Raw genomic sequence first — 41,325 nt, forward strand, 5'->3', positions numbered from 1 at the left:
CTTACACACAGACAATTGCCCATGAAAAACCGTACCCTTACTATCGCTATTGTGGGTGCCATCGCCGCCATCTTCGCCGCGATTCTCAACCTCGCCGAAGGCGCCGATGCGGCCGCTCAGCGCACCCTGGCGATCGACGCGATTGTGGCCGCCCTGATCGCCATCGCCTGCGCGGTCTGGACCCTGCGCGAAGGCGGCAACTGGCGTTGGTGGGCCATCGCCATCGGCGGTCCAGCCCTGTTCGTTCTGGCCGATGCCGGGATGCGGATGATCCTCTTCCTGCGTTAACGGGTGTAGCCAACCACAGCTAACGCAGCCTGCTTCAAGCCGTTGGCGATGGCATCGGATACCGTCGCCTCGGCCATCGATCGCGCCAGTGTCACGCCGCCCGTCAGTATGGAGAGTAGCGCCCACGCCTTGTCGCGCCGCAATGCCTCGTCCGTTCCCCCCAGACCGTCCGCCACCGCGTCAACCACCACGCTGACATGGGACTGAAATAACGATTTGGTCTCATTCGCGCTGCGCTGGACTTCCGGCGTCAGGCTCTGAAGCGCACAGCTGTCCTCCATGTCGCAGATCCGTTTCGGCCCCAGGTAATAATCGACAAACACCTCGATCCAGCGCGCGCCATGTTCGGCCTGCAATTTTCTGATGTTGTCACGCAGCTCGTCCACGCCGGCAATAATAGTTTCCTTGAACGCGGCGTCCTTCGATTCGAAATGGCTGTACAGCGCCCCCGATGTGACCATGGCTTCCTTCGCCAGGCCATCAACGCCGATGCCGCCATAGCCACATTTGCGGAAGCCACGCCCAACCGCGGCCAGCAGCTTGACCTTGGCCTGCTCCCGATATCCTTCGCTGTATCTCGCCATCGACACCTCTTTTTATAACGATCGCAATTTTATCGATTGACTCGATAGCGATCGTTATTCTATTTACATTGCGACCGTTATATAAACGGTAACGGGGCCGCTGGCAATACCGCCGCAGCCCATAGCCAAAGGACAGGTACCATGCCTCTGCAATTGATTTTGACCGAAGGAGTCCTGCCCAAGGGCCAGGAAAAGCAAGCATTCGTTCGTATCGCCGAAGCCATGCTCAAATGGCACGGCCTGCTCGGCAATACCGTCATGGCACCGAATGTCATAGGTGAGTACCACGTGCTGCCGAAGGCGCAGACCTTCAGCGGCATGCAGGAGACGCCGATTGCGGTCGTCGAGTGGAAGGTGCCGTCATTTGCCTTTACCGACCGAAAGGTTCAGATCGGATATTTCGAAGAGGTGACCAACATCATTCACGAAATGTCGGGCGGTCAACACCCGAAGGATCACGTCTTTATCAATGTCGTGCACACGGTCGATGGCGCCTGGAACTGGGGCGGCAAGGCCCTGACCAACGAGGAAATCAAGCAAACCCTTTCCGGCGGCGGACAATGATTGTGCCAGCCAGGCCTCTCACGGAAATTCCGGGCGTATCGCGGCGCAATGCCTTGACTATACTGGGGACCGCGCTTGTGGTCCCTGCAATTTCGGTAACCCTTCCGCGCGAGCAGCTCATTACGCGGCGCCACCTCCAGAAACCTGTCTTTTCGTTTTAGCAACTTGTCGCGCTACTCAAATCCGGACCGGAATGACGATCCAACATCACGTCATTTCGGCAGCCGTAAAAGTCTCCTGCCACGTTCTTGTAGTACGGCTTTGGCATAAGGAAGCTCCGATCTGGCGGAACAACAGCCTACCATCGCCGCCTAAACCGGCCTAACCTGATAAACTGAATCCAGCGGGCAGGAGACCTAAGTCATGACGACACCGGACACACCGATCAAATTCTATTCCATGCACCTGTCGGGCAATGCCCACCGTGTCGAGCTGCTGCTGCGCGCGCTGGACCTGCCATACGAAAAAATCGAGGTCAACCTTCGCGCCCGTGAACAGAAGACGCCGGATTTCCTGGCCATGAACCCGTTCGGTCAGGTACCGGTGATCGACGACAACGGCACGGTCATCTGGGATTCCATCGCCATCATGACCTATCTCGCCCTGACCTATGACAACGGCACCTGGCTGCCGCGCGACCCGAAGACCTTTGCCGAGGTCATCGCCTGGCTGGGCAAGGTCGCCGGCCCGATCGCCTATGGCCCGGCTACCGCACGGCGCATCGTCCTGTTCAATACACCGCACGACCCGGAACCGGCGCGCCAGACCGCAGCTGATTTCCTGACCGTTACCGATGGCCTGCTCAGTGGCCGCGACTGGCTGGCCGGCGACCACGCCACCCTGGCTGACCTGGCCTGTTATAGCTACATCGCCCATGCTCCGGAAGGCGGCGTCGATCTCACGCCCTTTGCCCATATCACAGCCTGGCTGGCGCGCATCGAAGCCCTGCCGTGCTTTACCGCCATGAAGCGGTCCAATGTCGGCCTATGGGCTGAGTCGGCGTAATTATTTCTCACTCAGCGATGCATTTTGCCGTCGCCGTTCGTCTCACTGCATCCACACAGGAGATGACGATGAGACAGGTAACCATTATCGGCGCCAGCCATGGCCTCGGCGCCGCCATAACCGCCATATTCCACGCTCAGGGTGACCACGTCACTGCCGTGGCGCGCCATGCCGCAGGCCTTGAGGCCCTGGCCGAGCGCTATCCCGGCACAACCACGGTCGTCGGCGACGCCACCGATCCGGCCACGGCACAGGCGCTGTTGCGGGCCCAGCCCGACGTGGTCATTCTGGCCGCAGGTGCTGCAACGCCCAACAGGCCCTTCCATGAGCTCGACTGGCAGGCTTTTAGCCAGAATTGGGAAGGCGACACCCGTATGGCCTTTAACCTGTTGAAGGCCGGCCTGACCCAGCCGGTAAAACCAGCCGTGGTCTTTGTCATCATCAGCAGCGGTTCGGCCATCGGCGGGTCACCCATTTCCGGCGGCTATGGCGGTGCCAAACGCATGCAGATGTTCCTGGCCGGCTATGCGCAAAAGGAGGCCCAGCGCGCCCACCGCGATACGCGATTCTTTGCACTTGCGCCGGCCGAGATCATGCCGCAAACCGAATTCGGGCTGGCGGCGGCACAGGCCTACGGCGTCTACAACGGTACGACGACGCAAGGCTTCCTGTCGGCCGCCAACTTCGCATTGACGCCGGAACAGGTGGCTCAGGCCGTACTGGACATGGCGAACCGTCCGGATGCTTTCGAGACGCCTGCCTGGGTGCTCAGGAGCTCCGGCCTGACCCCGATGTAAGGAGACACCGCTGCACGACCGCGACCGTACCCAGCGTTTCGAAACCGCTATCCGGACCTTACGCCCAGCATTGAAGCGGCATTGTTACCGCATGACCGCGTCGCCGCAGGAGGCAGAAGACTGCGTCCAGGAAAGCTGTCTGCGCGCCTGGCGCCGGCTGGATGAGGTGCGTGACGATCTCGCCCTGAAACCATGGCTGTACAGCATCGCCACCCGTGTCTGCCTCGATGCCCTGCGCGGTCGCCAGCGCCGCGCCACCGTGCACAACGACTTCGAAAGCGCGGGCGAGATGTGGGTCGAGCCCATGGCCGGTCCGCACGACATCCTGGAAAGCCGCGAGTCGATCCGTCTGGCCTTTGTCTCGCTGCTGCAGACACTGCCGCCGAAAGCACGCGCCGCGCTGATCCTGCATGAGGTGTTGGACTGGACGGCTGCGGAGGTCGCCCAGGCGCTGGACACCACCCTGCCGGCGGCGCGCAGCCTGATCCAGCGTTCGCGGGGAAAACTGGATCGGCCACCTCCGCTCGCCCCCCAACCTGTTCAGTCGGAGGTCCTGGCGCAATATGTCGCGGCTTGGGAAGCGCGTGATCTCGAAGCTTTCGGCCGGCTGCTCAGGCATGACGCGGTCTATGTCATGCCGCCACGACGCCAAGTCTATCTCGGCGCCGATGCCATCACCACCTTCTTTGCCGGAATCTGGCCGCTGCATGACCGCTTCCGCATGTCACCCATTGTGCTGAACGACCAGGCGGCGGCGGTTTTTTACGTACCGGATGGGGATGGCTGGCGACCCCACTCGCTGCACCTGCCGGATATCAGCGACGATGGCATTGCGCGCCTCACCCTGTATATCCCGCCGCTGGGGCCGGAGTTGTTTCAGGCCCTGGGGTTGGAGAGTGTTTTATCCTGACGTCGTTCCACGGCGCCGAAACAAAAAAAGCGCCGCTGCGAAGTCCGCAGCGGCGCCAGATAATCTCAGGGGAAGAAACGTCTGCCGGCCGAGGTAAAGCCTGGTCCCAGGGGCTGGGGGGGCTGTTCAGGGAGGAACCAGAGCGCCTCGGCCGACAGATGCATATTGTCGGCCCAACACGGCGGCGATAGGGCGAGAATAAGGTGATTCTGCGTTCAAAAAATTTCCAGACTGTTGCCTGAAGGCATCAGTTTGTAAGGATTCCAACAACGCCGAATTTACTTGCCAAATCCGGCCTTGCGGGCGTTAAATCCATACAGTGTAGCCTGTGTGAGACTGTACGAATCGCATGAATGTTCAGGACTCGGGCGCATTCAGCGCCTCACCCGCCAAAGGCCCGGTCTTTTTCGACCGCCGTGAATTGGAGCAGATTCTGCGCCTGTACGGACGAAAGGTCGCGGCCGGTGACTGGCGCGACTACTCGATCGACAGTTTTTCCGATGCCGTCGCTTTCAACATTTTCCAGCGCGCATCAGAAGCTCCTTTGTACCGCATCGAAAAGCGGCCGGCTCTCAGCCGCCGCCAGGGCGCCTTTGCCGTCTTCAACCAGTCCGGCCTGATCCTCAAGCGCGGCCATGAACTGGGACCGGTCCTGAGCGTGCTCGACAAGACCAAATTCGATATCGTCTGAGCGTATAAAGCAAAAACCCCGGAAGTTGCCTTCCGGGGTCTCGCATTTAAGGTTCAGTTTCTTAGAGACTGTTTTGAAAATTCGTCGGGCTGAGGCGAAAAGGGCTGGTTTCGAGAACCGGAGCGGAGCGTACTCATGTACGTGAGCACCGGAAGCGCAGAAAACGGCACTTTGCAGACCAGCCTGACGAATTTGCAAACAGTCTCCTAGCGACGGCCGCCCATTAGGCGCAACAAGCTAAGGAACAGGTTGATGAAGCTGATATAGAGGCTGAGCGCGCCATAATAGGTCATGGCGGCAAGGCCAGACTGATTATATTGCATTTCGTAATAGACCTCTTTCAGCCATTGGGTCTTATAGGCAATCAAGGCCGAGAAGATCAGAACGCCCAGTGCGGCGGTGATCAGGCTGAGGACCGAAGAGCCGAGGAAGATGTTGACGACCCCGGCGATGATCAGGCCGAACACGGCCATCATCAGGAAGCTGCCCCAACCCGACATGTTGATCTTGGTCGTGTAGCCGGCGATCGAGAGAGCGCCGAATGCGCCGGCGGTGATGAAGAAGGTCGAAGCCAGCGAGCCGCCCGTATAGAACAGGAAGATCGACGATAGCGACACGCCCATCACGGCGACGAAGACCCAATAGAACATGCCCATCACGGCCGCATTGAGATTGCGCATGAACATGCCGGAAATCAGCGACAGGCCCAGGGGTGCAAAGGCGAACACCCAGCCCAGCAGCGTCATCCGAACGGTGTCGCCGTTGATATCGTAAAGGAGATTGAGCAGAACCGGTGTATTTGCCACAGCCCACGCCATGGCGCCGGTGATAACCAGGCCGAGGGCCATTTTCTGATAGATGCCGAGCAGGAACCGCTTCAGGCCCATGTCCTTCGACATGTCCTGTACCGTGGGGCGTGCGCCGGTTAATTGATCCAAGTCCGCCATGGAACCTTTTCCCTGTGAATAAGTGGGGCCAGGGGCATGGACATATCCCCCTGGCGTCCTACCTAATATGGTCGCACCCTGCCTGTCTGGCAAGGGATAAGTCGGACCGGATTTCACAGGATTTTCTCATGAAATATTCGCCGCTCGGCCGCACCGGTCTGTCCGTCTCGCGCGTCTGTCTCGGTACCATGATGTATGGCAGCCAGAATACGCAGGACGAAGCCTTCGAACAGATGGACTATGCCGTGACGCGCGGCATCAACTTCTTCGACACCGCCGAAGCCTATGCCATCCCGCCGCGGCCCGAAACCCAAGGCGCCACTGAACGCATCATCGGCGAATGGTTCAAGGCGCGCGGCAACCGCGACCAGATCATCCTGGCGTCCAAGATCGCCGGCCGCGCCGACGGCATGACATGGATTCGCAACGGTCCACGCCACACCCGCGACCATATCGATGACGCCGTCCAGGCCTCGTTGGACCGCCTGCAGACCGACTATATAGACCTTTATCAACTGCACTGGCCCGATCGCCGCTATGCCGGCTTCGGTTTCCATGAATTCCACGATTACGACGGCGATTACGAAGGCTTCCACACCATTCTGGAAAGCCTGGATCGCCACATCAAGGCCGGCCGCATCCGCCATATCGGCGTGTCGAACGAAAGTCCGTGGGGCGTGATGAAGTTCGTTACTCTGGCCGAGCAGCATGGCCTGCCGCGCATCGCCTCGATCCAGAATGCCTATTCGCTGGTCTCGCGCTCGTTCGAATACGGCCTGGCCGAGGTCAGTTTGCGCGAAGACGTTGGCCTTCTGTCCTATTCGCCCCTGGCCCAGGGCTATCTGACCGGCAAGTACCGCAACGGCGCTCGTCCCGAAGGTGCGCGCAAGACCCTGTATGAACGGCTGAACCGCTATGAAGGGCCGGGCGGTATCGAGATGGTCGATAAATATGTCGACATGGCGGCGACTCTTGATGTTGCGCCTGAGGTCCTGGCGTTGAAGTTCGTCGACACACGCGCCTTTACGACCGCGACCATTATCGGCGCCAGCACCATGGCGCAGTTGAAGGTCGATATCGATGCGTTCGACGTGACCTGGACGCCGCAGATGGAAAAGGCCGTTGCCGCCCTGCACGCCAGCCACCCGAATCCGTGTCCGTAGCGCCTTAATTTTTGTTAATTTCACACGCCACAGCTACTGGCGTACCGTCGCAGCACTGAACAGGGAGATAGGTTATGAAAATCCGCTGGTTGCTGCCTTTGCTTCTGCTGCCGAACTTTGCCGTAGCCCAAACCGCGCCACCGGCTACACCACCTGCGCCGCCAGTTGGCTGTGACAGCCCGGAAAGTCACCAGTTCGATTTCTGGGTCGGCCAGTGGGAAGTTTTCCCTGCCAAGGCACCGACCAAAAAGGTCGCCGATAGCCTGATTGAGAAACTCTACGCGGGCTGTGCGGTGCGCGAAAACTGGATGCCGCTTACCCCCGGCGCCGGCGGCAGCCTTAACGCCTATGTCGCTTCCGAAGGCAAATGGCGCCAGACCTGGCTCGACTCGACCGGAACCTTCGCCGATTTCCACGGCGGCTGGAATGGTACCGCCATGGTTATTCAGGGCGAATGGCCGCAACCCGGCGCGCCACATCAGATTACCCGCATGACCTACACGCCGCATCCCGACGGCAGTGTCGAACAGGCGGGCGACACGTCTGACGACGGTGGCACGACCTGGGCGCCCAGTTTCGACCTGATCTATCGCAAGAAGGTTTCATGACGCGGTTTCGCTCGGTACTGTTCGTTCCCTGTGGCAATCCGCGCGCCATGGCCAAGGCGCCTGGCCTGGATTGTGACGCGCTGATCTTCGATCTGGAAGACGCGGTCAGCGACGCCGAACGCGACGGGGCGCTTACTGCTCTCGCCGAAATTCTCACCCACGCCTTTACCGCCCGGACGGTTTTGGTTCGCATCCATCCGCAATACATCAACGCTATTCATCGAGCTCTGAAGGATGTTCGTATCGACGGCATCGTCGTCCCCAAGGTCGGCGGCACCGAAGATGTGCGTGGCGTCATGGCGGCGTGGCCGAAAATGCCGCTGTGGGCGATGATCGAAACCGCCGAGGGCGTGGCCAATCTGTGGGAGATCGCGGGACTGCCGCTGAAAGGCCTGATCGCCGGCCCGAACGATCTGCGCAAGGATCTGAAGACCCGCGCCATGTCCGATCGCCAGGATATCCTGTTCGCATTGTCGCAGATCGTTGTCTATGGCCGTGCCAATCGCAAGGTCGTGCTCGACGGCGTCTATAACCAGTACAACGATGAAGCAGGTTTCACCGCCGAATGCGCCCAGGGCCGCAGTCTCGGTTTTGACGGCAAGACCCTGATCCACCCGTCCCAGGTCGCTCCATGCGAGGCGGCCTTTGGCCCGTCCCCCGGAGATGTCGCCTGGGCGAAAGGTGTAGTGGCAGCCTTTGAAGGCAGCGACGCAGGCATTCTCAGCGTCGACGGCGAAATGGTCGAACGCCTGCACCTCGACCAGGCGCGGGAAATCTTGCGCCAGAGCTGAGCTAAAAATCACTTTTCATGACTCGTTAACTTTTCCCCTCGACAGGGTGCAGGCGTCTGTCTTAACGCTTGTTACGGGCGTGCATAAAGCTGCCCTGAGTCGGGGTCAGCAAATTTGTCCCCAAAAAACACCCACTATATGTAGATGTTAATCTGGCCTTAACCACAATTTGTGGTGATATAGCGACGCCGCGAGGCTTCAGTAACGATTCGGGATTACCAATGACCACGTCACGCCTTTTGTCTGCTTCCTCTGCCGGCCTTTTGACCCCCAGCCACTCCTACAAGCCTTTCCGTTACCCCTGGGCCTTCGAATACTGGCGCAAGCAGCAGCAGGTCCACTGGATCCCCGAGGAAGTGCCGCTGGGTGAGGACTGCAAGGACTGGGCGTCGAAGCTGAACGACAATGAGCGCAACCTGCTGACGCAAATTTTTCGCTTTTTCACCCAGTCGGACATCGAGGTCCAGGACAACTACCTCGAACGCTATTCGCGCGTGTTCAAGCCGACCGAAGTCAAGATGATGATGTCGGCCTTCGCCAATATGGAAACCATCCATATCGCGGCCTATGCCCTGCTGCTCGAGACGATCGGTATGCCCGAATCGGAGTTCGGCGCGTTCATGGATTATCAGGCCATGCGCGACAAGCACGACTATATGGGCACGTTCGGCGTCGAGAGCGAAGCCGATGTCTGCCGCACCCTGGCCATGTTCGGGGGCTTTACCGAAGGCTTGCAGCTGTTCGCCTCATTCGCCATGCTGATGAACTTCCCGCGCTTCAACAAGATGAAGGGCATGGGCCAGATCGTTTCGTGGTCGGTGCGCGACGAAAGCCTGCACTGCGAAGGCATTATCAAGCTGTACCATGCCTTCTCGAAGGAAACCGGGGCGGTCACCAAGTCGGTCGCCGACGACATTATCGATTGCTGCAAGACGGTTGTGTCGATGGAGGACAAGTTCATCGACCTGGCGTTCGAAATGGGCCCGGTCCAGGGCATGACCCCGGACGATATCAAGGCCTATATCCGGTACATTGCCGACTGGCGCCTGCGTCAGCTGGAACTGCCCCAGGTGTTCAACGCGCCGAAGGAAAACCCGCTGCCGTGGCTGCAGGTGCTGCTGTCGGGCGTCGAGCACGCCAACTTCTTCGAGGCCCGCGCCACGGAATATTCCAAGGCGGCGACCAAAGGCCAGTGGACCGGCGGCGACGGCGTGTGGGGTGCGTTCGATACGCTGATGAAAAAGCGCGCCGAAGGTATGAAGGCCGGGATGAACAGCTGATTGCACGAAGGTCGATTTTTCTGCCTTCCTTACATCACACAACTCATCCCCACCCTGTATCCTTATCCACCGCTCGCTATGCTACTCTCACCGCCGAAGATGTTAAGACACCCGGCGGGTCTACCAGAACCAGGAAGACCGTTACAGGTATAGCGGAGTCTTCCCCCGGACGTCCCGATGCGGGCGGTCTTCCTGGTCTCTTCCCAAAATGGCGCGTCGGCACAGACCGTAACGCCGCTTGATTTGCGCAAACGCGCCCGTCGCCGTTAAAGCTCCGCCATCGTCAGATATCAGGAGCCAGCCATGTTGTTTCGCGGCCTTTCCGCCTTTCCGATCACCCCGGCCGACGCGAATGGCACGGTCGACACCGAAGCGCTGTCCCGACTGCTGGCGCGCCTTGATGTGGACGGCATCGACTCGGTCGGCCTGCTGGGCAGCACCGGCACATATATGTATCTCGACCAGACCCAGCGCCGTCGTGCCGTGGCGGCTGCCCGCGAAACCCTGGGTGGGCGAATTCCCGTCATGGCCGGTGTCGGAGCCCTGCGCACTGACGACGCCTGTGCCCTGGCGCGCGACGCGGAGGCCGGCGGCGCCGATGGCCTGCTGCTGGCGCCGGTGTCCTATACGCCACTGTTTCCGGATGAGGTCTTCCACCACTTCACCGCGGTGGCTGACGCGACAGGCCTGCCGGTGTGCATCTACAACAATCCGATCTCGACCCACTTCAGCTTTGACGACGATCTGATCGCAAGATTGGCCGAGGTGCCAAATATTACCGCGCTGAAGACGTCTTCCATTCCCCTGGCCGATGTGGCGCCGAAACTGGCCCGTCTGCGGCCGCGCGTCCCGGAGAGCTTCAGCCTGGGCTTCAGCGGTGATCGGTTTTGTGCCCAGGCCCTGCTGGCCGGCGGCGATGCCTGGTACTGCGTCATGGCCGGAACCTTGCCGTTGCAGACCTTGGCGCTGATGCGTGCGGTGCGGTCGGGCGATGCCGCGGAGGTCGAGCGCCTCGCTCTCCTGTTCCAGCCTTTGTTTGAACTGTTCGATGGCTTCGGTGGCCTGCGCGTCATGTATGCGGTGGCCGGCATACTCGGCCTGGGTGAGTTTGAATTGCCACGCCCGATAATGCCGATTCCGCGCAGCGAGTGGCATAGGGTCGAGGCCGCTGTCGAGCGATTATCGGCTTTGGGCCGCGCGTGATTTTAGACGTAGTAAGGATTTGGCCACGGATGTCACGGATGCCACGCAAGTGCGCGGCTGCACGGATTTCCGGGAAAATTCCCTACGCCAGGAGACTGTGCAGGAGGAAAAATAGGGCCTGCGGCCTGTCAGGATTTGGCACGGACATGGGCAGGAACTCAGGCCATCCGTGTAGATGCGCTCTTGCGCATCATCCGTGATATCCGTGGTCCCGAAACCGCACTGATAATCTTTTTACAGACAGGCCATCCGCGCCCCACGGCATCCTTACTCATACGTGAATATATTCAACTCACCGCTGAAGACTCCCAAGCTGAGACACCCAGCGGGACGAAAGATACGGGAAGACTGCCGCGAGATTTAATGGGACTACCAGTTGCCCACGCGTCGGCGGTCTTCCCGGTCTGTTCACCAAATCCCTTAAAACCTAAAGCCGGCGGCTGAGCGACACCGACAAGGTCGGGCGGTCGACGTTCCATGAGGCATAGGCGTGCCAGTTATTGACGCTGGTCGCCACACCCAGCCGGTCCGTCAACTGGTAATACAGGCCGAGATTGGTGTTGGTATAGTCGACCCCGCCCCACTGGCGGCGATAGGATACGCTCAGCCAGCCCGACAGCTTGGGCAGCAGGCCACGGCTCAGCGACGCATTGACCCCGTAGGACTTGCGCACCTCGCTATAGTCGTGGTCGGTATATTCGGCACCGGCCGACGCGTTGAATCCCAGGACTTCGCGCGACGCGGTCACCTGATACAGCAGGCTGTTGTCGGTATAGCGGGCTTGCGTCCCCGGGAAGATCCTGTAGGTCGCCTGCCAGCGCAGGGTAAAGGGTTTCAGTTTCTGGTTATAGCCGACGAAGAACTTGTCCTCGCTGTCGGTGCCGATGTGCGATTCGACGGTGCGCAGGGTGGAACCGAAATAGATATCCTGCTTGCGCCCGCTGATATCCAGCGACCACTGCGGCTTGCGAAAGACCATGCCATTGATCACCCCCGAGGTCGAAACCCCGACAGAGGCGTGCCACTTGGCTGGCTGGTTCCATATCTCGTCCGGCGTCGCGGCAGAGGCGGCATGAACGGCGACCGGCGCGACTATAGCGGCCGACAGGAACAGTGTGGGGGTAATCAAAACTCTACTACGCATGATGACGCTACTTAACGATCCCCCGGCCGACAGGCAACGCGAACATGCCAGATAATCGTTACGAAATTTACGGCTGTGCGGCGCAACATCTCCTTAACCATAGCGGTAAACCGTATATTTCAGCCTGCATGTTATCGTTTGCACACGTCAGGGGAGTAGAGTGCAATGATAATGTGGGCGAAGATTCACCCCATAAAGGCCGTGTGGGTTGGATGCAGCCTGCTGGTATCGGTCATGACCGGTACCATCTTACCCGGCACCGCCTGGGCCGGAGACGAACCGCTTGCGGAAGCGTCGCCTGCCTTCCTGTATGATGCCGTACTGACCGTAGACACGCTCGACAACCTGTCGGGTGGCTTGCGGACTGGCGCCTGGGGCATGGCGAATCTCGATCTCACCGCCGCGTGGCAGGGCGATCAGGGCTGGGAGGCTTTCGGTTATATTCTGGCCGACACGCACGGCGGCTTTTCCGAACGTTATACCGGCGATGCCCAGGTCGTGTCGAATATCGATGCGCCGGCTGGTGTTCGCCTGTTCGAAGCCTGGCTGCGCCATACCTCCGACGACCAGTCCCTGGTCGCGACGGCGGGACTGATCAATCTTAACGGCATTTTCGATACGCAACCGGTCGGTGGGCTGTTTCTCAACGCTTCGCACGGCATCGGGCCCGATTATTCGCAATCCGCGCCGTCGATCTTTCCGATCAGCGGCTTGGGTGTGGTGGCAGAATGGCGCCCGACCGATACATTGCGCCTGCGTGCCGGTGTATTTGACGGCGTGCCGGGCGATCCGGATCACGGTGGCGTCTTCACCTCGCTGAGGATATCGCGTGCCGAAGGCGTCAACTACGTCGTCGAGGCCGAGCAGAATTTCGGCGGTGGTTTTGTGAAGCTGGGTCACTGGGCCTACAGCCAGCGCGCTGACCGGCTGGATGGCATGGGTCAAGGGCGACGCGAAGGAACCTATGGCCAGGTCAGTGGGCAATTGACTCACGAGGGTGAAGACCCGGACCAGGGCCTCAGCGCCTGGGTCCGCGCCGGTGTCGCCAATGGCCAGGTGCTGGATGTATCGTCCTATGCCGGTGGCGGCGTGGTCTATACGGGATTGTTCGCCGGCCGTGACCATGACCAGGCCGGGCTGGCCATTGCGTCGGCCCGTTTCGGCAAGCCGTGGCGGGCGCTGAATCCCGAAGCGGCCGGTGTGGAGACGACGATCGAGGCGGCCTATCAGGTCGAGGTGAAGCCGGGCCTGATCCTGCAGCCCGACGTGCAATATATCCGCCATCCGGGCGGCGCATCGGACGTCAAGGATGCGCTCGTTGTCGGCCTGCGCCTGCGGATCGGACTATTGAGTTAGGCGTCTTCCGCCACAACCGGTTGGGCTTCGAAGCCCAGAGCCTGGGCCGCGGCAACAGCCTCCTCCGGCCCGGCAATGCTCAGCCGGCCGATGCCGGAGGCACGCAGCTGGGCTGCCAGATTGCTGCCGGCGAAGGGCTCGCGGTCCGGCACGTTCAGGACCCAGTCGGGAAAGCGCGGGGTTACGCCGTCGACGGCGCCCAGGAAAATGACCTGAGTGCCTTCGGCGCGCGCTGTCTCAACGAGACCCGCGACAGGCAGACCCTGCAGCAAAGCGCCCATGACGACCAGTGCGTGACGATTCGAACTCATGACATCCTCCAAGATCGGGGAGCACAGGGACATTCGGAATGACGGAGGGAAGCTCCCCCGTCCTGAACCTGGGCGGGGGTGAAGTGGTGACCGGTTTTATCTGACCATGTCGCCACCGCACGCCCCGCCAAGGGCGGTCGTTTTGCGGGCTACGGCAAAGGTTGCAATACGGGTCATGACATCACAGTAACACACAAGGACATACGAGTCTATCGCATCGCAGCATGTTCACGGGCTGTTGATTGCACAGCCGCGGCCTGCCGTGTAGATAGGTAACGCAGAGGTTTGCGGGGGAAATCATGGTAAAATGGCATTTGTATCTGTCGGTCGCGGCGACGGCCGTCGTGGCCACATCGGGATGGGCCGCCGACACGCTGCAATTTGCGGCGCCTGACACCTGGGTCAAGCCGGTGGCGTTCAGCGAAAGCTCCAAGGCTGAGCCCGGGGCGCCTGTTGCCGTTCTCAATGTGGATAACCAGATCCGCTTCGGCCCTGACGGCGACGACATCTACACCGAATTCGTCGTCCGGATTCAGACGCCCCAAGGCCTGACCGCGGCGCGTCCGTATGCAGTGTGGAATCCGCAGACCGATTCTGTCGTCGTCCATAAGGTCCACCTGATCCGCAACGGCCAGGTCATCGATGTCTTGGCTGGCGGCCAGACCTTTACCACCCTGCGTCGTGAGGAAAATCTCGACAGCTCAATGCTCGACGGTCAGTTGACGGCTGTCTTGCAGCCCGAGGGCGTGCAGGTCGGTGATATACTGGACTATTCCATGACCCTTCATCGCGCCGATCCGGTCATGCGCGGCAATTCTGAATCGCTGCTGTTCAGCCGGCCTCAGGTCGCGATCGGACGAATCAGCTACCGCGTCCTGTGGCCGAAATCCAAGGTCGTGCGCTGGCGGGCCAGCGACGACATCAAGGATGCCAGGTTGGCCAAGACCCCCGAAGGCAGCGAACTGACGCTCAACCTTGTCGACTACAAGATGCCGGAAGCCCAGGAACGCCTGCCGACACGCTTTGCCCGCACCGGCGAACTCGAATTTTCGCAGTTCACCAGCTGGCATGACCTGTCGGCTATACTGGCACCGTTGTACGCCAAGGCCGCGACCCTGGCCGTCGATTCCCCACTGAAGGCCGAGGCGGCGAAGATCAGGGCCTTGAGCAACGATCCGAAGGTCCAGGCTGCCGCCGCCCTAAATCTCGTCGAGGACCAGGTTCGCTATGTCTTTATCGGCGCCAATCAGGGTGGCTATGTTCCGGCCGATGCCGATGCCACCTGGACCCGGCGCTTCGGCGATTGCAAGGGCAAGTCCGTTCTGCTCGTTGCGCTGCTCCGCGAACTGGGCATCGAGGCCGAAGCTGCCGCGGTCAGCACCTGGGCTGGCGACGGTATGGACCATAGCCTGCCGCTGATCGAACTGTTTGACCACGTCATTGTCCGTGCCACGATCGCCGGGAAGGTTTACTGGATGGACGGTACCCGGCTTGGCGACGGCACGCTCGATCTCCTTTCGCCGCCGCCCTACCAATGGGCACTTCTACTGCCGCCCGGCGGCGGCGACCTGACGGCGATCGAGATGCCGCCGCCGGCCAAGCCGCTCGAAGAAACCCTCCTGAAGTTCGATGCTTCGGGCGGTCTCGACGCGCCGGCCCCGGTGCAGGTCGATTTTATCATGCGTGGCGACGCAGCCATAGATCTGCACAATAAACTGTTGGCCCAGACGCCCGGTGATCTCGACACGGGGCTGAAGGCTTACTGGGCTCAGGTCTATAGCTGGATTACGGTCGACACGGTCGGCCAGGCCTTCGACGCGGCGACCGGTGAACTGCGCATGACCATGGCCGGCAAGGCGGACATGGCCTGGGACTCGCCTGGCATGGGCAAGCCGCGCCAATATGCGGTCGATGGCGATTTCATCGGTGGCGGCTTCGGATTGAAACGCAAGGACGGCCCCAATGCCGACGCCCCCGTTACCCTGCCGTATCCACGCTTCGAAAAAACCATCGAAACCATCATCCTGCCGCAGGGCGGCAAGGGCTTCTCCATCGCCGGCGACGCGGTCGACACGACCCTGGCCGGCTATGTGATGAAGCGGTCGTTGAGCCTGGCCAACGGCGTCTTCACCATGGAGGTCACCCAGCATACTCTGGACCGTGAAGTGCCGGTCAACGAAGTCAATGCCGCAGAAGCCGAACTGATACGAATGGGCAAGGCGACAGTCCACGTCCAGGCGCCATATGACTATGCCGCGACTGAGTCCGACATAAAGACGGCCAGCGCCGCTGAACCCAAGACTGCGGCCGAATTTATGGCACGTGGCGTAGAGTTGGCGTTGGCGCGGCAGTATGACAAGGCCATTGCCGATTACGATGCCGCTCTGAAACTGGATCCGAAATCCGCCAAGGCCATGGCCTTGCGCGGTAATGCCCGTGCTGCGAAGAAGGACTATGACGCTGCCTTCGCCGATTACGATGCGGCAGTGGCCCTGGATCGCCGTGACACGACGGCGTGGTATGGTCGCGCCTATGCCTGGTATGATACCCACGACTACGCCAAGGCCGTGGACGCGGTGACCCATCTGCTCACGATCAATCCAGCGGATAACAAGGCCCGCAAGATGCGCGCCCAGCTTTATCTCGAACAGGGCGACAAGGAAGGCGCCCTCGATGATGCCCTGGCTGCCAGTATGATGGAGCCGGACTCAGTTGATAGCGCCACCTTCCTGGCCAGGATCTACGACGCAAACAACAAGTCGGCCGAAGCCGTGGCGACCCTTCGCACCGCCCTGGTCAAGAGCCCGGAAGAGGCCGATCTGCATGCGGCCCTGGCGCGACACCTGGAATATTGCGCCGGCGGCACCTCGGCCAAGGACTGCTTTGCCTTGCGCAAGGAGGCATTGGCCGAATTCGATCGGGCGATCGCCCTGGCGCCGACGGTGGGTCTGTATGTCGAGAGGGCGTCCGCGCGTCCGATGGAAGATCGAGCCGCCAAGTTTGCCGATCTGGACCAGGCCTTTCTGTTGCAGCCCGACGGACCGGGCATCCTGGTCACGCGCGCCGGCTTGCTGATCTATTACAAGGAATACGACAAGGCCGCCGCTGATATCGCGACCGTCCTTGCCGCCGATCCCAGGAACGTCGATGCGCTATTTGCTCATGCTTCACTCATGGACGCGCGTGGCGATATCGATGCCGAGATTGCTGACAATGATGCTGTTCTCGCGCTGGAGCCGGATAATTCTCAGTATCTGAACAACGCCTGCTGGGTACGCGCTACCCATAAGCGTGACCTCGACAAGGCTCTGGCCAATTGCGATGCTTCTCTGAAGCTCAAACCCAACTCCGCCGCAACCTTCGACAGCCGGGGCTTGGTTCACCTTCAGAGAGCGGAATGGGATCTGGCCCTGGCCGATTACAATGCGGCCATCACGGCTGAAGGCAAGTTCGGTTCGGCCCTGTTCGGCCGCGGTATCGCCGAATTACGCCTTGGCAAAACTGAAGCCGGCAACGAGGACATCGCATCGGCCAAGGCGTTATATGCCGGCATCGACAAGAAATACGCCGGCTACGGCATCAAGCCATAACGGGCATAAAGAAAGGCGGGAAAGCGCATCTGAGGAGACGCTTTCCCGCCCGTATGCCGCATCCATCCGGCGGGAAGGACGCGACAATCCGAATGTCTTTGAGTCTTACGACTTGGCGTGCCAGTCGTCGATCTGGCGCTCGGCCTCGTCCTGGGCGATGCCATAACGTTCCTGAAGCTTGCCGGACAGCAGTTTGCGATTGCCCTCGATCACGTCGAGATCGCTGTCGGTCAACTTGCCCCATGTCCTTTGGACATTGCCGCGCACCTGATCCCAGCTGCCTTCCAAACGGTCCTTGTTCATCGCTGTACTCCTTATAAATTAACGTTTTTGACTATAGCGGCCGGACATCTAAAGTTTCGCCGCCTTAAGGCTTCACCTGTATAAAAACCCCGTAAGGCGTGGTAATCCTCCCTCCAAAATATGGAGGACGCCATGAAATTCGCTGTAACCGCTGCCCTGTGCCTGCTGGCTGCGATGGGCGCCTGCCGTGCGGCGCCAGTGACGATCGATACCGGTAAGGTCGAAGGCGTCACGGCCGACGGCCTGGAGACCTTCAAGGGTATTCCGTTTGCCGCGCCGCCGACAGGCGACCTGCGTTGGCGCGCACCGCAACCGGCAAAGCCGTGGACGGGCGTGCTGAAGGCTGACGCGTTCGGTCATGACTGCATGCAGGAGCCCTTCCCGCAGGACGCGGCGCCGCTGGGTACGCCGCCGGCCGAGGACTGCCTGACGATCAATGTGTGGCGGCCGGCAAAGGCGGCGGGGAACCTGCCGGTAATCGTTTGGATTTACGGCGGCGGCTTCGTCAATGGCGGTTCGTCGCCGGCGGTCTATGACGGCGGAGCGTTCGCGAAAAATGGCGTGATCTTCGTCAGTTTCAACTATCGCGTGGGGCGGTTCGGTTTCTTCGGCCATCCGGCTTTGACGGCGGCAGACGCAGACCACGGCCTGCTCGGCAATTACGGCTATATGGACCAGATCGCCGCGATGAAGTGGGTCCAGCGCAATATCGCGGCCTTCGGCGGCGATCCGGCCCAGGTGACGGTGTTCGGGGAATCGGCGGGCGGCGGCTCGGTCCATATGCTGTTGACCAGCCCCGAGACGAAGGGCCTGTTCGCGCGGGCCATCATCCAGTCGGGCGGCGGGCGCGGCAATCTGATGGGGGCGCGCCGGTTGCACGACGACCAGGCGAACCTGCCGTCGTCCGAAACCCTGGGGCTCAATTTCGCGCGCAAGAATGGCATTGGCGGCACGGATGCGGCGGCACTGGCGGCCTTGCGCGCCCTGCCGGCGGACAAGGTGACGGACGGCCTTGGCCTGATGTCGATGGGCCAGCAGGTCGAGACCTATGGCGGACCGATGACCGACGGCCGCATCATCGTCGAGACGCCGCAGCAGGCCTATCTGGCCGGTCACAACGCCAGGGTGCCCGTCATGGTCGGGGCGACACGGGCCGATATCGGTTTCTTCTGGGCCAATACGGCAGAGGAGGCCTATGCCAGTTTCGGCGAGCATGCCGCGGCGGCGAAGGCGGCCTATAGCGGCGATCTGCAGACGATCAATAGCCAGATCGGCATGGACCGGATGATGATCGAGCCGGCGCGCTTTGTGGCGGCGACCTTGGCGTCGCAAGGTGTTAATAGCTACGAATATCGCTTTTCTTACGTTGCCGATTCGATGGCCGGAGACTGGAAGGTCGGGGCTCCGCACGCCACCGAGATTCCCTATGTGATGGATACGGTAACCGCCAAATACGGCACGGCCCTGACGGCAAAGGACGCCGGCATGGCGAAGACGACCAATGCCTATTGGATCAATTTTGCCAAGACCGGTAACCCCAATGGTGCTGGCCTGCCGATCTGGCCGGCCTATGATGCGGCGACGGACCAGATCATGGATATGGCGCTGGATGGTGTGGCGAAGGCAGGTCCCGATCCATGGAAGGCCCGCCTGGATGTAACGGCCGCTACGGCACCTTGAGGCTATCGCGGGCGGCTACGCTGTGTGGTTAATGTCCTTATTTTACAGCAATTTTCAACGCCGAAAGCGCGGAAAAGTCGGACAGGTCGCGGAAAAAAGAGTAGCTGTTTGCTCTGTTTTTGCCCGAAGGGCTGTCTTCCGAGATGATGGCAACACCGCGGGAAGGCGCTACGCGCGGTAGAAGCAGCACCCGAAATTTCTGTGTCTTTCCGACTTTTCCGCGCTTTCGGCGTTGAAAATTACTGTAGTTTCAACGTCCTGCGCATACATCGATGCCGTGCTCAGCCGGCACAACTGACCGCTATGGTCGTGGGTTAGAACTTGGGGCCGGGCAGGGGCTGGACTGTGCAGTAGCCCTGTTCGCCGAGGTGGCGGTTGCCGTGGATTTCCTCGGCATAGAAGGCGCCCTGGGAGCGTTCCAGCGACATACGCAGGGCGTTGCCCTTCTTTGTGACGCGGTTGACCAGGGCATAGGCGCTGCCGCTGACCTTGGCCGAGCAGATGGTGTCGAGACACATGCTGCCGCGGATCAGCGAGTCGTGCGCCGGATCGACAAAGCGGAACTGGAAACTGGCGAGCTCATCAGGAAAAACCGGCGACGGGAACAGATCGATATAGAAGGTGCCGGACGACACGACTTTTACACCGCGTGTGGTGCGGGTCGTGCATTTCAGGCTGATTTCACTGATTTCACCGGGCGCAGGCGTAGGCGCGGGGGCAGGCGCCACAGCGACGGGTGGTGGAGGCGGTGGCGCCGGCTCGATGACGGTCTGGACCGGCACGGGAGGCTTGGCGGTGGTCGGGTTTGGTGTGACCGGTGTGGAGGTTGTGATGGTAGTCGTGGTTGTGGTCGAAGTCTCAGGTCTTGGCGGCGCGGTCGTCGTTCCGGTCAGGGAATTGTAGGGAACGGGATGTGCCGGCATGGCTGGAGGCTTGACGGCCGGCTTGCGCTTGGCGTGTCGGACGGCGTCAGGCTTGTCGGGTGCGTTGGTATTGGGATGTCCGGAGCCTTCGGCGTGAACCGCCAAGGGCAGGGCGATAAAGACCGGGGCCGTAACGGCCAGGACCAGCAATGTGAAGGGGAGGGCGCGGCGCAGGGTCATGCGTCTTCATCGAAACGGTTGGTGACCAGCTCGACCAGGGCGGAGACGGCGGCTTCGGCTTGCGGGCCCTCGGCTTCGATCTCGATGGTCGAGCCCTTGCCGGCGGCCAGCATCAGCAGGTCGAGGATCGAATCGCCGTCGACCCGGTTGCCATCCTTGACCACAAAGGTGCGCGTGTCGTCGAAACTGGAGGCCAGTTTGACGAATTTGGCGGAGGCGCGCGCGTGCAGGCCTTTGTTGTTGCAGATTTCGACCTGGGCTCGCACGGGGACGTCGGTTTCACTCATAAGGCGGGCCTTTTATCAGGGCCGTTTTCGTTTTTTGGGAGAACAGGATGCGAGAATTCGCGTATCTAGTCAATCAGCTGTCGCCCGACAGGACATAGGAGGCGACGGTGACGTATTTGCGGCCGGCTTCCTGGGCATGGCCGACGCAGGCAGCGAGCGGCTCGTTCTTGCGCAGCGAGGCCAGCTTGATCAGCATGGGCAGGTTAAGGCCGGCAATGACCTCCGCCTTGGTCTGTTCCATGACGGAAATGGCCAGGTTGGAGGGCGTGCCGCCGAACATGTCGGTCAGCAGGATGACGCCGTCGCCGGTATCATTTTTAAAGGTGGCGTCCAGAATGTCCTGGCGGCGCTGACTGACATCGTCTTCCGGGCCGATGCAGATGGCGCTCACCTGGGTCTGGGGGCCGACCACGTGCTCCATCGCCGCGACGAACTCATCCGCCAGCTTGCCATGGGTGACGATCACCAAACCGATCATATGAAACCTGACCTCGATACTTTCCCGCGCCGGGGAGCCGCAATCTAGACCCGAACGCTTCGCACTGCAAAAAAAGTTTTAGACCGTCGTGCAAAATATACGCCTTGCCGACGGTACGTGCCATTCTTGTGACAGTCCGGCTTGTTGTTTATGTAACAACCATCCTGGTGAATGAAGCGTGAATAGGCGGTCTATCGGGCCTGGCGCAGCAGCGAGATCAGCCTTGGTACGCTTGAGGCTTCGCGCGGATTGACGCGGATGGTCGCGATATCGTGACCGAGAATGGGCGTGATTTCACCGGCCGGAGCGCGGGCTGTGGGTTCGGACTGGGCCAGGGCGATGAGGTGGATGCGGGTGAGGGTGCGTCCGCCTTCGCGTGGATCGGCGGCGGGACCGGCATAGAGGAAGCCGCCGGAGGACCATAGGCAGGTATGATCGTCGGAAATCAGCACCAGGCCTTTTTCGACGGCGCGCAGGGCCATATCGCTCTTGCCGATACCGTGCGGACCCAGGATGAGCACGCCTTTCCAGGCGCGCCCGGCCATCAGGCTCAGGGCAGTGGCATGTACGACGAGTTTACTCATGACCTTGCTGACGGGGAGGGGGTAAAGAGCGACCTTAGCCTAATGGCGGGGATTGGAAAGCGGCGACAAGGGTTTTCGGCTGGCTGGTGCATAAACGCTGCAATTTATGGGGTCTGGGGCCTGAGGCCCCAGCTCTTCCTCTTCCTTTCTTCGTCTTCGCCCCAAGGGGCGAGAGCGAAGAAAGGAAAAAGAAAAGATGTGGGGTCGCGGACCCCACGCCCCGTAAGTCAACCGTTGGGCATCACAATGCTGAACCTGGCCCCGACAATCCGACCCTCGTCGTCCTTGCGGTTCTCGGCCCAGATCCGTCCATGATGCGCCTCGATAATCTGACGCGAAATCGACAGCCCCAGTCCGGAATTCTTGCCGAACGATGTGCCCTTGGGACGCGAGGTGTAGAAGCGCTGGAAAATGGTCTCGAGATTTTCTTCCGGTATCCCCGGGCCGTCGTCCTCGAATGTGATCAACACCGGCAGCAACGGGTCGACATTGGGCATCAAAGCCACACGCACCTCGCCATCCGGTGGCGAAAACGATCGCGCATTGTCGATGACATTGCGGAAAACCTGGCCCAGCGGTCCCTCGCGGCCGTTGACCAGCGCCGTTCCTGCCGCCAACTGACGTGCAAAGCTGACCCGCGGCTCATCATCGCGATGGCTCTGCTGGTACAGGGAAATGATATCGTCGAGTAATCCGCCGACCTCGATCCGCTTCGGCACATCGCGCGACAGCTCGGCATCCAGTCTCGACGCATTGGAAATATCGGTGATCAGCCGGTCCAGCCGGCGGACATCCTGGTTGATGACCGTCATCAACCGCGTCTTTGCCACATCGTCCTTGACCAGTTGCAAGGTCTCCAACGCGCTGCGGATCGAGGTCAATGGATTCTTGATCTCGTGCGAGACATCAGCGGCAAACCGGTCGATCTCCTCCATCCGGCGCCATAGCGTATCGGTCATGCTTTCCAGCGACCGCGCCAGGGTGCCGATCTCGTCCTTGCGCGCCGCAAGATCGGGCAGGGAAATGGCCCGCGTCTGCGCCATCCGGACCCGGTCGGCGGCGGCGCTGAGCTGCTGGATCGGTCGGCTGACCAGCCAGTTGAGCAACAGCGAAGAGAAAAGGGTCACGCCCAGGGCAACCAGGATAAACGGCACCATGGCCAGGCGCTGGGACTGGACGATGCTTTCGAAGTCGTCACGCTCGATGGTCAGGACGCCCAGCACCTCCTTGACGCGGCGCAGGGGCACCGACACGGACACAACCTTCACGCCATGCTCGTTGCGGCGAATATTGGCGACCTCGGTTCCGCTCAGCGCCATCATGACTTCCTGGCGCAGTTCCGCTTGCGCTTCCTTGCGACGGACCGCGCGGGCAGCGGACTTGTCGGGCGGCGGTGGCTCGTCGGCCTTGCGCGCCGGCGGCAGGTCGGCGACCTCGATATCGTCGGTCACCAGGTCGGAATCGATGATCTCATTGCCGTCGGCGTCATACAGCCGCGCGCGCTGCTCGGCGGGGATAAAATGCGCCATCAGGGTCAGGGCGTATTTGGTCTCGAGATGGGGCTCGGGAATTCCCTCGGTGGCGCCAAAGGCGATGACCTCGCTCATCTGCTGGGCCTGGGCCTTGAGCGAGTCCATCTGGGCATTGATCAGGCCCTGGCGCAGCTCATTGAGCACCAGGGCGCCGATCACCAGGATCAGCAGGCCGATGATGTTCAGCCCGAAGATCAGCCGGCCGAGGCGCGACTGACCGAAGGGAAGATGCTTGTACCAGGGCCTGGCGGTCATCCCTTAGATTTCTCTATAACGATAACCGACGCCATAGAGGGTTTCGATCGAATCGAAGGTGTTGTCGACGACGCGGAACTTCTTGCGCATGCGCTTGACGTGGCTGTCGATGGTGCGATCGTCGACATATACCTGGTCGTCATAGGCGGCATCCATCAGGTTGTCGCGGCTCTTCACGAAGCCCGGACGCTGGGCCAGGGCATGCAGCAGCAGGAATTCGGTGACCGTCAAACGTACCGGCTTGCCGTCCCAGGTGCATTCGTGGCGGGCGGCGTCCATGACCAGCTTGCCGCGCTTCAGCGACTTGGCGTTCAGCGCTTCGGCGACTTCGGGGGCTTCGCCCTGGTCGACAATGCCGGCGCGGCGCAGGACAGCCTTGACGCGTTCCAGCAGCAGGCGCTGCGAGAAGGGCTTGTGCATATAGTCGTCGGCGCCGAGATTAAAGCCCAGGACCTCGTCGATTTCATCGTCCTTAGAGGTCAGGATGATGACCGGCAGGTTCGACGTGGCGCGCAGGCGGCGCAGGACTTCCATCCCGTCCATGCGCGGCATCTTGACGTCCAGGATGGCGAGATCGGGCGGGTCCTTCTCCAGCGCCGCCAGACCGGCTGCGCCGTCATAAAAGGCGTTGACGGTATGACCGCCGCTTTCCAGGGCCAGGGATACGCTGGTTACAATATTCTCGTCGTCGTCAACCAAAGTAATTCTGGCCAAGCTAGTCTCCTTAGTTAGCGCCCGGACGTTTCATAACGACCGGGCAGTCTGTCAGTTTTGTCGATCCAAAAACCGAAATTGCCTAAACTTAGTGATCACACTGTAAAGCTGTTGTTTTGAAGGCATCAACACGGCCTGATTCCGTTCATATTGGGGCATTCGTGGGGCCTCAATGATAACTTAACGCCATTTGTGTAAGTTTTGAAAGAATATCAAGTCAGACAGGCGTTTTACATGAATGGCCGCGGCCACAGCCAGGTCCACTACGAGGTCTTTTCTCGCAGGACCCCGGCGTCATCCTGGTCCCTCCAGATGGCTACGGAGGATCGCGCCCAGGCCGTGCAGGCGGCCGAAGACCTGCTCTCCGACAAGCACGCCGCTTCGGTAAAAGTCACCAAGGAAATGCTGGACGCCGATACCGGCGAATATTCCAGCGTTACCGTCATGACCAGTGGTGTTGAGGAGCCCAAGAAAAAACTCAAACTGGCACCGGAAACGGACACAATCTGCACCAGCCCGCAGGACCTGTATTCGATCCATGCCCGCGAAAAGATCGCCCGGCTGCTCGAAGACTGGCTGAAACGCAACCACGTGACCGCGTTTGAACTGCTGCATCGCCCGGATCTGGTTGAAAAACTGGAGGCGTCCGGCACGGAACTGCAGCACGTCATTCAAAAGCTGGCCATTCCGGAAAGCCGTGATTCCGGGCAAGACCTGCATGAGCTTATGCGGCGGTGGGGCGCACTTCTCGATCGTGCCTGTACGCGTGTTATCCAGGACGGCCGCAAACGCGTCTTTCCGGAAATCGATGCCTCCAACTGGCTGGCCGTCATCGACAAGCTGCACGATCACGCAGAACGCGCCTATTATCTCGGCGGTGGCGTCGCGCGCTTTATCGGTCGCGACCCCAGCCCGGCGGCAAAGCTAAGCGCCCTCCTGACGCTCGGGCGGGCCTTGTACGATGATCTGGGCGGTCGCGAATGGGCGCTGCAGATTCTCGAAATACCGATTTCGGAGCTGTTCGGTTCACGCACCAGCCTCAATGACCTGCTGGGTTTCCAGGCGGATCTCGGCGATACCATGGCCGTCATGACGCGCATGGCAGCCGGACCCGAGGTCGATCTGGTCGCCAAGCACGATCCCCGGGTCGCCCGGATGATCCCGCCCTTGACGGGCGCATTGGCCGGCTATCACGACCTGATGGCCAAGGACTGCTTCCCGACGCTCAGCCACAATATCTCCAAACGCCTGATGGCCGAGCTGAAGGGGCCGCGGCGCCTGAAGCCCGGGAACCCTGAAGGCGAGATCGAAATCCTGCGCGCCCTGGCCCTGTGCCTGACGGCGGCCGGTAAGGAACAGTCCGAACGCGACGACATTACCGAAGCCTTTGTCGAGCGCTCGAAAATGCTGGTCTCGGCCGACTTCGTCGACAGCCTGATCAAACAGGGCAAGACTGCAGCCGAAGAGATCGAGCGGCTGATCTGGCTATGCGAAAACGTCGTCGGCGCCGCCAACAAGCGCCAGGCGGCACGGTGGCTGATCTCAGGTCTCACTGCCCTGAAGTTCGAACGCGAGATGCGCGATACGTCGACCTCGGCCGCCCACCGCCTGCAGGTCCTGGCGCACATGCAGCGCCGCGTCAAGAACGCCCAGCTGGTCGAAAAGGACTGCGAAGATGCCCGCGGGCGACTGGGACAGGTCGGCGGCATGATCGCCCAGGACGTTCAGTTGATCCCGCACCTGATCCGCTCCCCGGCGCCGCCGATTCAGAAACTGACCCTGCTGCTGGGCTTCGCCACCGGCCTGGCGGCGCCTCTGGGCCCCGTCAGCGACCATGCCAAGGCCGAGGCGATGAAACTGCTGCGGGCCCCGGCCATGCGCCAGATCCTGACCGACGATCCCCATGCGCTGAGCCAGGTCAAACCCATGCTCGTCGCCGCCGGCATGTAAAAAGCCTTGAATTTGGTAATCTGCGGCGTCGGCGTCGCTTGCAGGTACCAAGCGTACCTGCGGCGCTAGAGCGAAATGACTTTAGGTAGAATCGTCATTTCGCTCTAACTTTTTGTTTTGTCGCGCAATTTAACCGAAAAGTGGCATCCACTTTATCGGATTGCGCTCTGGCCTCCTGGCATCTCATCCAAATTGAAGGCTTTTTGTTTCGTGCGCCTGATGAATTTTAATCCTCCAGCTTTGCCAGTTCGCGATCGAGGCAGCGGGCGCCCCAGCGATTGAGCAGGCCGACGCCGACAAAGACAACGGCGACGAAGCCAAAGCTGACCAGGTTGCGCCACCACTGATGCGTCGGTACGGCCTGAGCCGTCGTCCACAAGAACAGCGCCATGCCAGGCACCATGGGCAACAGGTACCACAGCCAGACATTGCGCAACATGCGGCTCTGCCGGACCAGGGCTTGGCGGTGGAAGTTCAGGCAGTCATCGGACGCCCGGGCGCCGGCCCGGTCGGCGCGGCCGTTGAGCCAGATGAACAGCGAGACAAAGGCCACGCCGGCAATGATCAGGGCGCAACTCAGTTGCATCATCGGACTGTCCGACGTTGCGGCGAAATATCCGAAGATCCCGGCGACAAAGACGCTGGCAATATATTCGCGCGTGTTGCGCCAGAAGACGATCGACTGGAACTTGTTGGCGCGCGTGTGGATAGCTTGCAGGCTCATGGTGGTAAGCTCCGTGGGTTGATCCTGCCAGAGGCATTTCAGAGTATCTGGCTGGGGGGTGTCAGGTTCGTCGGTCATGGCCGTCTTCCTGTTGAAGTATTGGCCTGATGGAATTGGAGGCGCAACAGTGCCTTGATGCGGGAAATCTTGGTTGCGATATGGCCGGCTTTCAGGCCGGTGATTTCGGCCATGGCCGACGCTTCGACGTCTTCGAGATAGAGCAGGATGATCTGGCGGTCCTGGGGCTTAAGACGCTGGATCAGGGCCGTGAGACGGCTCAGGGCCTGCTGTTGGTGCAGCGTGTCGTCGAGGTCCGGTCCGCCCATGGGCAGGTCGTCGTCAAGCCCGACCCATTGACCGGCGTGCGCCCGTTGCTGTTTCAGGATATAGGAGGTGGCGGTATTATGGGCGACGCGGTAGGTCCAGGTGCGCAGGGAACAGCGATCGTCAAACAGGGCGAAGCTGCGCCACAGGGCGACATGGATATCCTGGACCAGATCGCGCCGCCGTTCGGGGTTGGCTTCATAGCCGCGCGCCAGACGTTCCAATGCGGCGCCGTGGGCCGTTGCGGCCGACTGGTAGCGCTGATCCTGTTCGCTCGTTGCGGTCATGAACAGGTAGTCGCCACCTTTCGGACTATCTTACAGCATCAACCGCGAAAATTCAGTTCCAGCAGCACATTGTTGGGATCGGTGACGAACAACTGGCGCAGATTGATCTTCGGAATCTCGGCAAAGCCATAATCGAGGCCGCGGGTCTTCAGCCGTGCGACCATTTCATCGAAACCGTCGCATTCGAAGGCGACGTGATGGATGGCGCCGGTCGACGCGCCCGGTTGGACGTCGCGCGCGATGGTGTTGTCGGTGCCGAACAGATTCAGGTGAATCACGGCCATGTCACGGCTGTCGTACAGCCACTGACGCTGCGACGGATCGCGCTCCGGCGCCACGCGCGCTTCAAGGCCCAGCAGCTCTTCGTAAAAGCGGATGGTTTGCGCCATATCGCGGGTCTGGATATTGATATGGTTGAGGTTCTTGACGATCATTCGGCGGGCTTTTTGAGTGACGACAGCATTTCACGGCGTAGAATAGCGTTCATGCGTGATTGGTAGCCCTTGCCTTGCGATTTCAACCAATTCACCACGTCAGCGTCGATCCTGGCGGTAATCTGTTCCTTAACGGGGCGATAAAAGCGACCGCGAATGGCTGTCTTGAACTGTTCGTCAGTCCACTCGGGAATATCGCTAAGATCGATCTCCCGGTCAGGTCTCGCTGCAAAAGCTGCCAACTCAGCCTTCTGCGCCTGGGTTAGTTGAGGCGGGCTATCGAGATCGACCTTAATACGAACGAATTTAGTCGCCTCCTTCTTCATAGCGTCGTCGCTCGTGTCGGGTAGCTTCTCGTGCTGAAATGATGCGGACGACTTCATAGAACTGGCCATATTCATCTTCCTCCCATGTCGTATGGGCGACCATTAACAGGATGTAACCTTCGACTAATCCAATACTTTGCCAACGTTCTTCGCCATCAACGACACGGTCTTGATGTCTGACAACAAACGGATCGAAAAATACCTGCATCGCCATTTCGAAGGTGATGCCATGCTTTTTCAGATTGGAAGCGGCTTTCTCCGGGTCCCAGTCAAAGTAAATTTCAGTCATATTGTAACTACAAATTTGTAATTATTCAAGATCGCATTTCCTCCCCACGACAAAGTACACTGAGCGTAGCGAGGGACTTTGTCGTGAGTTTCAGTGCGCCTCATCCCAGTTATGGGCGGCGTGGGCTTCGACGACCAGTGGCACGCTGATCTCGACCGCGGGGCGGGCGGCGTGCTGCATGACGTTGCGGATCAGCGGCATGACAGCCTCGACCTCGGCGTCGGGCGCCTCGAAGATCAGTTCGTCGTGGACCTGCAGCAGCATCTTGGTTTCAAAACCGGCGTCGATCAGCGCACCCGGCATGCGCATCATAGCGCGGCGGATGACGTCGGCGGCCGTGCCCTGGATCGGGGCATTGATCGCGGCCCGTTCGGCGAAGGCGCGGATGGCGCCACCCTTGCCGTTGATTTCCGGAATGTGGATTTTCCGACCCATCAGGGTGCGGACGAAGCCGTTGTCGCGCAGATATTGCTTCGTGGTGTCCATATAGGCCTTGATGCCCGGGAAGCGCTCGAAATAGGTCTTGATATAGCGCGACGCCTCGCCCTGGTCGATATTGAGCTGATTAGCCAGGCCGAAGCCCGAAATGCCGTAGATAATGCCGAAATTGATCGCCTTGGCGCGGCGGCGGATCTCGGACGTCATCTCGGCCATCGGCACGCCGAACATTTCCGACGCCGTCATGGCGTGGATGTCGAGCCCTTCGGAAAAGGCCTTTTTCAGCTGTTCGATGTCGCCGATATGGGCCAGCAGGCGCAGTTCGATCTGCGAATAGTCGGCGCTGATCAGCTTGTGGCCCGGCTTGGCGATAAAGGCGGTGCGGATCTTGCGGCCTTCGGCGGTTCGGATCGGGATGTTCTGCAGGTTGGGTTCGTTGGACGCCAGGCGGCCGGTGGTGGTCGAGGCCAGCTGGAAACTGCTATGGATGCGCTGGGTGTCGCGATCGGCATACTCGACCAGCGAATCCGTATAGGTGCCCTTCAGCTTGGCCATCTGGCGGTAGTCGAGCAGCAGTCGCGCCAGGGGCTGGCCCTGTTCATAGCCATTCTTGCCCTCGGCGATCTCCTCCAGCACCTTGACGTCGGTCGCCCACTGGCCCGAAGCCGTACGCTTGCCGCCGGGTAGCTGCATTTCGTCGAAGAAGATGACGCCCAGTTGCTGAGGGCTGTTGAGGTTGAACGGCCGGCCCAACAGACCATGGGCCTCCTGTTCGATGGCCGACATCCGCGTGCCGAAATCCTGGCTGAGACCGCGCAGGACCTGCGGGTCGACGCGGATCCCGCACAGTTCCATTTCCGACAGAGCCTTGGGCATGCCGCGTTCCAGGGTCTCATAGACCGTGTTCAGTCGCTCGCGGACCAGGCGCGGCTTCAGGATATGCCACAGGCGCAGCGTGACGTCGGCGTCCTCGGCGGCGTAGCGCGTGGCTTCCTTCAGGTCGACATATTTGAAGCTTTTGGCCGTCTTGCCGCTGCCCGCGACCTGCTTGAAGGTGATGGGCGTGTGGCCGAGATGCAGTTCCGACAGCTCGTCCATGCCGTGGCCGTGCAGCCCGCCTTCGAGGACGTAGGACATCAGCATGGTGTCGTCATAGGGGGCGACGGTGATGCCGTAGCGCTTCAGGACGCTGAGGTCGTATTTGATATTCTGACCGACCTTGAGAATCGTCGGATCCTCAAGCACGGGTTTCAGCGCGGCGATCGCCAGGTCGAAAGGAATCTGGATAATACCAGTGCCATCGCCGAAATCGAGTCCGTCGGTCGCCGCATGAGCCAGCGGAATATAGCAGGCGCAGTTGGTATCGGTCGACAAAGACACGCCGACCAGGCCGGCATGGGTCGCCGACAGGTCATCGGTTTCGGTATCGACGGCAATGACCTGGGCGCCGACGCAGCGACGCAGCCAGGTCTGCAACTGCTCCATCGTCTGGACGCATTCATAGGCGTCGAGATCGAAGGGCTGGCGGGCCGATTCCTCGGCCGTGGCGCGGGGCGCGCCATACAGCGGGCGTGAAATGGGCGCGGTCGGGATCTGGTCCAGCGCCGTCGAGGTTTGCAGGGTCGCGAAGGAACCGCCGATCCGCTTGGCCAGGCTGTTGAATTCCATCAGGCTGAGGAAGGCGCCCAGGATTTCCGGCTCCGGTTGTTTCAGGACAAAGCTGTCGATCTCCGCCGGCAGGGGCACGTCGCAACGCAACCGGACCAGCTCGCGCGACAACAGGATCTGGTCGCGGAAATCGGTCAGGGCCTCGCGGCGTTTGGGTTGCTTGATCTCGTCGGCCCGCGACAGCAGGGTATCGAGGTCGCCATATTCGAGCAGAAGCTGCGCCGCCGTCTTGACGCCGATACCGGGCGCGCCTGGGACGTTATCGGCCGCGTCGCCGATCAGCGCCTGGGCGTCTACAACCAGCTCGGGCGGCACGCCGAATTTTTCGATGACCTGATCGCGTCCGACGATGGTGCCCTTGACGGGGTCCAGCATATGGACGTCGTCATTGATCAGCTGCATCAGGTCCTTGTCCGACGAGATAATGGTGACCTTGTAACCGGCCTTGGCCGCCAGCTGGGCGTAGGTGCAGATCAGGTCGTCGGCTTCGAAGCCGGCCAGTTCGATCGCCGGCAGGCCAAAGGCGCGGGTGGCGTCGCGGACCAGCGGAAACTGCGGGATCAGGTCTTCCGGCGCCGGCGGGCGATGGGCCTTGTACTGATCATACAGGTCGTTGCGGAAGGTGTGGGAGCCGGCGTCGAAAATGACTGCCAGGTGCGACGGTGCGTCGTCGCCGCGGTTCTCCTTGATCAGCTTGAACAGGATGTTGCAGAAGCCCGACACGGCGCCGACCGGCAGGCCGTCAGACTTGCGCGTCAGGGGCGGCAGGCCGTGATAGGCGCGGAAGATATAGCCCGAACCATCGATCAGGACCAGGCGGTGGCCGGTAGGGACTTCGGCAGTGGTTTCGGGGGCGGCAGCGATGTCATCCATGTCGGCAATCGGGTCCGGAAAAAAGATACGCCTTCATACGGCGATACGGCCGTCATGCCAAACAAAAGCGACAGGTCATGTCAGCGGCGGGGCCGGATTACCACGCGCCGGTATTTTCCAGGCTGACCCAGGGCTCGGCGGGCGCCAGGGCGGCGCCCTTTTGCAACAGTTCGACCGAAATGCCGTCGGGTGAGCGCACAAAGGCCATCATGCCGTCGCGCGGCGGACGGTTGATCACCACGCCCATGTCTTTCAGATGCTGACAAGTGGCGTAGATATCGTCGACCTCATAGGCCAGGTGGCCGAAATTGCGTCCACCGGTGTAGGTTTCCACCTCGCCCTTGTCGTCCGGCCAATTATAGGTCAACTCGACCTCGGCCTGCGGACGCAAACCATCGACATGACCCAGCTCCAGGTCTTCAGACGCCGCCAGGAAGATCAGGCTGAAGCGGCCCTTTTCGTAGTCGTTGCGCCGCACCTGTTTCAGCCCCAGCCCCTGGCAGAAGAAGTGCAGGGCGGCGTCCAGGTCCTTTACCCGCACCATGGTGTGCAAGAAGCGCATGGCGGTTCCTAATCAGTGATCGCCTTCGGGGCGCGGCGACGGGTCTTCGTAGTCGTGCGCATGATCTTTCAGCACGAACTTGCGGTCGCAGTAGCCGCATTCGACCGTGCCTTCTTCGCCCAGCTCCATATAGACCAGCGGATGCCCCAGCGCCCCGCCGCCGCCGTTGCAGGCGACCTTGTGGCTGTCGACATAGATGACTTCGGGTGGTGGGACAGTGTCGCTCATGGCGCTTTGAAACCCTTCAAAAATAGCAGGGCCAGCTTTATTCAACACCGGCCGCTTCGTCAATTTCCAGTTTTGCCAATTTCGGCGCCGGCGACTGTCATAAATCTTTCACCGGGTTGTCAACGAACCGACACGATCAACGGGCAACGGTCCCCTCACACATTTGAACGGGAACAATCGGCATGCTCAGGACGCCTCTTCTGGTTTCAATGGCGGCCCTGGCCCTGTCATGTCTGGCCGGGACGGTGGCGCAGGCCAAGCCCGTCTGGCGATTGGACCGCGTGGTTGTCGTTATGCGTCACGGCGTACGCCCGCCAACCAAGGCCCAGGTCTTGCCGCAAGGCATCGCCGCCGAGGCGTGGCCATCTTGGGATGTGCCCTATGGCTTTCTCACCCGCAACGGCGGGCGTGCCGTCACCCAGCTTGGTGTCTTCGACCGCCACAGCTACGCCGCCCTGATTCCAACGACCTGTCCGGACAGCCATCAGGTGCGCGTGGTCGCCGATACCGACCAGCGGACGCTTAAGACGGCCGAGATCTATGCCGCCGCCTTGTTTCCCGGCTGTACTGTCCCGGTTGAAAACGCCGGCGACGGTCAATCCGATCCGCGGTTCTCGCCTTTCGAACAGGAAACCCTTCCCGACGGCGACCTGATGCTGGCCTCCGCCCAGGCCGCGGTGCCGCCGGGCGGGCTGGCCGCCATCGATGACGCCAACCGCGCGCTGCTCACCCGTCTCACTGCGCTGCTCACCCGTCTCACTGCGGTGCTCAACCCGGGCTGCAAGGACGTCACGTGCGATCTTGCGCAGCAACCGACGCAGTTCGTGGTCGCCAAGGGGCGGGTCAAGATCGACGGCGGGATCGATACCGGCTCGACCGCCGGCCAGGTGCTGATGCTCGAATATGCCGACGGCAAACCAATGTCCGAGGTCGGCTGGGGCCGGGCGGACAAGGCCCTGATCCACGACGCCCTGACCCTGCACGCCCTGGAGTTCCAGCTGGTGGCGCGTCCGAAGGCCATCGCTGCCTTTGGCGCCCGCCCGCTGCTGGCCGAGGTCAGGCGCGGCCTGTTCGCCACCGACACGGCGCCCTATACCGTACTGGTCGGCCACGATTCCAACCTGGCCTATATCGGCGGCGCGCTGAATATCCATTGGCAGGGTGGCGACTATCCGAACGATGATCCGCCCCCGGGGGGCGCCCTGATCTTCGAACACTGGAAGGACACTGCCGGCCACGGTAAGGTGGTTGTGCGTTTCCGCGCCCAGACCATGGACGAGATTCGCAATCTGTCGCCCCTAACGCCCAAGGCCAGCGAACCGGTCACGGTTCCGGCCTGTGGTGGATCATCCTGTACGGATGAAGCCTTCTGGAAGGCGCTGGACTCAGTGGGCAATTGATTGCGCTTTGAGCCGAAGTGTGAAAACCTCCGGCCATGAAACAGGCCAATAAACTGGGCTCCATTCTCGGGGGATCGATCGGTAATCTGGTCGAATGGTACGACTGGTACGCCTATGCGGCGTTCAGCCTGTACTTCTCCAAGGCCTTTTTCCCCAAGTCGGACGACCTGACCCAGGCGCTGAACACGGCCGGCATCTTTGCGCTCGGCTTCTTCATGCGGCCGGTCGGTGGCTGGCTGCTGGGCTGGTATGCCGACCGCTACGGCCGCAAGAGCGCTTTGACCGCGTCGATCCTGCTGATGTGCGCCGGATCCCTGATCATCGCCGTGACACCGTCCTATGGCGTCATCGGCATCGTAGCGCCGATCATTCTGCTGATTGCCCGGATGTTGCAGGGGATCAGCGTCGGCGGTGAGTATGGCGCCTCGGCCACCTATCTGTCGGAAATGGCCGGGCAAGACAACCGCGGATTCTGGTCCAGCTTCCAATATGTCACCCTGATCATGGGCCAGTTGGTGGCCTTGGGCGTGCTGATCCTGCTGCAGAACCTGCTGAGCGAAACGCAACTGAACCAGTGGGGCTGGCGGATTCCGTTCGTCATCGGCGCGACCCTGGCCCTGGTCGCGTTGTTTATCCGCCGCCATATCGCGGAGACCGACTCGTTTGAAACCTCGTCGAAATTCCAGGCCAATCGCACCCTGACCCTGTTGAAACAGCACCCTTTGCAGGCGCTTCAGGTGGTCGGCCTGACGCTCGGCGGCACGGCGGCGTTTTATACCTATACGACCTATATGCAGAAGTTCATGGTCGGTTCGGCCGGCTGGACCAAGGAAGCCTCAACCCTGCTGTCGGCGGTCACCCTGTTCCTCTACATGGTGCTGCAGCCGGTCTTCGGCGCCCTTTCCGACCGTATCGGGCGCAAGCCTTTGTTGATCGGTTTCGGGATTGCCGGTACCTTGCTGACCGTGCCGATCATGACCACGCTCAGCCATACGCGCGACTTCTGGCCGGCGTTTGGGCTGCTGATGGCGGCGCTGATTATCGTCAGCGGCTATACCTCGATCAATGCGGTGGTGAAGGCCGAGCTGTTCCCGCCGCATGTCCGGGCGCTGGGGGTTGCGCTGCCCTACGCCATAACCGTATCGCTGTTCGGCGGCTCGGTGGAATATGTCGCCCAGTGGCTGAAGGCGGCCCATATCGAAAGCGCCTTCTTCTGGTATATTACAGCCTGTATCGCCGTGTCGCTGGTGGTCTATCTGTTCACCGCCGACACCAAAAAAGCCTCGAGCTTCAACGCCGAATCCTGAGCTATTTCCATGGCGTGACGGACGGCACCGGGCACGGCCCTTCGGTCGGGATGGTGCCGAAGTCGGCCGGTGAGACGATCTCGAGATATTCCATGTCCGGCGAATAATCGAACAGGTAATGGACCAGGCCGGGCCTCTGGTGGACGCAATCGCCGGCCTCGACCAGGGTCACCTGGTCGCCGTACATGAACCTGGCCCAGCCCTTCATCATCAGGACGATCTGAAACTGGGCGACGTGATAGTGCCAGCCGGTGCCGTCGGTCGGCGGATGATTGGCCTTGACCAGGTGAGCGATGACCTTGCCGCCGGTGGCGGCTGCGACCCCTAAGTCGCGGTACAGGAAGAAATCGCGCAGGCCGTCGGGCAGGTACGGCGTATCCGTAGGTTTGATATGGGAAAACAGGGTGGTCGATGCAGCATCCATGGCGGACTCCGAAGGCAAATGGTGACCATTTACCCGTCCTGCTCGCTTCTCCCCGATACCGTTTCTTTCAACCCTTATGGGCAGAATGCGCCAATACGGCGAATTGTAAAGGCTCGTGTTTTATGCGCCGACGTAGCGCGCGGCTTCGCGGCCCAGGTCCAGAAGGTTGTCGGGTATAGTGTCGAATTCGAGCCATTCTTTGGCGGGCCGTCCGTGTCCCGGCATGAAGTTCTCCCCCAGGCCTGAGGCGACTAGCTCAATGACGCGTGCCTTGGGCAGTTTCATGACCAGCTTGCCGTGGCGGGCGACCATGGCGAAGATCTTGCCGTTCGATTTGAGAGCGCGCGAACCGAATCCCTTGCCTTCACCGAAGGTGATGCCGGGTTCGGCGGCCAAGGTATTGACCAGGGTTTCAAAAGCGGTACCGGCAGTGCTCATATGGCCGACTATAGCATTTTGGGTGAGGGTCTGTAAGGTTTTAACCACGGATGGCACGGATCGCCGCTGCGCGTCGACGCGGATATTCGAGCCCCGGTGGCGTTTCTGTGGCCGGTGAAAGATAAGAATTTTTGCCGCGAAAAGCGCGAAAAGCGCTAAAAATGCAGCTGCACGGCATGCGCCCGAAGGGCTTAAAGTCGTTGAAGCGGATTAGAGGCGAAGGCGCTTCGCGCAGAATTTTCGGTGGGCACCCCTTTTCGCGCTTTTCGCGGCAAAATCTTAAATTGCCCCGTGGTTCGTCTTGGTTTCCGGATAAACCTAAAAAACACCCTCTCCGCCGTGGGGGTGGTGCGGAGAGGGTGCTCATGAAGCGTCCTTTTATGTGACCGCGTGGTGTGGGGCGCGGCGTTTCTTATGAACGCTTTTCTATTCAGCCGCGATGCGGAAGCGCGTCGTTGCCTGGTGTGTGGTCGCCGCGGTCAGCCGGCGCCATTCGTCATGGGCATCGCTGCGGCTGGGGAAGGGACCGAAGCATTGCGGACGGTCCTTGAAGCGGGTGAACTGCATGTCGGCGTGCTCGCCGCCGATGACCCAAAAGCGTTTCTTTGACATAATAACTCTCCTTACTCGGCCGCGAACTGGGCGGTCTCGGTGGATTCCTTCATGGCGGTGGTCGAGGACCGGCCGCTGGTGATCGTCTCTGCAACCTTGTCGAAATAGCCCGTGCCGACTTCGCGCTGGTGACGGGTGGCGGTGTAGCCCCGGGCCTCGTTGGCGAATTCGCGCTGTTGCAATTCCGAATAGGCGGCCATGCCGTGGTCGCGATAGCCGTCGGCCAGCTCGAACATCGAATTGTTCAGCGCATGGAAGCCGGCCAGGGTGACGAACTGGTACTTATAACCCATGGCGCCCAGTTCGCGCTGGAAGCGGGCGATGGTCACGTCGTCCAGCTTGGCCTTCCAGTTGAAGGACGGCGAGCAGTTATAGGCCAGCAGCTTGCCCGGATACTGCTTATGCACCGCCTCGGCGAAGCGGCGGGCGTCGTCGAGATCCGGGTGCGAGGTTTCCCACCACAACAGGTCGGCATATTTCGCATAGGCCAGGCCGCGGGCGATGCAATGATCGAGGCCCGAACCCGGCTTCAGGCGGAAGAAGCCTTCGACTGTCCGGTCGTCGCGGTCGATAAACGGATGGTCGCGTTCATCGACGTCCGAGGTGATCAGCTGCGCCGACTCGGCGTCGGTACGGGCCACCGTCAGGGTCGGCACGCCCATGACATCGGCCGCCAGGCGCGCCGAGATCAGGTTGCGTTCGTGCGCCTGGGTCGGGATCAGCACCTTGCCGCCGAGATGGCCGCACTTCTTTTCCGAGGCCAGTTGATCTTCGAAATGGACGCCGGCGGCGCCCGCCTCGATAAAGGCCTTCATTATCTCGAAGCTGTTGAGCGGCCCGCCGAAACCGGCCTCGGCATCGGCGACGATCGGGGCGAACCAGTCGCGTTTGGCGCCACCTTCGCTATGCTCGATCTGGTCGGCGCGTTGCAGGGTGCGGTTGATGCGGCGGCACAGTTCGGGCGCTGCATTGGCCGGGTACAGCGACTGGTCCGGATACATGCTTGATGCGGTATTGCTGTCGGCCGCGACCTGCCAGCCGCTGAGATAGATGGCCTTCAGCCCGGCGCGAACCATCTGCATCGCCTGGTTGCCGGTCATGGCGCCCAGGCTGTTGATGAAGGGCTCTGTGTGCAGCAGGTCCCACAGGCGGTTGGCGCCACGTTCAGCCAGAGTGTGTTGAATGGGAAAAGAGCCGCGCAGGCGCATGACGTCGGCGGGGGTGTAGGGTCGCTCTATGCCGTCGAAACGGCCTTTCGGCGCGTTGGGGACTAAGTCGTGAAATGTGGTCATTGTGATCTTCCGTATGGGGGAGGTTAACGGATGGAATTGGGTGGGGTCTGGGGTTCCGGGATGCGCTGGCGGGCGGCCATCAGCGTGCCGGGGGCGAACAGTCCGAAGGAGGCAGCGTAGACAGCGGCCAGTTCCCAGGGATTGGTGAAGGCGGTCATGATATCTTGAGGTGTCATAATGTGTCTCCTTTCGGGCGGGTTATCCGCCGTTTGTGTGACCTTATAAAACGCCTTATTTTAAAAGAAATATAGAGGTAGTTAGGTGGCAATTGCGTCATTTGGAGAATTATGACAGACTATAGTTTGTAACATTGTGACATAGGTGAGTCTTGGCCGAATTGGATCGAAAGCTATATCTCGGCGGGCGGCTGAAGCGCCTGCGTTACGATCTCGACCTGACCCAGACCCAGATGGCGACGGATCTGGGCGTCTCGGCCTCCTATCTCAACCATCTCGAACGCAACCAGCGTCCGGTGACGGCTCAGGTTCTGCTGAAACTGGCCGCCACCTACGACCTCGACCTGCGCATCTTTACCGACGACAGCGAGCCGGCGGGCGAAGCCGACCTGGTCGAGATCTTCGCCGATCCCCTGTTCAAGGACCTGCGCCTGCCACGCCGTGAAATCTCCGAACTGGTGGCGTCGTCTCCCATGGCCGCCGAAGCGGTTACACGACTGTACCGGGCCTATAGCGAACGCAAGAAGCGCGACAGCCTGGTGGCGGCCAGCGAAGAGAGCGACGCTTCGCCATCCGACTGGGTGCGCGACCAGATCCAGTCGCGGCACAACTTCTTCCCCGAGCTCGACGACTTGGGCGAGCAGTTGTTCGCCACCCTGGGCAGCGATCCGCACACCCTGGAAGAGTCTGCAACGCGTCGCCTGTCGGCCCTGCACGCCACCGAGATCCGCCTGATGCCGGCCCAGGTGATGATGATGTATCTGCGCCGCTTCGATCCGCATCGCCGGCGATTGATGATCTCCGAGACGCTTGGCGCCTCGTCGCGGCGTTTCGCCGTGGTTTACCAACTGGCCCTGGCCGACTTCGGCGCCGACCTGAAGGCCATGGTCGAGGCCGTCAAGGCGCCCGACCTGGCGTCGAGCCGGCTGTACAAGATCGCCCTGCTCAACTACCTGACCGCCGCCGTGCTTATGCCCTACGGCCGGTTTCTCGAGGCCGCCGAAGGCAATGCCTACGACATAGAGCTGCTACGCGCCCCGTTCGAGGCTTCCTACGAACAGGCGGCCCAGCGCCTGACCACCCTGTCGCGGCCGGGCCATCGCGGCGTGCCCTTCTTCCTGATGCGCATTGATTCCGCCGGTAATGTGTCGAAGCGCTTCGCGTCTGGCCATTTCCCGTTTTCGCGCTATGGCGGCGCCTGCCCACGGTGGAACCTGCACCAGGCTTTCCAGACGCCGGGCAAGGTCATCACCCAGGTGATCCAGACGCCGGACGGGCAGCGTTATTTCACTCTGTCGCGGACGCTCGATCGCGGCCTGCGCGCCTATGCCGACGGGGCGTATTCCGAACAGGCGATCGGCCTGGGCTGCGAGCTGAAACATGCCGAAAAGCTGATCTATGCCCGCGGGCTCGACCTGGCCAATCCCAATGCTGTCGAGACCGGGCCGATGTGCCGGCTGTGCGAGCGTCCCAACTGTCGCGAACGCGCCGCCCCACCGGCGGTCAAGGCGCTCCAGGTCGACGAATGGATCAAGGCCGTGACGGCGTTTCCGTTCTGACGTCGGTCAGCGCATCAGTTCGCGGCCGATGCGCTTTATGGGTTCGGTGCGCAAGACGATCGAGGTGGTGACGGGTCCAAAGCGCGCAATGGTGTCGACGATGGTTTCAAGGTCGGCGGGCGAGGGCACGATGACCTTGAGGATAAAGCAATCCTCGCCGGTCAGCCTCAGGACCTCGATCACCTGCGGCATGTCGGCAAACTGTTTCAGGCACGGCTTGATATGTTCATGCGTCGTCTTCAGGCGGATCATGGCCATCATGCCGAGCCCCAGCGCCGCCGGATCAATGACGGCGCGATAGCCGGCGACAATGCCGCGGTCTTCCAGGCGCTTCAACCGTTCCGAGGTGGCGGGCTGGGATAGGCCGACCTTACGACCCAGTTCCGAGACGCTGATCCGGCCGTCGTCCTGGAGGATTTCGAGGATGGCGATGTCGGTCGGGTCGAGTGTCGGGCGGTTATCGAAAGTTTTGGCCATCGACCTTGAATCCATCGGAATGGGGTGTAATTTTCCGATAGATGCCAATTCCAGGCCGCCAAGTAAACAGGCATATTCGCACCTCAATATGACGAGGCGAGACATGACCGAATACATCCACCTACCGGGCATCGGCAATTCCGGCGAAGCGCACTGGCAAAGCCGGTGGGAGGTGGCCGATCCAACGATCCGCCGATTTGCACCGGCAAGCTGGGACAGGCCGGACCTGGACGACTGGATCGCCGCGCTAGACCGGGCGGTGGCTGAAGCAGAGACGCCGCCGATTCTGGTGGCGCACAGCCTGTCCTGCCTGCTGGTTGCGCGCTGGCATTGCGTCTCGGCGCGGAAGATCGCCGGCGCCTTCCTGGTGGCCGTGCCGGACCCGCGATCGCCAGCCTTTCCGGCGGAGGCGGTGGGCTTCGCCGAGGTTCCGGAGGCGCGGTTTGGCTTTCCATCTCTGATCGTCGCCAGCACCGACGATCCTTATGGTTCACTCGACTATGCGCGGCTCCGGGCGGCGCAGTGGGGCGGCCGCCTGGAGATCATCGGCGCGGCTGGCCATGTCAACGGGGCCAGTGGCCTGGGCGACTGGTCTGAGGGGCGGGTGCTTTTGATGGAGTTTGTGGATCGGGTGGCGGCCGATCGGGATTAGTGCCGACCGAGGCAAGAGCTGACCTTGTCTTCGCCGCCCCGTTTACGGGTCCAGCGTATTCACACATCTCAAGACGAAATACGCTGATCGGAATTCGAGAACGAACCCGGGCAGTTGGCCCACTCTCACTTTTCGAAGGTTTGTCCACAGATTTTCACAGATTAGCGCAGATTTTCAATGGCTTATTTGGCTACGTCAGCGGCTTTCAGCAGATAAGGATCCGTATGCGATCGCGCAGCCTCGATACTCAAAATCGTAACTCCCAAGTCGGGCAAAAACAGACGTATAATCTGTAGATCGTCGTTAAAGCCCCTCTACCCGCGTGAGGGGAGAGGGTGGCGCGGAGCGCCGGGTGAGGGGTTAATTCCACCATCAGAGCAGCTTCGTGGTCGGAAGGACCCCTCAGGCTCGCCGCCCCGCGCCGGCCTTTGGCCCACGGCACGGGCCGTCCCGCTTCTCCCCTCAGGTGCTAGGGTATGCACATATGTGCTTGGTTTGAGTGATCGAACGACCGAAGGCCCCCACCACCACCCATCGCCAAAGCTGCGCTACGCTTCGCAATGTCTCGGGCGGTCCCCCGCCCCGCTCACGGGGCGGTATAAGTATTTGTTTTTCTTATACTCCCCCGTTGGCGGGGGAGGTGGCGCGGCGCTCGCGCTTCTTCGGCGCGTAAGCCGTGACGGTGGGGGGCCTTAGCTACAGCTTAAACAGGCACCA

General features: G+C 61.0%; 44 protein-coding genes. 19 read left to right on the plus strand and 25 right to left on the minus strand.

From position 1 onward, the window contains the following. Positions 1 to 21 precede the first annotated feature (21 nt). Positions 22 to 288 carry a hypothetical protein gene (locus AC1DXO_RS05930; protein ID WP_476977176.1) on the plus strand — a complete coding sequence of 89 codons (267 nt, stop codon included), beginning with the start codon at positions 22 to 24 and terminating at the stop codon, positions 286 to 288. Here the strand turns inward: AC1DXO_RS05930 and AC1DXO_RS05935 are convergent. Continuing rightward, positions 285 to 872 carry a TetR/AcrR family transcriptional regulator gene (locus AC1DXO_RS05935; protein ID WP_476977177.1) on the minus strand — a complete coding sequence of 196 codons (588 nt, stop codon included), beginning with the start codon at positions 870 to 872 and terminating at the stop codon, positions 285 to 287. The genes AC1DXO_RS05930 and AC1DXO_RS05935 overlap by 4 nt on opposite strands. Positions 873 to 1,013: 141 nt before the next feature. On the opposite strand from AC1DXO_RS05935, the gene AC1DXO_RS05940 reads away from it, so the two are divergent. The 5 genes from AC1DXO_RS05940 to AC1DXO_RS05960 all read left to right on the plus strand — a co-directional run bounded on the left by AC1DXO_RS05940 (position 1,014) and on the right by AC1DXO_RS05960 (position 4,839). Continuing rightward, positions 1,014 to 1,436: a 4-oxalocrotonate tautomerase gene (locus tag AC1DXO_RS05940; RefSeq protein ID WP_476977178.1), complete on the plus strand. Its 423-nt coding sequence runs from the start codon at positions 1,014 to 1,016 to the stop codon at positions 1,434 to 1,436. A 363-nt stretch (positions 1,437 to 1,799) separates the two neighbouring features. Next, the gene (locus AC1DXO_RS05945) at positions 1,800 to 2,441 is read left to right on the plus strand and encodes a glutathione S-transferase family protein (protein WP_476977179.1); all 642 of its coding nucleotides are present in this window, start codon (positions 1,800 to 1,802) and stop codon (positions 2,439 to 2,441) included. A 68-nt stretch (positions 2,442 to 2,509) separates the two neighbouring features. Beyond that, on the plus strand, positions 2,510 to 3,238 hold the full coding sequence (locus AC1DXO_RS05950; RefSeq protein ID WP_476977180.1) for an SDR family oxidoreductase: 729 nt from the start codon (positions 2,510 to 2,512) through the stop codon (positions 3,236 to 3,238). A gap of 10 nt (positions 3,239 to 3,248) precedes the next feature. Continuing rightward, positions 3,249 to 4,148, plus strand: coding sequence for an RNA polymerase subunit sigma-70 (locus tag AC1DXO_RS05955; RefSeq protein ID WP_476977231.1), 900 nt, complete (start codon positions 3,249 to 3,251; stop codon positions 4,146 to 4,148). 349 nt (positions 4,149 to 4,497) lie between these two features. Beyond that, positions 4,498 to 4,839, plus strand: a complete 342-nt coding sequence (locus AC1DXO_RS05960) for a DUF2794 domain-containing protein (RefSeq protein WP_476977181.1) — start codon at positions 4,498 to 4,500, stop codon at positions 4,837 to 4,839. Between the two features lie 206 nt (positions 4,840 to 5,045). On the opposite strand, the gene AC1DXO_RS05965 is transcribed toward AC1DXO_RS05960, so the two are convergent. After that, on the minus strand, positions 5,046 to 5,786 hold the full coding sequence (locus AC1DXO_RS05965; protein ID WP_476977182.1) for a Bax inhibitor-1/YccA family protein: 741 nt from the start codon (positions 5,784 to 5,786) through the stop codon (positions 5,046 to 5,048). Positions 5,787 to 5,914: 128 nt separating this feature from the next. On the opposite strand from AC1DXO_RS05965, the gene AC1DXO_RS05970 reads away from it, so the two are divergent. The 5 genes from AC1DXO_RS05970 to AC1DXO_RS05990 all read left to right on the plus strand — a co-directional run bounded on the left by AC1DXO_RS05970 (position 5,915) and on the right by AC1DXO_RS05990 (position 10,831). Then, a complete protein-coding gene (locus AC1DXO_RS05970; RefSeq protein ID WP_476977183.1) occupies positions 5,915 to 6,949 on the plus strand; it encodes an aldo/keto reductase in 1,035 nt (344 codons plus the stop codon). Between the two features lie 74 nt (positions 6,950 to 7,023). Next, positions 7,024 to 7,557 (plus strand): hypothetical protein, encoded by a 534-nt coding sequence (locus AC1DXO_RS05975; protein WP_476977184.1) that lies wholly within the window; start codon positions 7,024 to 7,026, stop codon positions 7,555 to 7,557. After that, positions 7,554 to 8,348, plus strand: a complete 795-nt coding sequence (locus AC1DXO_RS05980; protein WP_476977185.1) for an HpcH/HpaI aldolase/citrate lyase family protein — start codon at positions 7,554 to 7,556, stop codon at positions 8,346 to 8,348. The genes AC1DXO_RS05975 and AC1DXO_RS05980 overlap by 4 nt, the downstream gene beginning before the upstream one ends. A 221-nt stretch (positions 8,349 to 8,569) precedes the next feature. Further along, complete coding sequence (locus AC1DXO_RS05985; protein ID WP_476977186.1) at positions 8,570 to 9,628, plus strand: ribonucleotide-diphosphate reductase subunit beta; 1,059 nt, start codon at positions 8,570 to 8,572, stop codon at positions 9,626 to 9,628. A 303-nt stretch (positions 9,629 to 9,931) separates the two neighbouring features. After that, entirely contained in the window at positions 9,932 to 10,831 is a 900-nt protein-coding gene (locus AC1DXO_RS05990; RefSeq protein ID WP_476977187.1) for a dihydrodipicolinate synthase family protein, read from the plus strand. Between the two features lie 427 nt (positions 10,832 to 11,258). On the opposite strand, the gene AC1DXO_RS05995 is transcribed toward AC1DXO_RS05990, so the two are convergent. Further along, on the minus strand, positions 11,259 to 11,975 hold the full coding sequence (locus tag AC1DXO_RS05995; protein WP_476977188.1) for a hypothetical protein: 717 nt from the start codon (positions 11,973 to 11,975) through the stop codon (positions 11,259 to 11,261). Positions 11,976 to 12,209: 234 nt separating this feature from the next. Here AC1DXO_RS05995 and AC1DXO_RS06000 point away from each other — a divergent pair, with 234 nt between their 5' ends. Next, positions 12,210 to 13,331: a carbohydrate porin gene (locus AC1DXO_RS06000; protein WP_476977189.1), complete on the plus strand. Its 1,122-nt coding sequence runs from the start codon at positions 12,210 to 12,212 to the stop codon at positions 13,329 to 13,331. On the opposite strand, the gene AC1DXO_RS06005 is transcribed toward AC1DXO_RS06000, so the two are convergent. Further along, complete coding sequence (locus AC1DXO_RS06005) at positions 13,328 to 13,642, minus strand: cysteine hydrolase family protein (protein ID WP_476977190.1); 315 nt, start codon at positions 13,640 to 13,642, stop codon at positions 13,328 to 13,330. The two genes, AC1DXO_RS06000 and AC1DXO_RS06005, sit on opposite strands and share 4 nt — an antisense overlap. 299 nt (positions 13,643 to 13,941) lie before the next feature. Between AC1DXO_RS06005 and AC1DXO_RS06010 the strand changes: the two genes are divergently transcribed. Beyond that, positions 13,942 to 17,232 (plus strand): DUF3857 domain-containing protein, encoded by a 3,291-nt coding sequence (locus AC1DXO_RS06010; RefSeq protein WP_476977191.1) that lies wholly within the window; start codon positions 13,942 to 13,944, stop codon positions 17,230 to 17,232. Between the two features lie 105 nt (positions 17,233 to 17,337). Here AC1DXO_RS06010 and AC1DXO_RS06015 read toward each other — a convergent pair whose 3' ends face one another. Continuing rightward, entirely contained in the window at positions 17,338 to 17,535 is a 198-nt protein-coding gene (locus AC1DXO_RS06015; protein WP_476977192.1) for a CsbD family protein, read from the minus strand. 132 nt (positions 17,536 to 17,667) lie between these two features. Here AC1DXO_RS06015 and AC1DXO_RS06020 point away from each other — a divergent pair, with 132 nt between their 5' ends. After that, on the plus strand, positions 17,668 to 19,215 hold the full coding sequence (locus AC1DXO_RS06020; protein WP_476977193.1) for a carboxylesterase/lipase family protein: 1,548 nt from the start codon (positions 17,668 to 17,670) through the stop codon (positions 19,213 to 19,215). A 314-nt stretch (positions 19,216 to 19,529) separates the two neighbouring features. On the opposite strand, the gene AC1DXO_RS06025 is transcribed toward AC1DXO_RS06020, so the two are convergent. The 6 genes from AC1DXO_RS06025 to AC1DXO_RS06050 all read right to left on the minus strand — a co-directional run bounded on the left by AC1DXO_RS06025 (position 19,530) and on the right by AC1DXO_RS06050 (position 24,168). Next, on the minus strand, positions 19,530 to 20,318 hold the full coding sequence (locus AC1DXO_RS06025; RefSeq protein ID WP_476977194.1) for a hypothetical protein: 789 nt from the start codon (positions 20,316 to 20,318) through the stop codon (positions 19,530 to 19,532). Continuing rightward, a complete protein-coding gene (locus tag AC1DXO_RS06030; RefSeq protein WP_476977195.1) occupies positions 20,315 to 20,605 on the minus strand; it encodes an HPr family phosphocarrier protein in 291 nt (96 codons plus the stop codon). Before AC1DXO_RS06030 ends, AC1DXO_RS06025 begins: the two co-directional genes overlap by 4 nt. Positions 20,606 to 20,678: 73 nt before the next feature. Then, positions 20,679 to 21,083: a PTS sugar transporter subunit IIA gene (locus AC1DXO_RS06035; protein ID WP_476977196.1), complete on the minus strand. Its 405-nt coding sequence runs from the start codon at positions 21,081 to 21,083 to the stop codon at positions 20,679 to 20,681. Between the two features lie 191 nt (positions 21,084 to 21,274). Continuing rightward, complete coding sequence (locus AC1DXO_RS06040) at positions 21,275 to 21,667, minus strand: HPr kinase/phosphorylase (protein WP_476977197.1); 393 nt, start codon at positions 21,665 to 21,667, stop codon at positions 21,275 to 21,277. A gap of 227 nt (positions 21,668 to 21,894) precedes the next feature. Beyond that, a complete protein-coding gene (locus tag AC1DXO_RS06045) occupies positions 21,895 to 23,454 on the minus strand; it encodes a stimulus-sensing domain-containing protein (protein ID WP_476977198.1) in 1,560 nt (519 codons plus the stop codon). A 3-nt stretch (positions 23,455 to 23,457) separates the two neighbouring features. Then, the gene (locus tag AC1DXO_RS06050; protein WP_476977199.1) at positions 23,458 to 24,168 is read right to left on the minus strand and encodes a response regulator transcription factor; all 711 of its coding nucleotides are present in this window, start codon (positions 24,166 to 24,168) and stop codon (positions 23,458 to 23,460) included. Positions 24,169 to 24,402: 234 nt separating this feature from the next. On the opposite strand from AC1DXO_RS06050, the gene AC1DXO_RS06055 reads away from it, so the two are divergent. Next, entirely contained in the window at positions 24,403 to 26,118 is a 1,716-nt protein-coding gene (locus AC1DXO_RS06055; protein ID WP_476977200.1) for a hypothetical protein, read from the plus strand. Between the two features lie 226 nt (positions 26,119 to 26,344). Here AC1DXO_RS06055 and AC1DXO_RS06060 read toward each other — a convergent pair whose 3' ends face one another. From AC1DXO_RS06060 to AC1DXO_RS06095, 8 genes are all read right to left on the minus strand, one after another. After that, positions 26,345 to 26,920: a hypothetical protein gene (locus AC1DXO_RS06060; RefSeq protein ID WP_476977201.1), complete on the minus strand. Its 576-nt coding sequence runs from the start codon at positions 26,918 to 26,920 to the stop codon at positions 26,345 to 26,347. Next, positions 26,917 to 27,453, minus strand: a complete 537-nt coding sequence (locus AC1DXO_RS06065) for an RNA polymerase sigma factor (RefSeq protein ID WP_476977202.1) — start codon at positions 27,451 to 27,453, stop codon at positions 26,917 to 26,919. The genes AC1DXO_RS06060 and AC1DXO_RS06065 overlap by 4 nt, the downstream gene beginning before the upstream one ends. 38 nt (positions 27,454 to 27,491) lie before the next feature. Beyond that, positions 27,492 to 27,887, minus strand: a complete 396-nt coding sequence (locus tag AC1DXO_RS06070) for a VOC family protein (RefSeq protein ID WP_476977203.1) — start codon at positions 27,885 to 27,887, stop codon at positions 27,492 to 27,494. Further along, positions 27,884 to 28,213, minus strand: coding sequence for a BrnA antitoxin family protein (locus AC1DXO_RS06075; protein WP_476977204.1), 330 nt, complete (start codon positions 28,211 to 28,213; stop codon positions 27,884 to 27,886). Before AC1DXO_RS06075 ends, AC1DXO_RS06070 begins: the two co-directional genes overlap by 4 nt. After that, a complete protein-coding gene (locus AC1DXO_RS06080) occupies positions 28,194 to 28,502 on the minus strand; it encodes a BrnT family toxin (RefSeq protein WP_476977205.1) in 309 nt (102 codons plus the stop codon). Before AC1DXO_RS06080 ends, AC1DXO_RS06075 begins: the two co-directional genes overlap by 20 nt. 90 nt (positions 28,503 to 28,592) lie before the next feature. Next, a complete protein-coding gene (gene polA, locus AC1DXO_RS06085) occupies positions 28,593 to 31,481 on the minus strand; it encodes a DNA polymerase I (protein ID WP_476977206.1) in 2,889 nt (962 codons plus the stop codon). Between the two features lie 97 nt (positions 31,482 to 31,578). Continuing rightward, positions 31,579 to 32,043: a lactoylglutathione lyase gene (gene gloA / locus AC1DXO_RS06090; RefSeq protein WP_476977207.1), complete on the minus strand. Its 465-nt coding sequence runs from the start codon at positions 32,041 to 32,043 to the stop codon at positions 31,579 to 31,581. A gap of 12 nt (positions 32,044 to 32,055) precedes the next feature. Then, complete coding sequence (locus tag AC1DXO_RS06095; RefSeq protein ID WP_476977208.1) at positions 32,056 to 32,271, minus strand: zinc-finger domain-containing protein; 216 nt, start codon at positions 32,269 to 32,271, stop codon at positions 32,056 to 32,058. A 182-nt stretch (positions 32,272 to 32,453) separates the two neighbouring features. Between AC1DXO_RS06095 and AC1DXO_RS06100 the strand changes: the two genes are divergently transcribed. Further along, complete coding sequence (locus AC1DXO_RS06100) at positions 32,454 to 33,671, plus strand: histidine-type phosphatase (RefSeq protein ID WP_476977209.1); 1,218 nt, start codon at positions 32,454 to 32,456, stop codon at positions 33,669 to 33,671. A 35-nt stretch (positions 33,672 to 33,706) separates the two neighbouring features. After that, positions 33,707 to 34,978 carry an MFS transporter gene (locus AC1DXO_RS06105; RefSeq protein WP_476977210.1) on the plus strand — a complete coding sequence of 424 codons (1,272 nt, stop codon included), beginning with the start codon at positions 33,707 to 33,709 and terminating at the stop codon, positions 34,976 to 34,978. A gap of 1 nt (position 34,979) precedes the next feature. Here the strand turns inward: AC1DXO_RS06105 and AC1DXO_RS06110 are convergent, their stop codons facing one another. The 5 genes from AC1DXO_RS06110 to AC1DXO_RS06130 form a co-directional block, all read right to left on the minus strand. Next, complete coding sequence (locus AC1DXO_RS06110) at positions 34,980 to 35,402, minus strand: cupin domain-containing protein (protein WP_476977211.1); 423 nt, start codon at positions 35,400 to 35,402, stop codon at positions 34,980 to 34,982. Positions 35,403 to 35,522: 120 nt separating this feature from the next. Then, complete coding sequence (locus AC1DXO_RS06115) at positions 35,523 to 35,840, minus strand: hypothetical protein (RefSeq protein ID WP_476977212.1); 318 nt, start codon at positions 35,838 to 35,840, stop codon at positions 35,523 to 35,525. A 426-nt stretch (positions 35,841 to 36,266) separates the two neighbouring features. After that, complete coding sequence (locus tag AC1DXO_RS06120; protein WP_476977213.1) at positions 36,267 to 36,452, minus strand: DUF4170 domain-containing protein; 186 nt, start codon at positions 36,450 to 36,452, stop codon at positions 36,267 to 36,269. A gap of 11 nt (positions 36,453 to 36,463) precedes the next feature. Further along, positions 36,464 to 37,744, minus strand: coding sequence for an isocitrate lyase (gene aceA, locus AC1DXO_RS06125; protein ID WP_476977214.1), 1,281 nt, complete (start codon positions 37,742 to 37,744; stop codon positions 36,464 to 36,466). 23 nt (positions 37,745 to 37,767) lie between these two features. Next, on the minus strand, positions 37,768 to 37,920 hold the full coding sequence (locus AC1DXO_RS06130) for a hypothetical protein (protein ID WP_476977215.1): 153 nt from the start codon (positions 37,918 to 37,920) through the stop codon (positions 37,768 to 37,770). A gap of 152 nt (positions 37,921 to 38,072) precedes the next feature. Here AC1DXO_RS06130 and AC1DXO_RS06135 point away from each other — a divergent pair, with 152 nt between their 5' ends. Beyond that, positions 38,073 to 39,479: a helix-turn-helix domain-containing protein gene (locus tag AC1DXO_RS06135; protein WP_476977216.1), complete on the plus strand. Its 1,407-nt coding sequence runs from the start codon at positions 38,073 to 38,075 to the stop codon at positions 39,477 to 39,479. 6 nt (positions 39,480 to 39,485) lie between these two features. On the opposite strand, the gene AC1DXO_RS06140 is transcribed toward AC1DXO_RS06135, so the two are convergent. Then, positions 39,486 to 39,956: an Lrp/AsnC family transcriptional regulator gene (locus tag AC1DXO_RS06140; RefSeq protein ID WP_476977217.1), complete on the minus strand. Its 471-nt coding sequence runs from the start codon at positions 39,954 to 39,956 to the stop codon at positions 39,486 to 39,488. A 103-nt stretch (positions 39,957 to 40,059) separates the two neighbouring features. Here AC1DXO_RS06140 and AC1DXO_RS06145 point away from each other — a divergent pair, with 103 nt between their 5' ends. Continuing rightward, the gene (locus AC1DXO_RS06145; RefSeq protein WP_476977218.1) at positions 40,060 to 40,608 is read left to right on the plus strand and encodes an RBBP9/YdeN family alpha/beta hydrolase; all 549 of its coding nucleotides are present in this window, start codon (positions 40,060 to 40,062) and stop codon (positions 40,606 to 40,608) included. Positions 40,609 to 41,325 lie beyond the last annotated feature (717 nt).

The organism is Asticcacaulis sp. P2_C5 (assembly GCF_056404555.1).

Coding starts and splice junctions, on each gene's coding strand:
- AC1DXO_RS06115 (WP_476977212.1), bottom strand. CDS start 35,840: ATGAGCACTGCCGGTACCGCTTTTGAAACCCTGGTCAATACCTTGGCC.
- AC1DXO_RS05970 (WP_476977183.1), top strand. CDS start 5,915: ATGAAATATTCGCCGCTCGGCCGCACCGGTCTGTCCGTCTCGCGCGTC.
- aceA (WP_476977214.1), bottom strand. CDS start 37,744: ATGACCACATTTCACGACTTAGTCCCCAACGCGCCGAAAGGCCGTTTC.
- AC1DXO_RS05980 (WP_476977185.1), top strand. CDS start 7,554: ATGACGCGGTTTCGCTCGGTACTGTTCGTTCCCTGTGGCAATCCGCGC.
- AC1DXO_RS05950 (WP_476977180.1), top strand. CDS start 2,510: ATGAGACAGGTAACCATTATCGGCGCCAGCCATGGCCTCGGCGCCGCC.
- AC1DXO_RS05935 (WP_476977177.1), bottom strand. CDS start 872: ATGGCGAGATACAGCGAAGGATATCGGGAGCAGGCCAAGGTCAAGCTG.
- AC1DXO_RS06020 (WP_476977193.1), top strand. CDS start 17,668: ATGAAATTCGCTGTAACCGCTGCCCTGTGCCTGCTGGCTGCGATGGGC.
- AC1DXO_RS06070 (WP_476977203.1), bottom strand. CDS start 27,887: ATGATCGTCAAGAACCTCAACCATATCAATATCCAGACCCGCGATATG.
- AC1DXO_RS06105 (WP_476977210.1), top strand. CDS start 33,707: ATGAAACAGGCCAATAAACTGGGCTCCATTCTCGGGGGATCGATCGGT.
- gloA (WP_476977207.1), bottom strand. CDS start 32,043: ATGCGCTTCTTGCACACCATGGTGCGGGTAAAGGACCTGGACGCCGCC.
- AC1DXO_RS05930 (WP_476977176.1), top strand. CDS start 22: ATGAAAAACCGTACCCTTACTATCGCTATTGTGGGTGCCATCGCCGCC.
- AC1DXO_RS06040 (WP_476977197.1), bottom strand. CDS start 21,667: ATGAGTAAACTCGTCGTACATGCCACTGCCCTGAGCCTGATGGCCGGG.
- AC1DXO_RS06145 (WP_476977218.1), top strand. CDS start 40,060: ATGACCGAATACATCCACCTACCGGGCATCGGCAATTCCGGCGAAGCG.
- AC1DXO_RS06060 (WP_476977201.1), bottom strand. CDS start 26,920: ATGACCGACGAACCTGACACCCCCCAGCCAGATACTCTGAAATGCCTC.
- AC1DXO_RS05940 (WP_476977178.1), top strand. CDS start 1,014: ATGCCTCTGCAATTGATTTTGACCGAAGGAGTCCTGCCCAAGGGCCAG.
- AC1DXO_RS05985 (WP_476977186.1), top strand. CDS start 8,570: ATGACCACGTCACGCCTTTTGTCTGCTTCCTCTGCCGGCCTTTTGACC.
- AC1DXO_RS05960 (WP_476977181.1), top strand. CDS start 4,498: ATGAATGTTCAGGACTCGGGCGCATTCAGCGCCTCACCCGCCAAAGGC.
- AC1DXO_RS06025 (WP_476977194.1), bottom strand. CDS start 20,318: ATGACCCTGCGCCGCGCCCTCCCCTTCACATTGCTGGTCCTGGCCGTT.
- AC1DXO_RS05995 (WP_476977188.1), bottom strand. CDS start 11,975: ATGCGTAGTAGAGTTTTGATTACCCCCACACTGTTCCTGTCGGCCGCT.
- AC1DXO_RS06110 (WP_476977211.1), bottom strand. CDS start 35,402: ATGGATGCTGCATCGACCACCCTGTTTTCCCATATCAAACCTACGGAT.
- AC1DXO_RS06045 (WP_476977198.1), bottom strand. CDS start 23,454: ATGACCGCCAGGCCCTGGTACAAGCATCTTCCCTTCGGTCAGTCGCGC.
- AC1DXO_RS05945 (WP_476977179.1), top strand. CDS start 1,800: ATGACGACACCGGACACACCGATCAAATTCTATTCCATGCACCTGTCG.
- AC1DXO_RS06120 (WP_476977213.1), bottom strand. CDS start 36,452: ATGTCAAAGAAACGCTTTTGGGTCATCGGCGGCGAGCACGCCGACATG.
- AC1DXO_RS06005 (WP_476977190.1), bottom strand. CDS start 13,642: ATGAGTTCGAATCGTCACGCACTGGTCGTCATGGGCGCTTTGCTGCAG.
- AC1DXO_RS06100 (WP_476977209.1), top strand. CDS start 32,454: ATGCTCAGGACGCCTCTTCTGGTTTCAATGGCGGCCCTGGCCCTGTCA.
- AC1DXO_RS06035 (WP_476977196.1), bottom strand. CDS start 21,083: ATGATCGGTTTGGTGATCGTCACCCATGGCAAGCTGGCGGATGAGTTC.
- AC1DXO_RS06080 (WP_476977205.1), bottom strand. CDS start 28,502: ATGACTGAAATTTACTTTGACTGGGACCCGGAGAAAGCCGCTTCCAAT.
- AC1DXO_RS06010 (WP_476977191.1), top strand. CDS start 13,942: ATGGTAAAATGGCATTTGTATCTGTCGGTCGCGGCGACGGCCGTCGTG.
- AC1DXO_RS06055 (WP_476977200.1), top strand. CDS start 24,403: ATGAATGGCCGCGGCCACAGCCAGGTCCACTACGAGGTCTTTTCTCGC.
- AC1DXO_RS05990 (WP_476977187.1), top strand. CDS start 9,932: ATGTTGTTTCGCGGCCTTTCCGCCTTTCCGATCACCCCGGCCGACGCG.
- AC1DXO_RS06065 (WP_476977202.1), bottom strand. CDS start 27,453: ATGACCGCAACGAGCGAACAGGATCAGCGCTACCAGTCGGCCGCAACG.
- AC1DXO_RS06140 (WP_476977217.1), bottom strand. CDS start 39,956: ATGGCCAAAACTTTCGATAACCGCCCGACACTCGACCCGACCGACATC.
- AC1DXO_RS06030 (WP_476977195.1), bottom strand. CDS start 20,605: ATGAGTGAAACCGACGTCCCCGTGCGAGCCCAGGTCGAAATCTGCAAC.
- AC1DXO_RS06130 (WP_476977215.1), bottom strand. CDS start 37,920: ATGACACCTCAAGATATCATGACCGCCTTCACCAATCCCTGGGAACTG.
- AC1DXO_RS06000 (WP_476977189.1), top strand. CDS start 12,210: ATGACCGGTACCATCTTACCCGGCACCGCCTGGGCCGGAGACGAACCG.
- AC1DXO_RS05965 (WP_476977182.1), bottom strand. CDS start 5,786: ATGGCGGACTTGGATCAATTAACCGGCGCACGCCCCACGGTACAGGAC.
- AC1DXO_RS06075 (WP_476977204.1), bottom strand. CDS start 28,213: ATGAAGAAGGAGGCGACTAAATTCGTTCGTATTAAGGTCGATCTCGAT.
- AC1DXO_RS05975 (WP_476977184.1), top strand. CDS start 7,024: ATGAAAATCCGCTGGTTGCTGCCTTTGCTTCTGCTGCCGAACTTTGCC.
- polA (WP_476977206.1), bottom strand. CDS start 31,481: ATGGATGACATCGCTGCCGCCCCCGAAACCACTGCCGAAGTCCCTACC.
- AC1DXO_RS06015 (WP_476977192.1), bottom strand. CDS start 17,535: ATGAACAAGGACCGTTTGGAAGGCAGCTGGGATCAGGTGCGCGGCAAT.
- AC1DXO_RS06095 (WP_476977208.1), bottom strand. CDS start 32,271: ATGAGCGACACTGTCCCACCACCCGAAGTCATCTATGTCGACAGCCAC.